Source organism: Bacillus sp. PS95, assembly GCF_037963565.1.
Lineage (GTDB): Bacteria > Bacillota > Bacilli > Bacillales > Bacillaceae > Bacillus > Bacillus subtilis.
The window spans coordinates 1022400-1079524 of sequence record NZ_CP150160.1 but is presented as its reverse complement, the minus strand read 5'-3'; the positions used below and the strand labels follow the sequence as shown (position 1 = coordinate 1079524).

The 57125-nt window shown below is 44.9% G+C and carries 59 protein-coding genes and 1 pseudogene (2 of these 60 cut by a window edge); 27 read left to right on the top strand and 33 right to left on the bottom strand.

The window, feature by feature from the left end:
• Positions 1 to 905, top strand: partial view of a sodium:solute symporter gene (locus NSQ12_RS05625; RefSeq protein ID WP_122895185.1) — the 3' portion only. The gene continues 565 nt to the left of window position 1, outside the view; only the last 905 of its 1470 coding nucleotides appear in the window; its start codon lies off the left edge, out of view; the stop codon is at positions 903 to 905.
• 42 nt (positions 906 to 947) lie between these two features.
• On the opposite strand, the gene NSQ12_RS05620 is transcribed toward NSQ12_RS05625, so the two are convergent.
• Positions 948 to 1217 carry an excalibur calcium-binding domain-containing protein gene (locus NSQ12_RS05620; protein WP_326144884.1) on the bottom strand — a complete coding sequence of 90 codons (270 nt, stop codon included), beginning with the start codon at positions 1215 to 1217 and terminating at the stop codon, positions 948 to 950.
• Positions 1218 to 1428: 211 nt separating this feature from the next.
• Here NSQ12_RS05620 and NSQ12_RS05615 point away from each other — a divergent pair, with 211 nt between their 5' ends.
• Positions 1429 to 2328, top strand: a complete 900-nt coding sequence (locus NSQ12_RS05615) for an SDR family oxidoreductase (protein WP_326144882.1) — start codon at positions 1429 to 1431, stop codon at positions 2326 to 2328.
• Positions 2329 to 2374: 46 nt separating this feature from the next.
• Here NSQ12_RS05615 and comK read toward each other — a convergent pair whose 3' ends face one another.
• The gene (gene comK, locus NSQ12_RS05610) at positions 2375 to 2953 is read right to left on the bottom strand and encodes a competence transcription factor ComK (protein WP_029317573.1); all 579 of its coding nucleotides are present in this window, start codon (positions 2951 to 2953) and stop codon (positions 2375 to 2377) included.
• 292 nt (positions 2954 to 3245) lie between these two features.
• Between comK and NSQ12_RS05605 the strand changes: the two genes are divergently transcribed.
• The gene (locus NSQ12_RS05605; RefSeq protein WP_003233142.1) at positions 3246 to 3479 is read left to right on the top strand and encodes an IDEAL domain-containing protein; all 234 of its coding nucleotides are present in this window, start codon (positions 3246 to 3248) and stop codon (positions 3477 to 3479) included.
• Between the two features lie 27 nt (positions 3480 to 3506).
• Here the strand turns inward: NSQ12_RS05605 and NSQ12_RS05600 are convergent, their stop codons facing one another.
• Complete coding sequence (locus tag NSQ12_RS05600; protein WP_003245662.1) at positions 3507 to 4364, bottom strand: SDR family oxidoreductase; 858 nt, start codon at positions 4362 to 4364, stop codon at positions 3507 to 3509.
• 111 nt (positions 4365 to 4475) lie between these two features.
• Here NSQ12_RS05600 and NSQ12_RS05595 point away from each other — a divergent pair, with 111 nt between their 5' ends.
• From NSQ12_RS05595 to phoE, 6 genes are all read left to right on the top strand, one after another.
• Positions 4476 to 6005, top strand: a complete 1530-nt coding sequence (locus NSQ12_RS05595; protein ID WP_339176129.1) for an FAD-dependent oxidoreductase — start codon at positions 4476 to 4478, stop codon at positions 6003 to 6005.
• 138 nt (positions 6006 to 6143) lie between these two features.
• Positions 6144 to 7442: a heme-based aerotactic transducer HemAT gene (hemAT, locus tag NSQ12_RS05590; RefSeq protein ID WP_003245216.1), complete on the top strand. Its 1299-nt coding sequence runs from the start codon at positions 6144 to 6146 to the stop codon at positions 7440 to 7442.
• A 134-nt stretch (positions 7443 to 7576) separates the two neighbouring features.
• Positions 7577 to 8137 carry a biotin transporter BioY gene (locus NSQ12_RS05585; protein ID WP_003233151.1) on the top strand — a complete coding sequence of 187 codons (561 nt, stop codon included), beginning with the start codon at positions 7577 to 7579 and terminating at the stop codon, positions 8135 to 8137.
• 6 nt (positions 8138 to 8143) lie between these two features.
• A complete protein-coding gene (locus tag NSQ12_RS05580) occupies positions 8144 to 9583 on the top strand; it encodes an acyl-CoA synthetase (protein ID WP_339176126.1) in 1440 nt (479 codons plus the stop codon).
• Complete coding sequence (locus NSQ12_RS05575; RefSeq protein ID WP_326144880.1) at positions 9580 to 10674, top strand: acetyl-CoA C-acyltransferase; 1095 nt, start codon at positions 9580 to 9582, stop codon at positions 10672 to 10674. The genes NSQ12_RS05580 and NSQ12_RS05575 overlap by 4 nt, the downstream gene beginning before the upstream one ends.
• Positions 10675 to 10744: 70 nt before the next feature.
• Complete coding sequence (phoE, locus tag NSQ12_RS05570; RefSeq protein ID WP_017695347.1) at positions 10745 to 11326, top strand: phosphatase PhoE; 582 nt, start codon at positions 10745 to 10747, stop codon at positions 11324 to 11326.
• Positions 11327 to 11357: 31 nt separating this feature from the next.
• Here phoE and NSQ12_RS05565 read toward each other — a convergent pair whose 3' ends face one another.
• The 3 genes from NSQ12_RS05565 to NSQ12_RS05555 all read right to left on the bottom strand — a co-directional run bounded on the left by NSQ12_RS05565 (position 11358) and on the right by NSQ12_RS05555 (position 14059).
• On the bottom strand, positions 11358 to 12329 hold the full coding sequence (locus NSQ12_RS05565; RefSeq protein WP_032721272.1) for an ABC transporter substrate-binding protein: 972 nt from the start codon (positions 12327 to 12329) through the stop codon (positions 11358 to 11360).
• 216 nt (positions 12330 to 12545) lie between these two features.
• The gene (locus tag NSQ12_RS05560; RefSeq protein ID WP_339176122.1) at positions 12546 to 13538 is read right to left on the bottom strand and encodes an acryloyl-CoA reductase; all 993 of its coding nucleotides are present in this window, start codon (positions 13536 to 13538) and stop codon (positions 12546 to 12548) included.
• A gap of 71 nt (positions 13539 to 13609) precedes the next feature.
• Positions 13610 to 14059: a GNAT family N-acetyltransferase gene (locus NSQ12_RS05555; protein ID WP_029317568.1), complete on the bottom strand. Its 450-nt coding sequence runs from the start codon at positions 14057 to 14059 to the stop codon at positions 13610 to 13612.
• Between the two features lie 434 nt (positions 14060 to 14493).
• Between NSQ12_RS05555 and aprE the strand changes: the two genes are divergently transcribed.
• Positions 14494 to 15639 carry a subtilisin AprE gene (gene aprE, locus NSQ12_RS05550; RefSeq protein WP_015715621.1) on the top strand — a complete coding sequence of 382 codons (1146 nt, stop codon included), beginning with the start codon at positions 14494 to 14496 and terminating at the stop codon, positions 15637 to 15639.
• Positions 15640 to 15677: 38 nt separating this feature from the next.
• On the opposite strand, the gene NSQ12_RS05545 is transcribed toward aprE, so the two are convergent.
• Positions 15678 to 16958, bottom strand: coding sequence for a M48 family metallopeptidase (locus NSQ12_RS05545; RefSeq protein ID WP_198878833.1), 1281 nt, complete (start codon positions 16956 to 16958; stop codon positions 15678 to 15680).
• 148 nt (positions 16959 to 17106) lie between these two features.
• On the opposite strand from NSQ12_RS05545, the gene NSQ12_RS05540 reads away from it, so the two are divergent.
• Entirely contained in the window at positions 17107 to 17502 is a 396-nt protein-coding gene (locus NSQ12_RS05540) for a hypothetical protein (protein WP_003245187.1), read from the top strand.
• Positions 17503 to 17540: 38 nt separating this feature from the next.
• On the opposite strand, the gene lcfB is transcribed toward NSQ12_RS05540, so the two are convergent.
• From lcfB to NSQ12_RS05520, 4 genes are all read right to left on the bottom strand, one after another.
• Entirely contained in the window at positions 17541 to 19082 is a 1542-nt protein-coding gene (gene lcfB / locus NSQ12_RS05535) for a long-chain-fatty-acid--CoA ligase LcfB (RefSeq protein WP_029317566.1), read from the bottom strand.
• Positions 19083 to 19199: 117 nt separating this feature from the next.
• On the bottom strand, positions 19200 to 19844 hold the full coding sequence (locus NSQ12_RS05530) for an SDR family oxidoreductase (RefSeq protein WP_049140680.1): 645 nt from the start codon (positions 19842 to 19844) through the stop codon (positions 19200 to 19202).
• Positions 19845 to 19908: 64 nt separating this feature from the next.
• The gene (gene lplJ / locus NSQ12_RS05525; protein ID WP_014479356.1) at positions 19909 to 20904 is read right to left on the bottom strand and encodes a lipoate--protein ligase LplJ; all 996 of its coding nucleotides are present in this window, start codon (positions 20902 to 20904) and stop codon (positions 19909 to 19911) included.
• A gap of 12 nt (positions 20905 to 20916) precedes the next feature.
• Entirely contained in the window at positions 20917 to 21651 is a 735-nt protein-coding gene (locus NSQ12_RS05520) for an MBL fold metallo-hydrolase (protein WP_003233185.1), read from the bottom strand.
• Between the two features lie 158 nt (positions 21652 to 21809).
• Between NSQ12_RS05520 and yhfH the strand changes: the two genes are divergently transcribed.
• Both yhfH and gltT read left to right on the top strand, forming a co-directional pair.
• Positions 21810 to 21944: a protein YhfH gene (gene yhfH, locus NSQ12_RS05515; RefSeq protein WP_003244802.1), complete on the top strand. Its 135-nt coding sequence runs from the start codon at positions 21810 to 21812 to the stop codon at positions 21942 to 21944.
• A gap of 270 nt (positions 21945 to 22214) precedes the next feature.
• Positions 22215 to 23504, top strand: a complete 1290-nt coding sequence (gene gltT / locus NSQ12_RS05510) for a glutamate/proton symporter GltT (protein ID WP_003245579.1) — start codon at positions 22215 to 22217, stop codon at positions 23502 to 23504.
• 36 nt (positions 23505 to 23540) lie between these two features.
• On the opposite strand, the gene NSQ12_RS05505 is transcribed toward gltT, so the two are convergent.
• Positions 23541 to 23948 (bottom strand): ASCH domain-containing protein, encoded by a 408-nt coding sequence (locus NSQ12_RS05505; protein WP_029317563.1) that lies wholly within the window; start codon positions 23946 to 23948, stop codon positions 23541 to 23543.
• A 12-nt stretch (positions 23949 to 23960) separates the two neighbouring features.
• Complete coding sequence (locus tag NSQ12_RS05500) at positions 23961 to 25001, bottom strand: M42 family metallopeptidase (protein ID WP_014479351.1); 1041 nt, start codon at positions 24999 to 25001, stop codon at positions 23961 to 23963.
• Positions 25002 to 25138: 137 nt separating this feature from the next.
• On the opposite strand from NSQ12_RS05500, the gene NSQ12_RS05495 reads away from it, so the two are divergent.
• Positions 25139 to 25330: a hypothetical protein gene (locus NSQ12_RS05495; RefSeq protein WP_003245634.1), complete on the top strand. Its 192-nt coding sequence runs from the start codon at positions 25139 to 25141 to the stop codon at positions 25328 to 25330.
• An 83-nt stretch (positions 25331 to 25413) separates the two neighbouring features.
• Here the strand turns inward: NSQ12_RS05495 and NSQ12_RS05490 are convergent, their stop codons facing one another.
• Positions 25414 to 26190 carry a YhfC family intramembrane metalloprotease gene (locus NSQ12_RS05490; protein ID WP_017695356.1) on the bottom strand — a complete coding sequence of 259 codons (777 nt, stop codon included), beginning with the start codon at positions 26188 to 26190 and terminating at the stop codon, positions 25414 to 25416.
• A 126-nt stretch (positions 26191 to 26316) separates the two neighbouring features.
• Between NSQ12_RS05490 and fabHB the strand changes: the two genes are divergently transcribed.
• Complete coding sequence (gene fabHB / locus NSQ12_RS05485) at positions 26317 to 27294, top strand: beta-ketoacyl-ACP synthase III FabHB (RefSeq protein ID WP_003233200.1); 978 nt, start codon at positions 26317 to 26319, stop codon at positions 27292 to 27294.
• Positions 27295 to 27335: 41 nt separating this feature from the next.
• On the opposite strand, the gene NSQ12_RS05480 is transcribed toward fabHB, so the two are convergent.
• From NSQ12_RS05480 to NSQ12_RS05455, 6 genes are all read right to left on the bottom strand, one after another.
• Positions 27336 to 29663: a YhgE/Pip domain-containing protein gene (locus NSQ12_RS05480; protein WP_181216943.1), complete on the bottom strand. Its 2328-nt coding sequence runs from the start codon at positions 29661 to 29663 to the stop codon at positions 27336 to 27338.
• 70 nt (positions 29664 to 29733) lie between these two features.
• Positions 29734 to 30309: a TetR/AcrR family transcriptional regulator gene (locus NSQ12_RS05475; protein WP_014479348.1), complete on the bottom strand. Its 576-nt coding sequence runs from the start codon at positions 30307 to 30309 to the stop codon at positions 29734 to 29736.
• A 146-nt stretch (positions 30310 to 30455) separates the two neighbouring features.
• Positions 30456 to 31868, bottom strand: a complete 1413-nt coding sequence (gene hemY / locus NSQ12_RS05470; protein WP_110109613.1) for a protoporphyrinogen oxidase — start codon at positions 31866 to 31868, stop codon at positions 30456 to 30458.
• Between the two features lie 14 nt (positions 31869 to 31882).
• Positions 31883 to 32815, bottom strand: coding sequence for a ferrochelatase (gene hemH / locus NSQ12_RS05465; protein WP_014479346.1), 933 nt, complete (start codon positions 32813 to 32815; stop codon positions 31883 to 31885).
• A 71-nt stretch (positions 32816 to 32886) separates the two neighbouring features.
• Positions 32887 to 33948, bottom strand: coding sequence for a uroporphyrinogen decarboxylase (gene hemE, locus NSQ12_RS05460; protein WP_110109612.1), 1062 nt, complete (start codon positions 33946 to 33948; stop codon positions 32887 to 32889).
• A 121-nt stretch (positions 33949 to 34069) separates the two neighbouring features.
• Complete coding sequence (locus NSQ12_RS05455) at positions 34070 to 36214, bottom strand: transglycosylase domain-containing protein (protein ID WP_198878832.1); 2145 nt, start codon at positions 36212 to 36214, stop codon at positions 34070 to 34072.
• A 121-nt stretch (positions 36215 to 36335) separates the two neighbouring features.
• Between NSQ12_RS05455 and hmoB the strand changes: the two genes are divergently transcribed.
• From hmoB to sndC, 4 genes and pseudogenes are all read left to right on the top strand, one after another.
• The gene (gene hmoB, locus NSQ12_RS05450) at positions 36336 to 36836 is read left to right on the top strand and encodes a heme-degrading oxygenase HmoB (RefSeq protein ID WP_069322493.1); all 501 of its coding nucleotides are present in this window, start codon (positions 36336 to 36338) and stop codon (positions 36834 to 36836) included.
• Between the two features lie 44 nt (positions 36837 to 36880).
• Positions 36881 to 37198: pseudogene (locus NSQ12_RS05445) on the top strand (hypothetical protein).
• Between the two features lie 65 nt (positions 37199 to 37263).
• Complete coding sequence (locus NSQ12_RS05440; RefSeq protein ID WP_101172518.1) at positions 37264 to 38655, top strand: hypothetical protein; 1392 nt, start codon at positions 37264 to 37266, stop codon at positions 38653 to 38655.
• Between the two features lie 71 nt (positions 38656 to 38726).
• Positions 38727 to 39917, top strand: a complete 1191-nt coding sequence (sndC, locus tag NSQ12_RS05435; protein ID WP_248719442.1) for an N-acetyl amino acid acetylase SndC — start codon at positions 38727 to 38729, stop codon at positions 39915 to 39917.
• 17 nt (positions 39918 to 39934) lie between these two features.
• On the opposite strand, the gene NSQ12_RS05430 is transcribed toward sndC, so the two are convergent.
• Genes NSQ12_RS05430 through ecsA form a run of 3 tightly spaced genes read right to left on the bottom strand, consistent with a single transcriptional unit; the run spans position 39935 to position 42627 of the window.
• Positions 39935 to 40645 (bottom strand): EcsC family protein, encoded by a 711-nt coding sequence (locus tag NSQ12_RS05430; protein ID WP_046160232.1) that lies wholly within the window; start codon positions 40643 to 40645, stop codon positions 39935 to 39937.
• Between the two features lie 19 nt (positions 40646 to 40664).
• A complete protein-coding gene (gene ecsB / locus NSQ12_RS05425) occupies positions 40665 to 41891 on the bottom strand; it encodes an ABC transporter permease EcsB (RefSeq protein WP_110109608.1) in 1227 nt (408 codons plus the stop codon).
• A complete protein-coding gene (gene ecsA / locus NSQ12_RS05420; protein ID WP_024571662.1) occupies positions 41884 to 42627 on the bottom strand; it encodes an ABC transporter ATP-binding protein EcsA in 744 nt (247 codons plus the stop codon). The genes ecsB and ecsA overlap by 8 nt, the downstream gene beginning before the upstream one ends.
• A 486-nt stretch (positions 42628 to 43113) precedes the next feature.
• Here ecsA and NSQ12_RS05415 point away from each other — a divergent pair, with 486 nt between their 5' ends.
• The 3 genes from NSQ12_RS05415 to trpP all read left to right on the top strand — a co-directional run bounded on the left by NSQ12_RS05415 (position 43114) and on the right by trpP (position 45420).
• Positions 43114 to 43551: an HIT family protein gene (locus tag NSQ12_RS05415; protein ID WP_003233231.1), complete on the top strand. Its 438-nt coding sequence runs from the start codon at positions 43114 to 43116 to the stop codon at positions 43549 to 43551.
• Positions 43552 to 43697: 146 nt separating this feature from the next.
• On the top strand, positions 43698 to 44777 hold the full coding sequence (gene serC / locus NSQ12_RS05410; protein WP_014479338.1) for a 3-phosphoserine/phosphohydroxythreonine transaminase: 1080 nt from the start codon (positions 43698 to 43700) through the stop codon (positions 44775 to 44777).
• A gap of 124 nt (positions 44778 to 44901) precedes the next feature.
• On the top strand, positions 44902 to 45420 hold the full coding sequence (gene trpP / locus NSQ12_RS05405; RefSeq protein WP_003233236.1) for a tryptophan transporter TrpP: 519 nt from the start codon (positions 44902 to 44904) through the stop codon (positions 45418 to 45420).
• A gap of 73 nt (positions 45421 to 45493) precedes the next feature.
• On the opposite strand, the gene NSQ12_RS05400 is transcribed toward trpP, so the two are convergent.
• Positions 45494 to 45685, bottom strand: coding sequence for a hypothetical protein (locus NSQ12_RS05400; RefSeq protein ID WP_003233238.1), 192 nt, complete (start codon positions 45683 to 45685; stop codon positions 45494 to 45496).
• A 129-nt stretch (positions 45686 to 45814) separates the two neighbouring features.
• On the opposite strand from NSQ12_RS05400, the gene NSQ12_RS05395 reads away from it, so the two are divergent.
• Both NSQ12_RS05395 and NSQ12_RS05390 read left to right on the top strand, forming a co-directional pair.
• Entirely contained in the window at positions 45815 to 46171 is a 357-nt protein-coding gene (locus NSQ12_RS05395) for a YtxH domain-containing protein (protein WP_003245875.1), read from the top strand.
• A 177-nt stretch (positions 46172 to 46348) separates the two neighbouring features.
• On the top strand, positions 46349 to 46960 hold the full coding sequence (locus NSQ12_RS05390; RefSeq protein WP_003239501.1) for an HTH-type transcriptional regulator Hpr: 612 nt from the start codon (positions 46349 to 46351) through the stop codon (positions 46958 to 46960).
• On the opposite strand, the gene NSQ12_RS05385 is transcribed toward NSQ12_RS05390, so the two are convergent.
• A complete protein-coding gene (locus NSQ12_RS05385; protein WP_009966921.1) occupies positions 46957 to 47298 on the bottom strand; it encodes a YhaI family protein in 342 nt (113 codons plus the stop codon). The two genes, NSQ12_RS05390 and NSQ12_RS05385, sit on opposite strands and share 4 nt — an antisense overlap.
• A 207-nt stretch (positions 47299 to 47505) precedes the next feature.
• On the opposite strand from NSQ12_RS05385, the gene NSQ12_RS05380 reads away from it, so the two are divergent.
• Together NSQ12_RS05380 and NSQ12_RS05375 are read left to right on the top strand one after the other, a co-directional pair.
• On the top strand, positions 47506 to 48024 hold the full coding sequence (locus tag NSQ12_RS05380; protein ID WP_088467604.1) for a DUF3267 domain-containing protein: 519 nt from the start codon (positions 47506 to 47508) through the stop codon (positions 48022 to 48024).
• A 107-nt stretch (positions 48025 to 48131) separates the two neighbouring features.
• Positions 48132 to 48314 carry a hypothetical protein gene (locus tag NSQ12_RS05375; RefSeq protein ID WP_024571667.1) on the top strand — a complete coding sequence of 61 codons (183 nt, stop codon included), beginning with the start codon at positions 48132 to 48134 and terminating at the stop codon, positions 48312 to 48314.
• A gap of 52 nt (positions 48315 to 48366) precedes the next feature.
• On the opposite strand, the gene yhzE2 is transcribed toward NSQ12_RS05375, so the two are convergent.
• Positions 48367 to 48453, bottom strand: a complete 87-nt coding sequence (yhzE2, locus tag NSQ12_RS05370) for a sporulation protein YhzE2 (protein WP_003155248.1) — start codon at positions 48451 to 48453, stop codon at positions 48367 to 48369.
• Between the two features lie 124 nt (positions 48454 to 48577).
• Positions 48578 to 48664 carry a sporulation protein YhzE1 gene (gene yhzE1, locus NSQ12_RS05365; protein WP_003327753.1) on the bottom strand — a complete coding sequence of 29 codons (87 nt, stop codon included), beginning with the start codon at positions 48662 to 48664 and terminating at the stop codon, positions 48578 to 48580.
• A 159-nt stretch (positions 48665 to 48823) separates the two neighbouring features.
• On the opposite strand from yhzE1, the gene prsA reads away from it, so the two are divergent.
• Positions 48824 to 49702: a peptidylprolyl isomerase PrsA gene (gene prsA / locus NSQ12_RS05360; protein ID WP_014476317.1), complete on the top strand. Its 879-nt coding sequence runs from the start codon at positions 48824 to 48826 to the stop codon at positions 49700 to 49702.
• A gap of 40 nt (positions 49703 to 49742) precedes the next feature.
• On the opposite strand, the gene yhaL is transcribed toward prsA, so the two are convergent.
• From yhaL to NSQ12_RS05330, 6 genes are all read right to left on the bottom strand, one after another.
• The gene (gene yhaL / locus NSQ12_RS05355; RefSeq protein WP_003233252.1) at positions 49743 to 49955 is read right to left on the bottom strand and encodes a sporulation protein YhaL; all 213 of its coding nucleotides are present in this window, start codon (positions 49953 to 49955) and stop codon (positions 49743 to 49745) included.
• 124 nt (positions 49956 to 50079) lie between these two features.
• Entirely contained in the window at positions 50080 to 51024 is a 945-nt protein-coding gene (gene yhaM, locus NSQ12_RS05350; protein ID WP_003245698.1) for a 3'-5' exoribonuclease YhaM, read from the bottom strand.
• 73 nt (positions 51025 to 51097) lie between these two features.
• Positions 51098 to 53989 (bottom strand): DNA repair/recombination ATPase SbcE, encoded by a 2892-nt coding sequence (sbcE, locus tag NSQ12_RS05345; RefSeq protein WP_106073941.1) that lies wholly within the window; start codon positions 53987 to 53989, stop codon positions 51098 to 51100.
• Positions 53990 to 53993: 4 nt separating this feature from the next.
• Positions 53994 to 55220 carry an exonuclease SbcCD subunit D gene (locus NSQ12_RS05340; protein ID WP_339176108.1) on the bottom strand — a complete coding sequence of 409 codons (1227 nt, stop codon included), beginning with the start codon at positions 55218 to 55220 and terminating at the stop codon, positions 53994 to 53996.
• A 106-nt stretch (positions 55221 to 55326) separates the two neighbouring features.
• On the bottom strand, positions 55327 to 56586 hold the full coding sequence (locus NSQ12_RS05335) for an ABC transporter permease (RefSeq protein WP_003244912.1): 1260 nt from the start codon (positions 56584 to 56586) through the stop codon (positions 55327 to 55329).
• On the bottom strand, positions 56579 to 57125 hold the 3' portion of the coding sequence (locus tag NSQ12_RS05330; RefSeq protein ID WP_003233262.1) for an ABC transporter ATP-binding protein. 350 nt of this gene lie beyond the right edge of the window; only the last 547 of its 897 coding nucleotides appear in the window; the start codon falls outside the window, past its right edge; its stop codon occupies positions 56579 to 56581. The genes NSQ12_RS05335 and NSQ12_RS05330 overlap by 8 nt, the downstream gene beginning before the upstream one ends.

Here is a 57125-nt window from a genome sequence, read left to right as displayed (position 1 = left end):
TGATTCTGGTTGTCGTTCTGTTTTTAGGTGTGTATTTGCCAATTCATTACTACGGCGGATTTCAAGACATGTTTCAGCAGATTGAAACGGCAAAGCCTGGCTTTCTTACGCTCCCCGAATCGGGACAAAGTGTGGCCTGGTTCAGTTCAACCGTACTCTTGACAGCGCTTGGTTTTTACATGTGGCCTCACACGTTTTCCGCTTCGTATTCAGCCGAAAACCCAAAAGTCTTTCGTAAAAACGCCATCATCATGCCTTTGTACCAGCTGGTCCTGCTCTTTGTCCTTTTCGTCGGCTTCGCGGCTATCCTGCAAGTTCCAGATCTGAAAGGCGCAGACGGGGATCTATCGCTTTTGAGACTGTCTCTGCAAGCATTTGACCCTTGGTTTGTCGGAATTATCGGTGCTGCCGGACTGCTGACAGCACTTGTGCCAGGGTCTATGATCTTAATGTCCGCCTCCACGCTGTTTGCAAAAAATGTGTACAAGGTAATTGCGCCCCGCACGACGGAACAACAGGTATCGGCTCTTGCTAAGTTTTTAGTGCCGGTGATTGCGTTGATTTCGGTGTATTTTACCTTCAAAGGCGGGAATACCATCGTTACGTTGCTTTTGATGGGCTACAGCCTTGTCACACAGCTATTCCCCGCCCTTTTGTTCAGCCTGTTCAAGCATAATATGGTGACAAAACAGGGGGCCTTCGCCGGCATTATTGCAGGTGTCGGAGCAGTTACTTATATTACAATGACGGAAACGACGATCGGCACTTTATTTCCGGCTCTGCCGCAAGCCGCAAAAGACTTGAATGTAGGCATCGTCGCCCTGCTTTTGAATATCACGGTCATGACGGCAGTCAGCCTTATGACAAGGAAGGCGAAAAGCGCTGCGGCCGATCAGGCGGCCTAAGCATAAAAAAAGCAATCTGGACACCAGATTGCTTTTTCTTATTTACCGTTCACAGGCGATAAGATCTTTATCGCGGTCTTTCTTTTTATTGGCATCGTAAAGTGCCTTAGAAACGTAAGGCTTGTACTTCGTTTTTCCGCCTTTGTTTTTCACCTTCGATGTGCGGGCCACTCCGCCTTTGTATACTTTGTTTAGCTCCTTGCAGTTCTTATAGACCTTCACCTTTGTTTTGGCTTCCGCCACATGGCCAGCTCCGTATGAAAAACCGAAAACGAGACCGAGTGACAGTAAAACCGCCGCCGCTTTTTTCATGACGATTCACTCCCCCAACACCCAATATTTAGTTGATTTATAGCTCGAATTTATCATAATTCATATAGTCTTATTTGACAAGATAAATATGGAAGAAGGCTTTGTTTTCTTGTTTTTTTTCCTTCACTATTCAAACTGCCAAAACATGTTTTTCTGCTTATGCTCAGGGGTACACATACGAATGTACACCAAAAGAAAAGGAGCGTTGCTGATGTCTGATTCAAATCTTACGAATCCTGTAAAAGCATTTTTTCATGATGAATTTCCCGAACAATATCAAGAACCGCCAGGCCTGCAAAAGAACATGAAGCCTGTCCCTGATTGCGGAGAAAAAAGCTACAAAGGATCAGGTAAACTAACGGGTCGAAAAGCGCTTGTCACGGGCGGCGATTCCGGTATCGGCCGCGCTGCCGCGATTGCTTACGCCAGAGAAGGTGCCGATGTGGCCATTAACTACTTGCCCGAGGAACAGCCAGATGCTGAAGAGGTAAAAGAGCTGATTGAAGCAGAAGGCCGAAAAGCAGTGCTGATCCCCGGAGATTTGAGCGACGAATCCTTTTGCCAAGATCTAGTCAAACAGTCGCATCACAAACTCGGCGGACTTGATGTGCTAGCGCTCGTTGCAGGCAAACAGCAAGCGGTCGAAAACATCGAAGATCTGCCTACTGAACAAATCTATAAAACATTTGAAGTGAACGTCTTTTCCCTTTACTGGGTTGTAAAAGCGGCGCTTCCGTATTTGCCGGAGGGAGCTTCAATTATCACTACGACCTCAGTTGAAGGCTATAATCCAAGCCCGATGCTGTTAGATTACGCAGCAACAAAAAACGCCATTATCGGCTTTACCGTCGGACTGGGAAAACAGCTTGCTTCCAAAGGCATCAGAGTAAATTCAGTTGCGCCCGGACCAATTTGGACACCGCTGCAAATTTCCGGCGGACAGCCGACGGAAAACATCCCGAAATTCGGACAAGGCACGCCGCCAGCTCCATTAAATCGCGCTGGGCAGCCAGCGGAATTGGCCGATGTTTATGTATTTTTAGCTTCAGAGAATTCAAGCTATGTGACCTCTCAGGTATACGGTATCACCGGCGGAATTCCGACGGCATAGCTTTATGAAAGGAGCTGCCCTGTTCGGTCAGCTCCTTCCTATTTTTCTAATACCGTTCCCCGAGCTCACGCAAAATAAAATCATAAATCATCTTCGTCCGCTCTTCTTTCGGGTACAGCATAAATTCCTGTCTTTTCGGCACGCGGTGGTCGATTCTGTCTTGGAATTTGGTTCTGAGCCACGCTGTTCGGTATACCTGGTTCTCGAACGAATTATAAGAGATCGGCAGCTCCATCGTTTTCCCATTTGAAAACGTCACTTCCGTATCGTCAAATTCAGTCGCTTTGAATTCTTTTACATGCACATGGGAAATCCAGCCGCATTGGGGTCTTGTCGAAGAAAGTGTAGGGAATAAAAAGATTTGGTTCGAAGGGTCCACCATGATCGGCGGCTTGTGTGAAATTTTTGTCACTTCATAAGTTCCTGCTTTTCTTCCCGCATAGCTTGATCCAAAAAATCGGCAGCTTCTGTCGACAATTTGCAGCGGCTTCATGTTTACATAAAACACGCAATCTTTTTCAATAATTCTGGAACAGATTTTGCCGTCTATTTCTTCTGGCAGCACGGCAATTGTTGCGCCGTTCACTTCATACGATTCTAAAGGTGCGTCTGTTTTCTGACTCATATTATGGCCTCCATCCTTTTTCTGCAAAATTTATACTAATAATCTATCATCTGTTTTTGTAAAACGACAGGTTTTTTTAACATTTAAGATAAAATCATCTTTTAATGATATTTAATGGTACTAAATGACTAGTAATAAACCGATTTTACTTTCATAAGACTTGCCGGTTTACGGCATTTTGCAGGATATGTCGATAGATTGCCAAGTATTAGTTGTCTAAAAATTATAAAAATTTATTGATTTTTTCGACCGTTATCCATATACTATAAAAAAGGCATTGGGGGGATTCTTTATGAAAGAGAAAAAATCGTACACTGAGCTCATGAAGTCCCGCAACACGCAAAAAACAAAAGAATTCGATGTCACAATGACGGATATTTACATTCAAATGGTGCTCGATGAATCCTTGTATAACCGTCGGCTTGCCATGCTGACGGACCAAATTAACAAAGCCTTGGACGAAAAAGATAAAGATGCGTTTCTTACGCTCTCTAAAGAATATGCAGCGCTCAAGCAGAGCGAATAAGCCAATCCTTCAAGGATTGGCTTTTTATTATCCGTTCACAATTGTTCCGCCATTGACGTGAATCGTCTGCCCTGTGACGTATGTGGAATCGTCGCTGGCAAGGTATAGATAGCTTGGCGCCACTTCGACCGGCTGTCCCGGGCGTTCCATCGGCACGTCTGAACCAAACACTTCCACGTCTTTTGCGGCAAAGCTGGCCGGGATAAGCGGTGTCCAAATGGGACCCGGTGCCACTGCATTGACCCGTATGCCCTGCTGAACAAGCGACTGGGAAAGGGACCTTGTAAACGTAACGATCGCGCCTTTTGTCGCTGAATAATCGATCAGCGTTTTATTGCCTTTATAGGCGGTAATTGAAGCGGTATTAATAATAGAGCTCCCTTTTTTTAAATGAGGCAGCACTGCCTTTGTTAAGTAAAACATGGAAAAAATGTTTGTTTGGAAGGTTCTGATCAGCTGGTGGCTGGTGATTTTTTCAATGCTGGGCTGGACATGCTGCTCAGCTGCATTGTTAACCAATATATCAATGGATGGAAACACTTGGCTTGCCTGCCCGACCACATCATTGCAAAACGCTTCATCCCCGACATCTCCTGCAATCAGCAGGCATTTTACCCCTTCCTTTTCTACATACTGCTTTGTTTCCTCGGCGTCCTGATGTTCATTCAAATACACAATGACCACATTAGCCCCTTCTTTTGCGAATAACACCGAGACAGCGCGTCCAATCCCGCTGTCTCCTCCAGTAATAATAGCGGTTTTGCCCTCTAATTTTTTCGCTTTCTTCGGCTTATCAAAAACCGGACGCGGGTCCATCAGATATTCAAAACCAGGCTGCTGGTTCTGGTGCTGAGGCGGTAATGTTTTCTTTTTTTGATTCGCCAATGAAATCACTCCTTTTCAACCTTATTATGTTATGAACAATGCCTGCTTCCTATGTATGAAAAGATAGAATATGGAAAAATTAAGAATAAATCTGATTGGAGGTATAACGGCTTGGCTAATCAACATTTTGCAAAGGAAGCACCTGAAACATACTGGAAAACATCAACTGACTTGCCTTCTTTTCCTGCGCTTCAAGAGGACACTGAATGTGACGTCACCATTATCGGAGGCGGGATTACTGGAATCACAACGGCATATGAACTTACGAAGAGAGGCTTCCGTGTCGTTTTGATCGAAGCAAATCAGGTTCTTAACGGAACCACTGCACATACAACTGCTAAAGTTACCGCACAGCATGACATGATATACGACGAATTTATCCGCCATTTCGGATTAAACCATGCGAGGCTTTATTATGAAGCAAACCAAAACGCAATTGATTACATAAAAGGCATTGTTGATGAACATCGAATTGATTGTGAATGGATCGAGCAAGACGCATATCTTTATACGGCAAATGAAAACGCTGTTCAAAAAATCCGCACCGAGCATGAGGCATACACAAAGCTCGGAATTGAAAGAGACCTTATCAAGGATCTTCCAATTCCCTTAGGTTCTAAGCTGGCGCTTGTCATGAAGAATCAAGCTCAATTTCATCCGCTTCAATACTTAAAAGCGCTTTTGGAGCAAATTGTTCAAAAAGGCAGCCGAATTTATGAAGAGACCGTTGCGCTTGATATCAAAAAAGGCGAAAGGCCCGAAGTGGTAACAAAAAGCCGGCACGCCATTAAGAGCCGCTTTATCATATGCTGTTCCCACTTCCCTTTTTATGACGGAGGCGGATTATATGCTGCGAGAATGTACTCCGACAGATCTTATGTCCTTGCCATCAAGCCGAAGATCGAGTATCCCGAGGGCATGTATTTGAGTATCGATCAGCCGTCAGTGGCGCTCCGCTATACGGTTGTAAACGGTGAAAAGCTGATTCTCTTCAGCGGAGTAAGCCATAAAACAGGCCAGGGAAAAGCCATGTCTACACATTATGAAACACTGAGACAACTGGCCGAAAGCACCATCGGCATCGAAAGCATTCCATATTATTGGTCCACACAAGATCTAGTGACGATCGACAAAATCCCGTTTATCGGGCCGATGTCGGAAAATGAGGACAATATTCTAGTAGCGACCGGGTTCAAAAAATGGGGCATGACGTCCTCAGCAGTCGCAGCCACTCTATTGTCAGACCTTGTGGAGAAAAAAGACAATCCATACGAAAGCATTTTCACTCCGTCCCGTTTCCATCTGAATCCCGGGTTGCAGAAAGTGATTTCCTACAATGCCGATGTCGCCAAGCATTTGATTAAAGGAAAGCTTGAAAAGCCTGATGTCCAATTTGAAGACATTTCGCCAGGAGAAGGGAAAGCCGTCACCAGAAACGGCAGGCGAGCGGGAGCATTTCGGGATGAGACAGGCTGCCTCCATCTCGTTGATACGACTTGTACCCATTTAGGCTGCGAGGTCGAGTGGAACGACAGTGAGCATACGTGGGATTGTCCGTGCCACGGATCACGCTTTAAGCCATCTGGCGAAGTTGTAGAGGGTCCGGCCATTAAACCATTAAAACAAATAGATCTCGATTAAACCGTTCATTTTAATGAACGGTTTTTCAAATATTTTTCATCTGCAGCTTCATTCATGTTTCTCTTGGCCGATAAAAAAGAAAAAGGCTTAAAAAGCCAAAAAGTAAAAATTATATTTTTCCCAAGGGGGATCATTGTATTGTTATTTAAAAAAGACAGAAAACAAGAAACAGCTTACTTTTCAGATTCAAACGGACAGCAAAAAAACCGCATTCAGCTCACAAACAAACATGCAGATGTCAAAAAACAGCTCAAAATGGTCAGGTTGGGAGATGCTGAGCTTTACGTGTTAGAGCAGCTTCAGCCACTCATTCAAGAAAATATCGTAAATATCGTTGATGCGTTTTATAAAAACCTTGACCATGAAAGCTCATTGATGGATATCATTAATGATCACAGCTCAGTTGACCGCTTAAAACAAACGTTAAAACGGCATATTCAGGAAATGTTTGCAGGCGTTATCGATGATGAATTTATTGAAAAGCGTAACCGAATCGCCTCCATCCATTTAAGAATCGGCCTTTTGCCAAAATGGTATATGGGTGCGTTTCAAGAGCTTCTTTTGTCAATGATTGACATTTATGAAGCGTCCATTACAAATCAGCAAGAACTGCTAAAAGCCATTAAAGCAACAACAAAAATCTTGAACTTAGAACAGCAGCTTGTCCTTGAAGCGTTTCAAAGCGAGTACAACCAGACCCGTGATGAACAAGAAGAAAAGAAAAACCTTCTTCATCAGAAAATTCAAGAAACCTCTGGATCGATTGCCAATCTGTTTTCAGAAACAAGCAGATCAGTTCAAGAGCTTGTGGACAAATCTGAAGGCATTTCTCAAGCATCCAAAGCCGGCACTGTAACATCCAGCACTGTTGAAGAAAAGTCGATCGGCGGAAAAAAAGAGCTAGAAGTCCAGCAAAAACAGATGAACAAAATTGACACAAGCCTTGTCCAAATCGAAAAAGAAATGGTCAAGCTGGATGAAATCGCGCAGCAAATTGAAAAAATCTTCGGCATCGTCACAGGCATAGCTGAACAAACAAACCTTCTCTCGCTCAATGCATCTATTGAATCCGCCCGCGCCGGAGAACACGGCAAAGGCTTTGCTGTCGTGGCAAATGAAGTGCGGAAGCTTTCTGAGGATACGAAAAAAACCGTCTCTACTGTTTCTGAGCTTGTGAACAATACGAATACACAAATCAACATTGTATCCAAGCATATCAAAGACGTGAATGAGCTAGTCAGCGAAAGTAAAGAAAAAATGACGCAAATTAACCGCTTATTCGATGAAATCGTCCACAGCATGAAAATCAGCAAAGAGCAATCAGGCAAAATCGACGTCGATCTGCAAGCCTTTCTTGGAGGGCTTCAGGAAGTCAGCCGCGCCGTTTCCCATGTGGCCGCTTCCGTTGATTCGCTTGTCATCCTGACAGAAGAATAACCATCAAAAACCGGTCTGCCATACGGCCGGTTTTTTTGCGTTCATTATGTAAACTTAAATTAAAAATCAGTTGACATAATAATTGCCTGCATTTATTGTATAACCATATTTGATTACTTTTTGGAGGATTTCACATGCTGAAATTAATCGACATGATGCATATTGCGATTTTCACCGCGCTGATGGCAGTGCTCGGCTTTATGCCCCCTCTCTTCTTATCCTTTACACCCGTTCCGATTACATTGCAAACGCTTGGTGTCATGTTGGCAGGCAGCATTCTCAGGCCAAAGTCTGCTTTCTTAAGCCAGCTTGTCTTTTTGCTGCTCGTCGCCTTCGGAGCGCCGCTGTTGCCCGGCGGACGAGGCGGTTTTGGTGTGTTTTTCGGACCGAGCGCAGGCTTTTTGATTGCTTATCCCCTCGCTTCATGGCTGATCAGTTTAGCCGCTAACAGGCTGCGGAAGGTGACAGTATTGCGTCTCTTTTTCACTCATATCGTATTCGGCATCATCTTTATTTATCTGCTTGGTATACCGGTACAAGCTTTTATCATGCATATTGATTTGTCACAGGCCGCCTTCATGAGCCTTGCATATGTGCCTGGTGATTTGATAAAAGCGGCTGTATCTGCATTTCTGGCGATAAAAATCACTCAAGCCTTGTCTCTTTCTGATACGATGTTTACAAAAGGAGGATGACACTACATGACAATTACTCATACCTATTCATCTACTGCCGAAACATCGCCCGGCCGTGTAGCGATCCAGACTGAATCGGAGCAAATCACGTACCATGATTGGGATCGGCTTGTCTCTCAAACCGCAAATTGGCTGCGGTCACAGCCGAGCATGCCGAATCGTGTGGCGATCCTGCTCCCAAATAGTCTGGCGTTTTTACAGCTGTTTGCCGGAGCCGCAGCAGCTGGATGCACAGCCATTCCCATCGACACACGCTGGAGCCCGGCTGAATGTAAGGAGCGGCTGTCCATAAGCAATGCGGATCTTGTGGTTACTTTAGCCTTTTTCAAAAACAAACTGACAGATAGCCAGACACCTGTTGTTTTGCTGGATAACTGTATGGCAGATATTTCTGAAGCAACCGCTGATCCCTTGCCTACCATTGATCTGGAGCACCCTTTTTATATGGGATTTACGTCGGGCTCGACAGGAAAACCGAAGGCCTTTACGCGATCTCACCGCTCATGGATAGAGAGCTTTACCTGTACAGAAACAGATTTTTCAATTTCATCAAATGACACGGTATTGATTCCCGGGACGTTAATGTCCTCTCACTTCCTATATGGGGCTGTCAGCACCTTGTTTCTCGGAGGAACCGTTTGTTTACTGAAAAAGTTCTCCCCTGCTCAAACGAAGGAATGGCTGTGCCGTGAATCCATCAGTGTTCTCTATACCGTACCGACGATGACAGACGCCCTCACAAGGATTGAGGGTTTTCCCGATAGTCCCGTCAAAATCATTTCATCCGGCGCAGACTGGCCGGCAGAATCCAAGGAGAAGCTTGCCGCTGCATGGCCTCATCTCAAGCTGTACGATTTTTACGGCACATCAGAGCTTAGTTTTGTGACGTTTTCTTCACCGGAAGACAGCAAACGGAAGCCGCATTCAGCGGGCCGCCCTTTTCATAATGTCCGGATCGAAATCCGCAACGCTGAAGGAGAACGCTGTCAGCCAGGCGAAGTCGGAAAAATATTTGTCAACAGCCCGATGCGGTTTTCCGGCTATGTGAACGGCAGCACACCAGATGAATGGATGACAGTGGATGATATGGGCTATGTTGATGAGGATGGCTTTCTATACATATCAGGAAGAGAAAACGGGATGATCGTGTACGGAGGATTAAATATTTTCCCAGAAGAAATTGAACGTGTGCTTCTCGCCTGCCCAGAGGTTGAAAGCGCGGCTGTCGTTGGCATTCCCGACGAGTATTGGGGAGAAATCGCTGTAGCTGTCATTCATGGAAACGCTAATGCCAGAACACTGAAAGCCTTGTGTAAACAGAAATTAGCCTCCTACAAAATCCCGAAAAAATGGGTGTTTGCAGACAGCTTGCCGGAAACGAGCAGCGGAAAAATTGCCCGTTCCAGAGTGAAAAAATGGCTGGAAGAGAGTATACAGTATAAATGAATGCGGTTATTGTTGATGCAAAACGAACGATCTTTGGAAATCAAAACGGACTGCTGAAGCCCTTCCTGCCGGAGGATTTGTCAGCTCCCATCATCCGCTGTCTCAGCCAAAAGCTAGAGGATCAAGTTGACGAGGTCATTCTCGGAAACGCTACCGGCAGAGGCGGCAACCTCGCCAGACTGTCAGCCCTTCAAGCCGGACTGCCTTTATCGGTTCCCGGAATGACAATTGACAGACAGTGCGGCTCCGGCCTTGAAGCTGTGCGCTATGCCTGCAGCCTTATTCAAGTGGGAGCCGGCACGATGTATATCGCGGGCGGCTCAGAAAGCAGCAGCCAATCCCCTTTTTCAGAACGGGCCCGCTTTTCTCCAGATGCCATCGGCGATCCAGACATGGGCATTGCGGCAGAATATACGGCTGCACGCTATTCCATCAGCAGAAGCATGCAGGATGAGTACGCCCTTCTCAGCCATCAACGCAGCAGGAACGCGCATGATGGAGGATTTTACCGTGAAGAAATTGTTCCTCTCGGGGAATTGGAGACGGACGAAGCATTTTTGAAAACGCGGCCAATAGAAGCGATTATTCCCCGTGCAAAGCCGGTTTTCGACACCAGCTCCGGAACAGTCACAGCAGCCAACAGCAGCGGCATAGCAGACGGAGCAGCGGCTCTTTTGGTAATGGAAGAAGAAAAAGCGGCAGCCCTGGGACTTAAGCCTGTGCTCCGGTTTATCGGCAGCGCAGTCAGTGGGATTCACCCCAACTATCCGCCCGCGGCACCGGTTGATGCGATCCGTAACCTCTTACATACACACGATGTAACACCTGAGGATATCGGTTTATTTGAAATCAATGAAGCCTTTGCCGTCAAAATTTGTGTCTGCTCGCAAGAACTCGGCATTCCCTTTTCAAAAATCAATGTGCGCGGCGGCGCATTAGCTCTTGGCCATCCATACGGTGCATCAGGTGCAGCTCTGGTAACCAGATTGTTTTATGAAGCGAAAAGACGGACAGACTGTCAATATGCTGTTGCAGCCATCGGAAGCGGCGGCGGAATCGGGCTGGCTTTATTATTTGAAGTTCTTGCATAGGCTTTTTTATAGGATGCATGCTTTCGATTTAGTATAATAGCGATATGAATAAAGTCAGGAAGGGGATTTTATGACAGCCGTTTGCTTAGTAAGACATGGAGAAACCGATTGGAACCTGCAGCAAAAATGCCAAGGAAAAACCGATATTCCGCTAAACACAACAGGTGAACGCCAAGCAAGAGAAACCGGAGAATATGTAAAGGACTTTTCTTGGGATATTATCGTGACGAGCCCACTGAAAAGAGCGAAAAGAACCGCGGAAATTATTAATGAATATCTGCATCTTCCGATAGTCGAGATGGATGATTTTAAGGAACGCGATTACGGCGACGCGGAGGGCATGCCGCTGGAGGAACGGACAAAGCGCTATCCAGATAACATCTATCCGAATATGGAAACGTTAGAAGAACTCACTGACAGGCTGATGGGCGGTTTGGCAAAAGTGAACCAGGCGTATCCAAACAAGAAGGTGCTGATCGTGGCGCACGGTGCGGCAATTCACGCCCTGCTGACGGAAATATCCGGCGGTGACCCGGAGCTTCAAAGCACCCGCCTCGTCAACGCCTGCCTCAGCAACATTGAATTTGCAGAAGAAAAATGGCGGATAAAAGACTATAATATCAACAGCCACTTATCCGGCTTTATCAAATAAGAAAAAGACAGGCGTTTGCCTGTCTTTTCTTTTATTTCTTAGCAGCCGTCATCTCTTTTTGAAGCTCGTCCAAAATGGCATTCGCCCCGTCTACACTGCGGCGCAGAGACCACACCGCACGATCCACGTGGTATACATGCCCGTTTTTCACTGCCTTCAGTTTTTTCCAAAGGACATTCTTTTCGATCGGGCGTTTACCGTCGGCGTCGAGGTCATCTGTTTTTCCTGTCATCAGGATGATCACATCCGGATCTGTTTTCAGCAGCTGCTCCAGTGTCATTTTCATATTCACAGAGTCGCCGCCATTGCTTGAATCGCTATTGCCTGACGTACTGATTGCATATCGATAGCCGACCTGTGTTAAAAGTCTCGATGTAAAGAAGTTTTCATCCCTGGCCATAATCGTATCATTTGTATTTCCGATCAAAAGCACGGACTGGCTGTTCGCGCTGATTTTCTGCTTTGTCTCGCTAAGCTTTTCTTCATGCGCCGTCAGCTTTTTCTCCATTTCCTTCTCCTTGCCGACTGCTTTTGCAATCGTAAGCGAAGCGTCAATTGTATCCTGATAATCAGCATTTAAATTATTAAGCGCAATCGTCGGCGCTATTTTTTTCAGCTGATCGTACACCTTCTTATGCCGGGTCGTGTCAGCAATAATTAAATCGGGTTTTAATGAAGCAATCTTTTCCATGCTTGGCTGTGAGCGAGTGCCGACAGATGTGTAGCCGTCAATTTTCTTCAGCACATCCTTGTTGATCAGCTGCTTCGCTTTGTTGTCATCGGCAACCCCGACAGGCGTAATGCCGAGATCAAGCAGTGTATCAATAAAACCAAGCTCAAGAACAACAACCCGCTTCGGATGCTCAGGCACATTTGTCTTCCCTAAATCATGTGTTACCGCCACTTTATGTTCTTTACTGTTTTGATTGCCGCTTGAAGACGAGCAAGCAGCCGTTAAGACAGAAAGAAGTAAAACTGTAAGAATAATCAGTGTTTTTTTCATATGTTCCAGTCTCTCCTGTTGGTAGTTTCTATGGTTAAGATGTCCAAGAGTAGTATAACACGGAATGAGAATCATTATCACCAATTATTTTTAAAATGAGAAGAGAAAGTTCGGCTTACAGGAAAATCTTGTTTCACGACACAGCAGTTCAGCAGCTGATCATCCTGTCCACAAAAAAGCTTGCAGAGAAATAACATTCTCTGCAAGCTGATCCTGTTAAAGCTTCACAATCACTCTTCCTTGAATGCGATTTTGCAAAATATCTTTTAACGCTCCCGGCGTTTCTTTCAATGATACTTCCCTGTCCACGATGGTCAGCAGCTGATCAGGCTTGAGATCAGAAGACATGCGCTCCCAAACAGCGGCTCTGACGTCCATCGGACAGTATACTGAATCGATTCCGAGCAGGCTTACTCCGCGAAGAATAAAAGGATACACCGTTGCCGGAACTTCTCCTCCGCCGGTTAAGCCGCTCACTGCGACAGATCCGCCGTATTGAATTTTGCTTAAAAGCGAGGCAAGCTGTTTTCCGCCGACTGGATCAACCGCTCCCTGCCATTGCTGCTTGGACAGCGCCTTAAGCGTTCCGTCATAGACATCTTCCCTGCTGATTACTTCGCTTGCACCAAGCTGTTTCAAATAATCAGCCGCCTCCCGGTTTCCGGTACTTGCCACTACATCATAGCCCCGCTTGTTCAGCATCGATACCGCAATTCCGCCGACACCGCCAGTTGCTCCTGTGACTAGCACGCTGCCTTTTTCCGGAGACAGACCGTTCTGTTCAAGCCGATGCACTGATAACGCCGCAGTAAATCCCGCCGTTCCGTACACCATCGCTTCTTTTAACGAAAGATTCTGTGGCAAAGGCACCAGCCAGTCACCAGGCACCGAAGCGTATTCACTTAATCCGCCATCACGGGAGACACCGAGCTCATAGCTTGTCGCGATCACCTCATCCCCCTCCGCAAAACGCGGATCATTGGAAGAGACGACCGTACCCGCAGCATCAATGCCTAAAATAAGCGGATACTCTCTGACGATATTGCCTCCTGCTTTTCCGGCCAGACCATCTTTGTAATTAATGCCGGAATAAGCAACTTTAATCAGGACACCATCCTTCGGCAAATCCTCTGTTGATATGGTTTTCACATGGACTGAAACATCATCGGCATTTTTTTCTGCCTGCAAGGCTTGAAATAACGTTGACATTCGGCACACTCCTTTTCATTTATATCGTAACCGAAGAACGTTCAAAAAACCAAATCATCAAGCCGCCATTTTCACTTCGCCGGCACATTGAGACAATAATGGACAAATCCGGTATCCTCTTCATAGCCGTTTTGCTCATACAAGCTTCTTGCCTTCCGGTTGTGGTGCTCAGTCTGAAGTGTTAAACATTTTGCCCCGTTTTCCTCTGCATAATCCTTTGCGGCAGAAAGCAGCCGGCAGCCGGCTCCCTTTGTACGTGCATGAGGAACGACAAATAAGTCATTTAATATGTATATCCTTTTCATTGACACAGAAGAAAACGTTGGATAGAGCTGGGTAAAGCCTATGAATTCTCCATTTTCTTCTGCTATCAAAATAACAGACTCGTGATTTTCCAAACGAGCTTTCAAAAAAGCCTCTGCCCCTTGCAAATCGGATGCCTGTCTATAAAATTCCCGATATTGGTTAAACAACGGCGCAATGGCGGCCGTATCTGATGTCTTTGCTTGGCGAATGTTCATCTTATTTCTTCCTCCCTCTCAATAATTTTTTCATTCTATCCCTTTTCTGTAAAGTTTATTTTTCAGAATACTTTTATCATCATGCTTTGAAAAAATATCACGATAATATCCATTGTTCTCACGGAAGCACACGCAGGTCATTTGAACGAATTTTTTCGACAGAAATTTGCCGGGACTCAGGAGCATTTAACCTAAAAAAGCATGACATTTCAGCATAATGAACATTTACTCATGTCTATTTTCGTTCTTTTCTGTATGAAAATAGTTATTTCGAGTCTCTACGGAAATAGCGAGAGATGATATACCTAAATAGAGATAAAATCATCTCAAAAAAATGGGTCTACTAAAATATTATTCCATCTATTACAATAAATTCACAGAATAGTCTTTTAAGTAAGTCTACTCTGAATTTTTTTAAAAGGAGAGGGTAAAGAGTGAGAAGCAAAAAATTGTGGATCAGCTTGTTGTTTGCGTTAACGTTAATCTTTACGATGGCGTTCAGCAACATGTCTGCGCAGGCTGCCGGAAAAAGCAGTACAGAAAAGAAATACATTGTCGGATTTAAACAGACAATGAGTGCCATGAGTTCCGCCAAGAAAAAGGATGTTATTTCTGAAAAAGGCGGAAAGGTTCAAAAGCAATTTAAGTATGTTAACGCGGCCGCAGCAACATTGGATGAAAAAGCTGTAAAAGAATTGAAAAAAGATCCGAGCGTTGCATATGTGGAAGAAGATCATATTGCACATGAATATGCGCAATCTGTTCCTTATGGCATTTCTCAAATTAAAGCGCCGGCTCTTCACTCTCAAGGCTACACAGGCTCTAACGTAAAAGTAGCTGTTATCGACAGCGGAATTGACTCTTCTCATCCTGACTTAAACGTCAGAGGCGGAGCAAGCTTCGTACCTTCTGAAACAAACCCATACCAGGACGGCAGTTCTCACGGTACGCATGTAGCCGGTACGATTGCCGCTCTTAATAACTCAATCGGTGTTCTGGGCGTAGCGCCAAGCGCATCATTATATGCAGTAAAAGTGCTTGATTCAACAGGAAGCGGCCAATATAGCTGGATTATTAACGGCATTGAATGGGCCATTTCCAACAATATGGATGTTATTAACATGAGCCTTGGCGGACCTTCTGGTTCTACAGCGCTGAAAACAGTCGTTGATAAAGCCGTTTCCAGCGGTATCGTCGTTGCTGCCGCTGCCGGAAACGAAGGTTCGTCCGGAAGCTCAAGCACAGTCGGCTACCCTGCAAAATATCCTTCTACTATTGCGGTAGGTGCGGTAAACAGCAGCAACCAAAGAGCTTCATTCTCAAGCGCAGGTTCTGAGCTTGATGTGATGGCTCCTGGCGTATCCATCCAAAGCACACTTCCTGGAGGCACTTACGGTGCTTACAACGGCACGTCCATGGCGACTCCTCACGTTGCCGGAGCAGCAGCGCTAATTCTTTCTAAGCACCCGACTTGGACAAACGCGCAAGTCCGTGATCGTTTAGAAAGCACTGCAACATATCTTGGAAACTCTTTCTACTATGGAAAAGGGTTAATCAACGTACAAGCAGCTGCACAATAATAGTAAAAAGAAGCAGGTTCCTCCATACCTGCTTCTTTTTATTTGTCAGCATCCTGATGTTCCGGCGCATTCTCTTCTTTCTCCGCATGTTGAATCCGTTCCATGATCGACGGATGGCTGCCTCTGAAAATCTTCACAAGCACCGGAGGATCAACCTGGCTCAGCCCCGTCACGGCCAAATCCTGAAACGTTTTAACAGCGGCTTCTCTGTTCTCTGTCAACTCGATCCCATACTGGTCAGCCTTATTCTCCTGATAACGCGAGACAGCATTAGAAAAAGGCGTCACCGCAAAGCTCAAAACAGAAAACAAAAGCAATAACAGCGGAAGTGCCGCAAGATCATGCCGTCCTTCTAAATGAAACATGCTGCGGGTTAGGCGAACCGTCCGCTTGTAAAGCTTATCAATGACATAAAATCCGGCGAGCGACACGAGCAAATAACCAGCCAGACCGATGTAAACGTGCTTCATGACATAATGGCCCATTTCATGGCCCATAATAAACAGGATTTCTGAATCGTCAAGTTTGTTCAGCGTCGTATCCCACAATACAATCCGTTTATTGGCCCCAATTCCTGTAACATAGGCATTCAGCGCATTTGTTTTTTCTGACATGTTCACTTCATATACATGGTCAGCCGGAATATTGGCTTCATCTGCCAGCTCTAAAATTTTGCTTTCAAGCTCTTTGTTTTTCAGCGGATAAAAATCATTGTATAAAGGGTCGATAATGACCGGCTGAATAAAAAACAGAAACAGCGAAAACGGCACTGTTAACAGCCAGGCGTATAACCACCATTTTTTTTCATGCCTTTTGATCAGCCAATAAAAAACGAGAACGCAAAGCGTAAAGATTGGAAAGCTGATCCAAAAGCTGATAACCTGATCCTTAGCCCAGCTGGCCGTTGTCTGTGTGGAAATGTTATAGTCAAGCGATACTTGATAGCCTATCCAATCTAAAGGCAGCGTCACCAATGTTGTAATCAGCGAAAGCACAAACACAAAACCAACGGTCTGCAAAAACCGAAAAGGCACGGCCGCTTCGATCCATTTCTTGATTTTCTTTGAAACACCGCTGACAAGCAGAACAAAAAACAGAAACCAATCAAGTGGTACCTCGATAAAAAATAAAAAATTCTTGACATTCGAATACTGCTCGGCCACTGCCAACTCAGACGGCTTCATGAAAGAAGCCGGATCAGCCTGCGTCCCTTTCACGGCTTCCGGTATTGCGGAATCACCCGACAGGAAAAAATACCAATAAAAAAACAGCCCGTACAGCACGTAAGCAAGTCCTGCTGCCGCAATCCACTTGCGCATAACGCCTCACTCCTCACATCAACCCGTTACTTCTATTGTAATCATAAATTCAAATTCTTAGAACCAAGCTGTGTTCCGCACTTTTCCACCCTTTTAAGCATGGAAAGCCCGATCGCTGGGAAAACTAACAATGTTTGGAGTGATGCAAATGAAAAAAATAGTGGCAGCCATCGTGGTAATCGGTCTTGTGTTTATCGCATTTTTTTATCTTTACAGCCGATCAGGCGATGTGTATCAATCGGTAGACGCGGATTTGATCACACTGTCTTCAAGCGGCCAGGAAGATATCGAGATTGAAAAAAGACAGCACGTCAAAGATATGCTGGATATTATGAATCAGGGAAAACAGGTGAAGACAGAAAAAACATCAGCCCCTGATTACGAAGGGACAATCAAGTTTCATAAAGACCGGTATGACTCATTCAGACTATGGATTGACGGCAGCCAGCAAGCCGTTTTTTTGAAGGATGGCACATACTACAAATTAAGCAAAAATGATACAAAGGCGCTGCTAAATATTATTAAAAAAGAAGCAAAGGATTGAAAATGAAAAAGCGAAGCTAACCGCTTCGCTTTTTCATTTTATTGGGGCAAAATATCTCTCAGTGCCCGTCTGAGCATTTTCCCCGTCGCATTTTTCGGAATATCGTCAAGAAACGTAATGGCGGCAGGCCGCTTGTATTTTGCCAGATGCTTTTCACAGTGCTGCATGATGTCCTCCTCTGTTACCCCAGAGCGTTTCGGCACCACATATCCCTTTACCGCTTCCCCGCTTTGGGGGTCCGGCACGCCGATGACAACCGCCTCCTTGACGTCCGGATGGCTGTACAGCACCTCCTCTACCTCCCGCGGATACACATTGTATCCTCCTACAATGATCATGTCTTTTTTCCGGTCAACAATGTAAAAATAGCCGTCCTCATCCCGTCTTGCCAAGTCCCCCGTATAAAGCCACCCGTCTTTTAATGCATGCTCTGTTTCCATCGGCATTTTATAATAGCCCTTCATCACATTGGGGCCTTTCACGATCAATTCGCCGACCTGGTGAGCGGGCAGCTCGCGTCCGAGCGGATCTACGACCTTGTTTTCGACATGTAAGATACTTGTCCCGATGGAGCCCGGTTTTCTGCCCCTGTCAAATGGGTTAAAGCACGTGACGGGTGATGCTTCCGAGAGCCCGTAGCCTTCCAAAATGGTAACACCGAATTTTTCTTCAAACGCCGTCAGCAACGCGACTGGCATGGCCGCGCCTCCCGAAATGCACAGCCGGATGGAAGAAAAATCATCTTTCTTTCCGTTTTCATGCTGAAACAAGTAGTTATACATTGTAGGCACACCGGCAAAAATGGTCGCCTGCTGCTGCTTAACAAGCTTAAAAACAGATGCCGGACTGAATTGAGGCTCAATCAAGACAGTTGCGCCGCTCATCAGCGGTGCATTCATGCAGACGGTTAAACAAAACACGTGAAACATGGGAAGAGCGCAGACCACATTGTCCCTCTCATCCATTCCCAAATAGCCTGCAACATCGTTGGCATTGCTGTACAAATTCTGATGAGTCAGCATCGCGCCTTTCGGTTTTCCAGTCGTTCCTGACGTATATAAAATAACCGCGGTATCATCAGGGACAAGTTCTTGATTTTGTTTAGCGACAGATGTCGGCCGCAATATTTTTGCAAACGTTGTCATTTTCATCCTGACCTCTGGGTCCGCCGCTTCCGGCTCGGCCTCCCCCGTCTGGCATAAAATGACGAGCTCAACCTTTGGCAGCGATTCATGCATGCTCTCATAAAGCGGCAAAAGCTGGCTAACGCCCACGATTGCCTTTACATCACCATTTGTCAGCATATAACCAATTTCTGTCGGCGTGTACAACGGATTGATGGGAACAACCACGATCCCAGCTTTTAAAGCGCCAAAAAACGCGATGATAAAATCAGGCGAATTGCCAAGCAGCAAAGCTAGATGGTCCCCTTTCTCCATACCGGCTTCCTGAAGGCCGTCCGCAAATCGCTGAATATGTTCATTCAGCTCTTGATACGTCATCATGTGATCTTTAAACCTGCATGCGATGCTGTCGGGCTTCTCAGATGCTGTTTCTTCCAATTTTGAAACAAGATTCATTCTCCCACCCCTTAAAGTGAATGAATAGTCATTCATTATTGAAGCCAAGCTTTCTCCTCCATTATAGAGAAACAGAAAAAAACACTCAAGAGCAAAAAGCCCTGAGTGTCAGTACTGTCATAGTTTCTTCAATGCTTCGGCAATCGGCGTATCTCCTTCTGTCAGATCAAAGGCCCGATTTTCCGTATTCTTCTCATCTAAAGAGGCAATGACCGTTTTTGCAACGTCATCACGGGAAATAAATCCCCGCTCCAGATCCTTCGCTGCTGAAACAGTTCCCGTTCCAGGCTCATTGCGAAGGCCTCCCGGACGGATAATCGTATAGGTTAAACCGCTCGCTTCCAGAATTTTATCAGCATAATGCTTGGCCACATAATAAGGCTTGAGTGCCTCATTCCAATTTTCACGGTTATGGGCTTGCAGGGCGCTGACCATAATAAACCGTTTGATTCCGGCAATGTCCGCAGCTTCAATGGCTTTCGCCGCTCCATCGAGATCCACCAGCAGTGTTTTATCATAGCCTGTGCTGCCACCGGAACCGGCTGTGAAAATGATCGCGTCACAGCCTTTTGCCGCAGCGGCGATTTCTTCCGGGCTGCCCTCCAGATTCGCAAGCACAGCTTCTGCACCGGCAGCTTCAAGAGACGCTTTCTGTTCTTCTTTTCTGACCATCGCTCTGATGGAATGATCAGGATTATCTTGGAATAAAGAGACGAGTCTTTGCCCGATTTGTCCGTTCGCTCCGATTAAAAACACTTTCATGTGAATCCCTCCTGCCTCCATTATTTCAAAAACACAACCGCTCTTTCAAACGATGTGTTTTGCCTTAATAAATCAGATCAAGGAAATCCTCTTTCGTAATGTTCCCAAAGTAATGCTTGAGATTCACACCTTCGAGCACATCAGCGATGACGCTGCGTTCGTATTGTTTTCCGACCAGCAGGTTTTCAATTTCAGATACATCACCGACACCGAAGAAATCTCCGAAGATTTTGCAGTCCTCGATTTTGCCTTTCTTGACCTCTAGGCGCAAATCGATCGATCCAACCGGATAACGTTTCGAATGATTAAGGTTAAATTTCGGCGAGCGGCCGTAGTTCCAATCCCAATTCTGATAGCGCTCTTTCGAAATTTGATGAATGGTCTCCCAATCTTTTTCCGTCAGCTTATACTCCGGCACGTTTCCAATGTCGTTTGTGTTAAAAATATGGCGAAGCAAATGGCTGCGGAATTCTTCGGTGGTCATTTTATCATCGAGAAACTCACTGATGTTTGCTACTCGGCTTCTGATCGATTTGATGCCTTTTGATTCAATTTTATCCTTTTTCACCTTTAATGCTGATACAACATGATCAATGGCTGAATCAAACATGAGGGTGCCGTGGCTGAAAATACGGCCTTTCGTTGCAAACTGAGCGTTTCCGGATATTTTCCGGCCATCCACTACAATGTCGTTCCGGCCGCTTAATTCAGCTTCAACCCCAAGCTGATGTAACGCCTGAATCACCGGCTCAGTGAATTTTTTAAAGTTATGAAAGCTGTCCCCGTCATCCTTGGTAATAAAGCTGAAGTTCAAGTTCCCCAGATCATGGTACACAGCGCCCCCGCCTGATAAACGGCGGACGACGATAATCCCGTTTTCCTCTACATATTTTGTATTGATTTCTTCTATTGTATTTTGGTTTTTCCCAATGATAATAGACGGTTGATTCACATAAAAGAGCAAATATTGCTGTTCAGGGTCTAAATGCTTTACGCAGTACTCCTCGATAGCAAGATTGATCCGCGGATCATTGATATTTTGATTGTCTATAAATAACATGGTGCTCCTCCTTTATCCTTCCCACACAAAACCTGATTTCGCAATATTCACTTCTCCGTTAAAAACGGTTTTCGCTTCTTTGCGAAGATTGTCATGCACGCCAAAATGCGGCAAATGTGTCAGCAGCAGTTCTCCCGCTCCGGCTTCTTTTGCAATGCGTCCGGCTTCCAGGCTGTTCATATGGCCTGCACTTGTTCCGTCTTGATCGGCATAAAAATTGCATTCTGAGATCAATAAATCAGCATCTTTCGAAAACGGTATAAATGAATCCTGATAGCTGGAATCAGCAGTATAAACGACAGTGTGGCTGCCGTCAGTAATCCGCATGGCATAGCACGTCACCGGGTGAATCGTTTTTAAAAAGGTGATCGTAAACGGACCGGCAGTCAACGGCTGATCCGGCTGATAGGCGATCCCTTTTGTATGTGTTTTATATGTAAGCTTTTGAAACTGTTCTATATCAGCATCATGTCCGTAAATCGGAAGCGTATGCTCTCCTTTGCCGAGAAACGAACCGACTTGCTTGGCAAATTGCAGCGGCCCGATATCAGCGATATGGTCATGGTGATAATGAGACAGAACGACCGCATCCAGCTTTTCCGCCGGCACATATCCGAACAGCTTAGACAAAACGGCACTGCCGCAATCAACAAGCAGAGAGTAATCACCTGACTGAAACAAATAGCCTGACGTCGCTTCATTTGCGGCCGGAAAACCGCCATAGCATCCGATAACTGTAACTTTCATAATGTCCTCCTATCTTTTCAAAAAAAATTGATCCTCCTTCAATATACCCATTTTTCTTGAAAAAAGCATGTTTTAAACATTGTATCAAAACAGTTATTGATTTTTGCGATCTGTTATATTACAATGAAATCACTACAAAGGGGAAAGAGGGATTGGTTATGCTGGGGAAAATCACAGAATTTTTTAGAAACCTGCCTTCGAAAAAGTGTGCGGAATGCGGAAAAAAGATAGAAGAGCAGCATGAGTGTTATGGTAATATCTGCAATGACTGTATAAAAGTAAACGATTTGTAATGAGCGAAAATCCCGCGCCTTACGCGTGGGATTTTCTTATTTTTTCACATATCTCTTAATTTTGAAATAATAGTCAGGTTAGGTCAAAGCTCACCTGTTTTTAGATAATTCTGGTGATTATCATAATGTCATTGAATATTCTTTATTTTCGAAATATAATTTACTATAGACGAATTGATTTCTTATCTATTATAATTTGATCTAATAGTGAGATTAAATATATGTCTATTCATGATATATGTTGATACTTTGTTTTTTGGGAGGTAATCTATGAAAAGAATTAAGTTTGGATTAGCCACACAAATATTCGTTGGACTTATTCTAGGTGTCATTGTTGGCGTCATTTGGTATGGCAACCCAGCATTGCCTACTTACCTGCAGCCAATCGGGGATCTCTTTTTACGCTTAATCAAAATGATAGTGATTCCTATTGTTGTCTCCAGCTTAATCATCGGTGTAGCCGGTGCAGGAAATGGAAAGCAAGTCGGTAAATTAGGCTTCAGAACGATTCTGTACTTCGAGATCATCACGACTTTTGCCATTATTCTCGGACTAGCCCTTGCAAACATCTTCCATCCGGGTACAGGAGTTAATATACACGAAGCTCAAAAATCGGACATCAGTCAATATGTTGAAACTGAAAAAGAACAAAGTAATAAATCAGTGGCGGAAACGTTCCTCCATATTGTGCCGACAAACTTCTTCCAGTCATTGGTCGAAGGGGATCTTCTAGCCATCATCTGCTTTACAGTACTATTTGCATTGGGTATTTCCGCGATCGGTGAAAGAGGCAAGCCTGTATTAGCCTTTTTTGAAGGTGTATCCCATGCCATGTTCCACGTTGTAAACCTTGTGATGAAAGTGGCGCCATTCGGCGTTTTCGCTCTTATCGGAGTGACTGTGTCTAAATTCGGACTCGGTTCTCTTATCTCTCTCGGAAAGCTTGTCGGATTGGTTTATGTCGCGCTTGCTTTCTTCTTAATTGTTATTTTCGGGATTGTCGCAAAAATTGCCGGCATCAGCATCTTCAAGTTCCTTGCTTACATGAAGGACGAAATCTTACTGGCGTTCAGTACGTCCAGCTCTGAAACGGTTCTTCCTCGTATCATGGAAAAAATGGAGAAAATCGGATGTCCAAAAGGCATTGTTTCATTTGTCATTCCGATCGGTTACACGTTTAACTTAGACGGTTCCGTTCTCTATCAATCTATTGCCGCACTCTTTTTAGCACAGGTATATGGCATTGATTTGACGATTTGGCACCAAATTACGCTTGTGCTCGTCTTAATGGTGACATCTAAAGGGATGGCTGCCGTGCCTGGTACTTCTTTTGTTGTCTTGCTTGCAACGCTTGGCACCATCGGCGTTCCGGCTGAAGGACTTGCCTTTATTGCCGGCGTAGACCGCATCATGGATATGGCACGTACAGTTGTCAACCTGACTGGTAACGCGCTTGCTGCCGTTGTGATGTCTAAATGGGAAGGCATGTTTAATCCTGCGAAAGCAGAAACTGTTATGTCCCAATCGAAAACAGAACAAAACGCAACCATTTCTGGTTAATGAAAAGCCTGCGGGGTTCTTGCCCCGCAGGCTTTTTTAATCTTTAACAAGCACAAACAACTCTGTAATCAAAACAGTATCCTCATTCAGCTCCAGTTCACCGCTTTTGATCAGTTCCGCCCATGCCATCCGATGATCCTCTTGAAACTCCTCAATTCGGTCTCCATTGCCCTCTCCTTTGACTAACCTCATATCAGGCGCACCAAAGGTGGTTTCAAAGACATCTGTTACTTTTATATTGCATCTTGGATTGTCATGTTTATCATAAACGGTAACAAGCTGACCCGCTGTTTGATAAACGTCCCTCAATTCATCTTTTGAATACAATGATTTCGGCGCGCACGTGGCGTTTTTTTCTCCGGCAAGGATCTGCTGAATCAGCTGTTCTCCCAACCCGTCATCACCTTCCCAACCGAATGTGCTTTTCAGCTTATAAATCTTCATTGGTCCTCCCCCTTATACCATTGGTGACTGTACATAGTAATACAGAAGCTTAGCGGTATGGCGAAGAGATGATTTATGGGTGCGTTCAAATGCATGGGAAGCGTCAATTCCCGGCCCTATGAGGCCATGCACAATATCATGCCCGGATTTGATCGCTGCTGACGCATCAGACCCGTAGTACGGATATATATCAAGCTTATAGTCAATATGATGCTTCTCGGCTAATTGAACTAAATGCTTTCTGAGCTGATAATGATACGGCCCGCTCGCATCCTTCACACAGATTGATACTGAATATTCATCTGTCGCCTGCCCGTCACCGATAGCGCCCATATCAACCGCCAAATATTCAACTGTTTCAGGAGGAATATTCGAATTCCCGCCGTAACCGATTTCTTCATTATTGGAAATAAGAAAATGGGTTGTATACGGCAGCTCAATGTCTTCTGTTTGAATTTCATGAATTAAGCGGAGCAATAAGGCGACGCTTGCTTTGTCATCCAAATGGCGCGATTTAATAAATCCGCTTGATGTGATCTCGACACGTGGATCAAACGACACAAAGTCTCCGACGCCAATGCCAAGCTCCTCCGTATCTTTCCGGCAGTGAACAGGTTCATCTAGGCGGATCTCCATATTCTCTTGATTCCGCTCAGCCTTTCCCGCGTCTTTGTATACGTGCACAGACGTTTGATGCATTAAGATTGTGCCTGTGTACGTTTTTCCTGAGGCGGTTTCAATTTGGCAATACTCTCCCTCAATCGAGTTGTAGCGGAACCCGCCGATTAAATCGATTTTCAGCCGGCCGTCCGCTTTAATTTCCTTCACCATAGCGCCGAGGGTGTCAACGTGCGCAGTCAGCATGCGATGCCGGGATGTGTCGCGTCCTGGAAGCGTTGCAATTAAGCCGCCCTTGTGGTTCCGAACCGTTTCTACCTTCCATTCTTTTAAAAGGCTTTCAATATAATTGATCACCTCATATGTATTTCCGGTCGGGCTTGGGATCGATACAAGTTCTTTAATGAGCTCCATCGTTTTACGTACGGACGTCATAGGGCATTCCTCCTTTTATTTTCTACTTAAAATATACTCTTTTCCCGAGGGACCCGTCCAATCTTTTCCTATCAATCTCTCATATGCTGTAGAGAGCATGGGAAGAGGAGGGATTTCTATGTGCTGTCGTCATTCACATGAACAGAAATGTCGTTGTCACGATTGGTTCGATGATTTTTGGTTCTTTGACGAGTGGTTCGATAAAGATTTCCACGACCATTGCAAGAAAAAGAAAGAATGCCATGACCCTTGCGAGAAGAAGAAAAAGAAACACCATTGTTTCTCTTGTAAAAAACACAGACATTCTTGCTGTCATTGCTAAAGACTGAATCAGAAATATTCTGATGACCCATGCTTAATGAATATTTCCATTCACATTTTTCCAAGCGGGCATTGCTGCTGCTTGGACCTTTTATTGAAACACCCTTTTTGCTTTTACAATCCAATAAACTGATAAAGCCGCTATAAGAGCAACAATGATTTCAACAGCAGCAGCATGCTCTATGATTCCTCTCTGATATAAAACCGCCGGTACATTAAACAGTGCATGTAAAAGAATAGAATACAACAAAAACAGCGGCCGGCGGCTTTTAACCGCGTACAAAACAAGCAGAGACAGCCCAATTTGGACGGCAATGGCACTGATTCTTTCTATTCCGCCCAGCATCCATTCATACGAAGGAGTATGCAGCAGCTGCTCCTGTATCGGCAAAAGCGCCTGTTTGACGTCGCCATTGACCAAAAGCTGTTCAAACGTCCCGCTATTGATTGCAAATGCGTATACAATAAGTGAGATAGAGGACAAGCCTGTAATCAGGATGGCTTCAAGCCCGCCATGGCCTGCCCCGAAAGCCAGACCATCCGCCCAAGTATGATGGCGCTTCATAAAAAATCGCATCATCATATACCTTCCGCACTCCTCAAAAATTCCGGCCATCAAGCAGCCGTAAATGCCATACCATAATGGATGCTGCATCGCTTCTTTCGTCATTTCATTCACTTGCAGTACATAAACATGAACGCCGCCTTCCAGCAGCTGAGCGAAGACAAAAAACGTGAGAGCGCCAATAAAAAACACTTTAAGCGAGGCACCATACTTTCGCTTAAACCATACAATCAGCCCGATTGGCAACAGAAACGCAATAGCCCCGGATAATGCCAAAAAGACTACTGCTTCTTGACTGACCATTTTTCAGCCTCCTTTTTCTTTTTCATAGATTCCTATCTACACTTCTCTTTTTTTGTAAAAAAACCTTCTTTTTAGTACCAGATACTAATATCTAGTGTTATAATCTGACCATAAGGAGTGATTCATATGTCAAAAGCAAAAATTACAGCTATCGGCACCTATGCGCCGAGCAGACGTTTAACCAATGCAGATTTAGAAAAGATCGTTGATACCTCTGATGAATGGATCGTTCAGCGCACAGGAATGAGAGAACGCCGGATTGCGGATGAACATCAATTTACCTCTGATTTATGCATAGAAGCGGTGAAGAATCTCAAGAGCCGTTATAAAGGAACGCTTGATGATGTCGATATGATCCTCGTTGCCACAACCACATCCGATTACGCCTTTCCGAGTACGGCATGCCGCGTACAGGAATATTTCGGCTGGGAAAGCACCGGCGCGCTGGATATTAATGCGACATGCGCCGGGCTGACATACGGCCTCCATTTGGCAAATGGATTGATCACATCTGGCCTTCATCAAAAAATTCTCGTCATCGCCGGAGAGACGTTATCAAAGGTAACCGATTATACCGATCGAACGACATGCGTACTGTTCGGCGATGCCGCGGGTGCGCTGTTAGTAGAACGAGATGAAGAAACGCCGGGATTTCTTGCGTCTGTACAAGGAACAAGCGGGAACGGCGGCGATATTTTGTATCGTGCCGGACTGCGAAATGAAATAAACGGTGTGCAGCTTGTCGGTTCTGGAAAAATGGTGCAAAACGGACGCGAGGTATATAAATGGGCCGCAAGAACCGTCCCTGGCGAATTTGAACGGCTTTTACATAAAGCAGGACTCAGCTCTGATGATCTCGATTGGTTTGTTCCTCACAGCGCCAACTTGCGCATGATCGAGTCAATTTGTGAAAAAACACCGTTCCCGATTGAAAAAACGCTCACTAGTGTTGAGCACTACGGAAACACGTCTTCGGTTTCAATTGTTTTGGCGCTCGATCTCGCAGTGAAAGCCGGGAAGCTGAAAAAAGATCAAATCGTTTTGCTTTTCGGGTTTGGCGGCGGATTAACCTATACAGGATTGCTTATTAAATGGGGAATGTAACAAAAAAAGAACTTGTTTCCAAGGAAACAAGTTCTTTTTCTTTATGAAGCCGGCTGTTCTTCTGATGTTTCTTCCTTCCGGCTTAACATTGTAAAGTAAGTAATGCTTAGTGCAATCATGACGAGGGCAATGCCGATTAAGACGCCGGCCATCTGCCACATGTAGCCAAAGTCACCGTTTGAAATGACTGCTCTGAATCCGTTAATGCTGTAGGTCATCGGCAATGCGCCGTGGATGACCTGATAGAAATTCGGAAGCAATTCCAGCGGGAAGGTTCCTCCGCTCGCTCCCAGCTGCAGCACTAAAATAATGACTGCGATAAATCGCCCCGGGTTGCCCATCGTTGTAGCCAAAAATTGAATTATCGCCAGGAAAGCGAGACTCGTAATGATCGTAAACACGTAAAATCTCCACGTGCTCTCTACCTCAAGACCAATTCCCAATAGAAGAACCGTCGCCACAATCAATGATTGAATGATTCCTACAAGCATCATGACATTGAATTTGCTGAAGAACCACTCAAAACCGTTTCTCGGACGTCCTGACGCTTCCTTCAGCGGGAAGACAACCGTCAGCATGATGCCGCCGACATACAAGCCCATTGACAGGATATAAGGTGTCAGCCCTGTTCCATAGTTAGGAACGGAATGAATGGCATCATCTTTGGTTTTAACCGGATCCGCAAACATGCCGTATGTTTGATCATCAGCATCGATATCTCCTGTTTGGTCAGCCGCATCCTTCAGCTTACTAGACAGCTCTCCTGTGCCGTCCAATAGCTTGCCTAAACCTGTATCAAGTGATGCAGATCCGTCTGCGAGTTTTGATGATCCGCTTTGGACCTGTTTAGACCCGTCTAACAGCTTAAACAATGCGCCGGATACTTGGCTGCTTCCTGTCACCAATTGCTCTGAGCCCGCTTTTGCTTTTGCGAACTGCTTATTATATTCACCGATGCCCGCTGTCAGTTTAGTTTGGCCATCTGTCAGCTTCTGAGAACCATTGTATATCTTATCAGCTCCCTCAGTTAATCTGTCAATCGCATCTTGGATTGTTTTTGCGCCGTTATAAAGCTTAGATGTAGCTTCCGGCATGGCTTTCACCTGCGCCACCTGCGCTTTCACGTCTTCAAGAGAGCTTTTTATCGTTGCGATGTCAGGCAGCTGATCAGCTGTAGGTAGCTGGCTTAATATTTGATCAAAATCAGGCGCATCAACTTGCGGAAGCTTTTTCTCAACAGAATTAATCAGCTGGCTTTTTTGCTCCGCTGTTAAGAAGTCACTCGAATTGATGACATTTTTAAATGCCTGATCACGGTTTTTCAAACTGTTTTCAAAGTCAGTCAGCTGTTTTTTGAATTCCTTCATCGCAGTTTCTGACTTTTCCAGATTGTTTACAGCAGTTTCAAGCTTCGTTAAATCGAGCGCATTAATGATCTTTTCCGCTTTTGCCGCTTTCTCAGAACCTTCTTGGACTTTACTGTTGAGCTGATCCAACCCGTTAGTAAGTTTAGGCGTACCCTTCTGCACGTTTTGAAGTCCGGCAAGAAGTTCATTCATCTTGCTTGTCAGTTCGCCTGATCCTGCTGCAAGCTGACCAGATTTATCATAAATCTGGTTGCTGCTGTCCTGGAATTTACCGAGCGAGCTGTCAAGTGATTGGATGCCGCTCGTCACCTGAGCCGCTCCATCTGCAAGCTGCGCTGTTTTGTCACTGATGGTAGCGGTGCTTTCCTTCAGCTTCGCCAGATTTTCTTTCAGCTGGGCGCTTCCGTTTTTCGCATCCTTTGTGCCGTCATCAATTTTTTTCGCGCCGCTGCTCGCGTCGCTCAAACCTTTTGCGATATCTTTAAAGTTATCAAAAATAACTTTCGTATATTGCTCGGTCACTTCTTTTGAAACAGAGGCTTTCAGTTTATCAATCGCTTTTTCGCCGATCGTTGCCCCTACATAGTTAGAACCTGCATTTGTGTGGTATTTCAGATCCAATTTTTTCGGATTTTTGTCTAATACAGTGCTGGCATTCTTAGAAAAATCCTCAGGAATCTCGACAACTAAATAATATTTTTGATTCAATAAGTCCTTTAACGATTGGTCGAGATCATTGGAAAAATGCCAATCAAAGTTGTTATTATCCTTTAATTCTTTGACCAGATCATCACCGATTTGAAGTTTTTCTCCTTCATACGTTGCTCCCTTGTCTTGGTTGACGACAACGACAGGCAGCTGGTCAACTGTGCCGTACGGGTCCCAATAAGCCTTTAAGAATACGCCGCTGTAAATAAGCGGGACAAACAAAATGGCGATGATGGGAATCAATAATTTTTTACTTGTTACGATGTCTTTCCACTGACTTCGTATTGTGTTCATCCTGATGCCTCCATTCTAAAACTGACTCATCATGAAAAATGGTCATTTTCTTGCAAAGAGAAAGGATTATCTAGTTCGCTGACAATCCTTTGACAACATACAATTCAAGCAGTCCCGCAATTGTCTCTTTATCAAGCGGGGGGTGTTGTTTTTCCCAGTCAAAAATGAGCGCGATATAAAGCTTCAGCATCACAAAGGCTGTCAGTTCAGGGTCGCACGGCTTGATTGCGCCGCTTTTGATCCCGTCTTCAATCTTACTTTTGATATAAGACAGTATGGCTCGCTCCATTTTCTGGATCACTTCCTGAACTGCCATTGTACCAATCTCGGCATTCTCTTGGAAAATTTTAATCGTCAGCTGATGTGTTTTCCTGAACTCCAGAATGGCAAACAGCGCTCTGTGCACATTTTCATGGAACGGAAGGTTCGGCTCCATCGCTTCATCCGCTTTTTGCTTCATTTCCTTTAATAAAGTAGTGAAAATCTCGTCAAACAGCTCTTCTTTGTTTTTGAAAAAAGTATAAATGGTTCCCTTCCCCACGTTCGCAAGTTTTGCGACAAGATCCATTGTCGTCGCTTTATACCCGAACTGCGTGAAAGACTTTGTAGCCGCCTCCAAAATGAGCTTTTTTCGATCTATTGACATTGTATTCACCTCGAAACTGACCGTTTGAACATTTTAGTCATTAAGTACATATGCAAATGTATCATAACCTGCTGTTCAATTCAATCATTTTTTTACACAATATTGCCATTGAACATCAAAAAAACCTCCGCGATAAAGCGGAGGTTTTAGCTGAATAAATAGGTAAGCGCGTCAGACACGGCAGCTTTTCCTTGATCAATGCAGTCGGGAATGCCGACACCTTCGAAAGAAGCGCCTGTCATATAAACACCCGGATACGCAGATGCAAGTGCTTCACGCAGCTCCTTGATACGCTGCTTATGGCCGACATGGTACTGCGGCATGCTTTCATGCCATCGGGTTACACATGTCATTTCCGGCTCGCCGTTTATGTTCATGACTTTCTTTAAGTCTTCTAACACAATGTTGATAATGTCATTATCTGATAGATCGACAATGGATTCGTCTCCGGCTTTTCCGACATATGCCCGAAGCAGCGTTTTGCCTTCCGGCGCTGCGTGCGGCCATTTTTTATTCGTCCACGTACAGGCTGTGATCGCAAAGTCACTGTTTCTTGAAATGACAAAACCCGTGCCCTCATGCTCCATTTGGACGGAGCCTTCAGGGAAACCTAAAGCGACGTTTGCCACGGATGTGGAGTGCATATTTTTCAAATGAGAAATGGCAGGAAGCTCAGAAAGCATTCCCGCAGCCGCTTTATGCGGAGCAGTCACAATTACTGAATCAGCATCAAGTGTGACGCCATTATCCAGTTCGAGCGAATAGCCAGAGTCGCAACGGCTGAGTTTGGTCACTTTTGTGCCTTTATACACCTTCGTCAGCTTTAACTGCTTTTCGATCTCTTCTACAAGGGTCTGCAAACCGGTTGACAGAGTCTGGAACTGCCCTTGTTTTTTTGCCGTCAGCTGCTGGCCAGAGCCTTGAGGCCTTGTTTTTTTCATGCCGAGAATCAGGCTTCTATGCTTTTGTTCCGTCTGGTAAAATTGCGGGAATGTCGACATCAGGCTGAGCTTGTCAATGTCGCCTGCGTAGATCCCTGATAGAAGCGGCTCGATTAAGTTCTCGACCACTTCATCTCCGACACGTCTGCGGAAGAATTCTCCCAATGACTGATCATCCTTTGTTTTGCTTGCAGGCAGGATGAAATCCATAGCAGCTCTCGCCTTCCCTGACAAGGAAAACAGACCCGTAGAAACAAACGGCGCAATTTTTGTCGGTATCCCCATTACGGAGCCCTTCGGCATTGGATGCAGGGTGCGGTTTACAAGCACATAGGATTGTCCGGTCGCATTGTTGACAAGCAAATGCTCAAGACCTAAGTCTTTAACAAGCTGCGGGGCGCTTTTCTTTCGTTCCAGAAATGAGTCTGGCCCTCTTTCGATGATATAGCCGTCTTTCTTGACAGTCTGGATTTTCCCGCCGACTCTCGGACTTGCCTCAACAAGTGTCAGCTCAAGCGGCAGATTCTTTTCTTTGATTTCTTTTTCCATATAGAAGGCGGCGGCTAAACCGGTAATGCCGCCGCCGATGATGACTACATGTTTTTTGCCGTCACTCATGTTCATCGCCTTCTTTAACGTCCTAATTTTTTTAATACGACTGTTGCCAAAGCATCAATAAATTCAGGCTTGGCATTTGGCATTTCCGGCCGGTAATAGCTTGCGCCGATATCGTCAGTAACCACTTTGCATTCATAATCATTATCATAAAGCACTTCTAAGTGATCCGCGACAAATCCAACAGGAACATATACAAATGCTTGATAGCCTTTTTGTTCGAATAAATCACGTGTTAAATCCTGAACATCGGGTCCGAGCCAAGGATCAGGCGTGTTCCCTTCACTTTGCCAGCCGACAGCATATTCGGAAACGCCTGCGCCTTCAGCAATCAATTTCGCCGATTCATGCAGCTGGTCCGGGTACGGGTCTCCAAATTCTTTGATTTTTTCCGGCAGGCTATGTGCGGATACGATGAGCATTGCGTTTTCTCTTTCATCCTCAGGCATTGACGCATATGTTTCCTTTACTCGGTCAACCCAATATTTCACGAACTTAGGTTCATCGTACCAGCTTTCAACTGACGTAATCGTTAAGCCGCCGAGTTTTTCAGCCTCTTCTTTGGCGCGTTTGTTGTAGGACTGAACGCTGAACGTGGAGAAATGCGGCGCCAGCACGATGCTGACTGCTTCTGTAATGCCATCCTTATGCATCTCTGCTACGGCGTCTTCAATAAACGGCTCGATATGCTTCAGTCCGATATACGCTTTAAACGTAATCTCATCCTGAATTTCATTCAAGTGCTGTTCCAGATTATGCGCCTGCTCTTCTGTGATTTTGGCAAGCGGTGAAATGCCGCCAATCGCTTCGTATCTGTCTTTCAAATCTTGAAGCATTTCAGGTTCAGGCTTTCTGCCTCTTCTGATATGTGTATAATAACGTTCAATATCTTCTTCCTTATAAGGCGTGCCGTACGCCATCACGAGAAGCCCCATTTTCTTTCTACTCACTGTTTACACCCTCTTTAATGATCTGATACAAACATTTTGACAGGATATCATTAAGATACCAAAAGATATGCTTAGGAATATTGACCCATTTTTTTGTTTTGTGAATATTCATGGACAAATGCTGTCAGTTTTTTCAAAACCTCGGGACTGACATCAGGAAATACCCCATGGCCAAGATTGAAAATGAAGCCGTCTGATTTCATACCCTGATTAAGTATTTCCTTCGTTTTCTGCTCAATGACTTCCCATGGCGCAAGCAAAATGGACGGGTCCAGGTTGCCCTGCACTGTTTTAGTGATTCCTTTTGATCTGGCTTCAGCAATGCCGAGTCTCCAGTCAAGCCCGACAACATCGAGAGGAAGGTCATGCCAATCATCTGCGAGATGGCTTGCGCCGACGCCAAACATGATCAGCGGCACATTCTCCTTTGCGAGCTCTGAAAAAATCCGGTTCATTACGGGTTTGATGTATGTTCTGTAATCTGCCTGATTCAATGCGCCGACCCACGAATCAAAGATTTGAATCGCTTTTGCGCCTGCCTTAATCTGCGCTTTCACGTACACGATGATCATGTCGGCAAGCTTGGACATCAGCAGATTCCATGCATCCGGCATGCTGTACATGAAGGCTTTTGTTTTATTGTAGTTTTTCGATGGGCCGCCTTCGATCATATAGCTTGCAAGCGTAAAAGGCGCACCTGAGAAACCGATGAGCGGGACGTTCAGCTGCTCATTGACAAGCAGTTTAATCGTCTCAAGCACGTACGGCACGTCCTGTTCCGGATCAATCCGGCCGAGTTTTTCAATGTCCGCCAGAGACCGGATTGGCTGATCAATCACAGGACCGACCCCGTTTTTGATTTCAACATCCACACCGATTGACGGCAGCGGCGTCATGATATCTTTATAAAGGATTGCAGCATCGACTCCGTATTGCTCAACCGGCAGTCTTGTGACATACGCACAAAGTTCGGGCTGATGTGTGATCTCAAACAATCCGTACTTTTCCTTCAGCTTGCGGTATTCCGGCTGTGAGCGCCCTGCTTGCCTCATATACCACACAGGCGTGTGATCCGCTTTTTCTCCCCGCGCAGCTTTTAAAAACGTCTCGTTAAACGTTTCTCGTTTACTCATCTGATTTCCACCTTTCATACGGCAACCATACGTTCGTATTTCTTGACTTATTCCACTATACCTTGTTTTAGGCAAATGGTATAGAAATGTAGCTCAAAGTTCAAAAAATCGCCGAATTCCATTAAGAGGAAAACAATTTTGGCTGAACGTAATCGGTTCCTTCCCCTTCTCTTTTTGTCTGTGTATTATAAGGCACAATTTTATAAGACGCGCCCGAAAATAAGTTGGCATAAGGAATTTCATAGCTTCCCTTCCCTTCAACCGAATCAAGAAGCGTCTCCTCGCCGTCCTTGTTTACATAAATTCTGTATACGGCCCGATCATCCTCTTGAGCGTCCCACTTTAATTCAATAGTAAAGAGCCCCGCTGCTTTAAATGTGTAATCGGCTGTGAGTGTTTTGACCGGCTTCAGCTCAATCGGGCTTTCCAGGTCTTTAACGTTTTTAGGCTTTGTGAACACATGACCGGTTTCTCCTGCCTGTGTCAAAATATCCTTAAACAGCCGCGTCGGGTATGAGCTCCCGGCTTTCAAATAATGGTTTTGATCCGTTTTGTCATAGCCCATCCAGACTGCCCCGGTTATTTTCGGCGTATAGCCTGCAAACCAGGCGTCCTTTGTCGCGCCGGAGACGCCTGTATAAGATGTAGAACCTGTTTTTCCCGCCAGGTCGCCGTGATAGGTGCCGGACGTGGCCGTTCCCTTTTTGACTACCTGCTGCAGCATTCTCGTCATATTCCAAGACGTCTGCTTGTTGAAAACCCGCTTTCCTTCTTCTTTATAATCGGCTATTGTTTCTCCGTCTTCATCTATTATGCTCGAGATAAAGAAAGGTTCCGTATACGTTCCATTCGCGGCAAATGTATGAAACGCGCCGGCAAGCTGGAGCGGCGAAACGCCTTTTTCCAAGCCTCCTAGAGCGAGAGCAAGGCCTTCATCAGGGATATCAATGCCGTTTGCTTTCAAATAAGATTTTCCTGTTTCAACGCCGATCTCATTCAGCGTCCAGACAGCCGGCGCGTTTTTGCTGTACGTAATGGCGTCAGACATAGTGACTTCGCCCTCATACCGGCTGTCGTAGTTTTTCGGCGTATAATCTCCGTAGGACTGCAACTCATCCTTCAATAGAGAATATGGCTTAAATTTCTTTTCCTGCATCGCCGGTCCGTATACGGCAAGCGGCTTAAATGTGGAACCCGGCTGGCGGACAGCTGTGACACGGTTATATCCTTTGGATGTGTAATCCCTTCCGCCGATGGCCGCTTCTACACCGCCTGTCTTGTTATTAATAAAGACCGCGCTTCCCTCGGCATTCTGATCTGTTCCGGGATAATAGCTTCCCTCTTTCATCACCTGGTAAGCCGTCTTCTGCAGCTTCGAATCGAGCGGCACCTTGATCGTGTATCCGCCTTGAAGAAGCTGCTCTCCGGAAATGGAATACTTGTCTTCCGCCTCTTTGATCACAAGGTCAATGTAGCTGTCAAACCAAGGTGTTTCCGACTGTTTCTTCACGTGCAGTCCAAGCGTTCGGCCCTGTGCGGTGACAGCCTCTTTCGCACTGATATAGCCTTGGTCATTCATCATACCTAGAATTGTATCACGCCGCTCCTTATTTTTATCAGGGTGCAAAATCGGAGAGTACGTAGAAGGCGCCTTCGGAATAGCGGCCAAAACAGCGCCTTCAGATACAGTCAAATCTTTTACTTCTTTATTAAAATAATAGTGGGACGCCGCTTGTATGCCGTAGACGCCGTGTCCGAAGTAAAGCTGGTTTAAATACATTTCAAGCAGCTTGTCCTTGCTGTAATCCCGTTCAAGATTAATCGCAATGATCACTTCTTTTGTTTTTCTTAGAAACGTTTTGTCATGTGTCAGAAAAATATTTTTGGCAAGCTGCTGGGTGATCGTGCTTCCGCCTTCCACCTTTCCGCCTGCTAATATATCGCGATACACTGCCCTTCCGACAGATTTTGCATCAATGCCGTGATGCTCATAGAACCTTTTATCCTCAACAGCGATAAACGCTTCTCTGACCTGCTTTGGAATCTCATTGATCGAGACCGGTTCGCGATTTTCTGTATACAGGCTTGCAACCTCATCTCCGTTTTGATCAACAATTTTTGAAGAAGCATGAAGTATCAGCTTTTTTTCATCTATGACATAATGGCCGAGAAAAATAATTGAAATATATCCTATTAAAGCGAGAAAAGCAGTTAACACTAAAATAATGATAGGTATAAAAAGTTTCTTTTTCTTTATCTTAAACATGAACTCACCTCGCCTTTCTAAAGGTAGTATGGGAAAAATTGTTTGGAATTATGTTCGAAGCACTCGCCAATAGAAACTTATACCATTGTTTTGATATACTAGCAAGCAGGAGGTGGCTGATATGAAGGTTTATATTACATATGGGACAGCCGATTTTTTAAAAACGATCGTAGAAAAGCATCCCTCAGAAAATATCCTTTTGATGCAGGGGCAGGAAAACGCCATTTTGATTCATGAAACAAACGGAGATACCGTTTTCCAGGCACCACACGCTTATGAAGTCATTGACCAAGTCGGAGAGATCAAACATCCCGGTTTTGCAGTATTGAACAATATTGCCGTCACTCAGGAAGGACGTCCGCTGTTTGAAAACAGATTTAAAAACAGAGCGGGAAAAGTCGAAAACGAGCCTGGCTTTGAAGCAATTCGAGTGCTCCGTCCGATCGACAGTGACACCTATGTCATTCTGACCTTGTGGGAAACGGAAAGCGCCTTTCAAGACTGGCAGCAGTCCGGTTCTTACAAAGAAGCCCACAAAAAACGCGATACATCTGCCGGAATTGACACAACGTCGATCTTCTCCCGGCCTTCCTATGTCACCACATATTTCGCTGTCGAATAGCTGCCGGCATGTCCGGCAGCTTATTTTATTGGGAGGAAAGCAAAATGAAGCATACTTGCCCAGTCTGCGGGTTTAAGGGATTGGCTGAACCGCCATATGATCATGAAGGCAATCATTCTTATGAAATCTGCCCGTGCTGCGGTTTTCAGTTCGGATTTGATGATTACGAGATGCAGCACGAGGATGATTCATATTTAGAGCCATCGGAAAGCATCATCGCCTATAGAAAAAACTGGCTTGCTGAAGGGTGCGTCATTTTTTCTCCTGAATGCTTCCCAAAACATCTGCAAAAAGCGAATAGAGTATTAAGGCATCATCTGATTGAGCAGCTGAAACAGATCAATGTTCATCTTCCATCATAACCCTCCACTCTGTCCCGGCACCTTCCGCCCGCCTATGAATAATCTGTAAGCGGAAGGAGTGATCGATGATGGAAGTCGGGATTTTGTCTGTCCATGTTCTGTATGTGTTTTTTATCGGAGCAATTATCCTATTTATGCTGCTGAGAAAAGACACGACATTTATTTCTCTATTCGGCATTTTTATCATATCGCTATGGGCCAGCCATTCACTTTCAGCTTCTGTCAGCAGTTTATTCCACAGCTTTATCTATGCGGCCGGCGAACTGCTGCCCACGATTTTCATCATTTGCTTTATCGTTTCAATGAGTGATTTGTTAACAAAAACAGGGATAAATGAAGCGATGATTTCTCCCTTTGCAAGCCTTGTGAGAGGGCCTGTGACTGCCTATTGGCTGATTGGAGGCCTGATGTTCGCCATTTCTCTATTCTTCTGGCCTTCTCCGGGTGTCGCTTTGATCGGCGCCGTCCTGCTCCCCGCAGCCGCACGTGCCGGTTTGACGCCTCTTGCCGCGGCCATGGCCATGAACTTATTCGGACACGGTTTTGCCCTGTCAGGAGACTTTGTCATTCAGGCGGCGCCAAAGCTGACTGCGGATGCAGCAGGCATTCCAGTCGGTGATGTCGTCTCGGCCAGTATTCCGCTTGTGCTGATTATGGGTGTGACTACAACAACCGCTGCCTTTATCATGATTCAGCGCGAACGCAAAAAACAGGAGCATCCCGCTTCTTTTTCCCCCGTTCTTTCCGGCGAACAAGACAACTCGCTGTACTTGCCAAAACGCCTGCGGTCCATACTGGCTTTTTTGATTCCGCTTGCCTTTCTTGCAGATATCGCCTGCATGCTCTTGTTTAACCTACAAGGAAATGATGCAACCGCGTTAATTGGCGGGTCTGCAATTTGTATCCTCTTTACCGTTCATTTTTTCGTGTATAAGCATAAAGGGCTTGAAAAAATCACCGGCTATTTTATTGACGGATTTAAGTTCGGTTTTAAGGTTTTCGGCCCCGTCATCCCGATTGCCGCTTTCTTTTATCTTGGCGACTCAGGCTATGAAAGTATACTGGGCACTTCACTCCCTAAAGGTTCCCACGGCATTGTCAACGATCTTGGCATTGCTTTATCCCATATGATGCCTATGTCAAAGGAGCTTGCCGCCGCTGCATTAACTGCCGCTGGAGCCATAACAGGCCTTGACGGCTCAGGATTTTCTGGCATTTCTCTCGCCGGCTCCATCGCAAAGCTCTTTTCGTCCGCTCTCCATGCCGATCCCGCTATTCTGACCGCGCTCGGACAAATCTCTGCCATCTGGGTGGGCGGAGGAACACTGGTCCCATGGGCTTTGATTCCCGCCGCGGCCATTTGCAAAGTTGATCCTTTTGAGCTTGCCAGAAAAAACTTCATTCCCGTCGCGATTGGCCTTTTGGTGACAACCCTCGCAGCTGTGATGATGCTTTAAAACAGCACGAGTTGAAATATTCAGACTTTTTCTATACAATCATGGAAAACATAGAAAAGGGGGAAGCGGCTTTGTCCATATCCACACTGCAGAAAGAGATAAACAAACAGCTCGACGGCTGTTTTGAAGAAATGGTTGAGATCAGGCGCCATTTTCATATGTATCCTGAGCTCTCATTTCAAGAAGAAAAAACCGCCGCATTTATTGCTTCCTATTATGAATCGTTAGGAGTCCCAATCCGCACAAACGTTGGCGGCAGAGGGGTTTTAGCATATATAGAAGGAAGCGAACCCGGCCCTACAGTCGCTTTGAGGGCCGACTTTGACGCTCTCCCCATTCAAGATGAAAAAGATGTCCCTTACACCTCCAAAGTGCCTGGTGTCATGCATGCATGCGGCCACGACGGCCACACCGCAGCTCTTCTCGCAGTGGCCAAGGTCCTTCACCAAAACAGACATGAACTGAAGGGAACATTTGTGATGATCCACCAGCATGCAGAAGAATATTATCCGGGAGGCGCAAAGCCAATGATTGATGACGGCTGTCTCGAAAACGCGGATGTGATATTCGGCACTCATCTTTGGGCAACTGAGCCGCTCGGAACTATTCTTTGCCGCCCCGGCGCCGTCATGGCGGCGGCGGACCGATTTACGATTAAAGTCTTCGGAAAGGGCGGCCACGGCGCTCATCCGCATGATACAAAAGACGCCGTCCTGATCGGTTCGCAAATCGTTTCCTCTTTGCAGCACATTGTCAGCCGCAAAGTCAATCCGATTCAATCCGCCGTCATTTCGACAGGCTCCTTCATCGCCGACAATCCGTTTAATGTCATCGCAGACCAAGCAGTACTCATCGGCACAGCGCGTTCTTTTGATGAAAATGTCCGGGACATTCTGGAGAAAGAAATTGAAGCGGTTGTAAAAGGAATATGCAGCATGCACGGCGCGTCCTATGAGTACACCTATGAACAGGGTTATCCGGCGGTTGTGAACCATCCTGCAGAAACGAGCCACTTGGTGAGCACCGCAAAGAATACCGAGGGCGTTCAGCAGGTCATTGACGGTGAACCGCAAATGGGCGGCGAGGATTTTGCTTATTACCTACAAAACGTGAAAGGCACTTTTTTCTTTACAGGCGCCGCTCCCGAACAGCCAGAGCGAGTCTATTCCCACCACCATCCGAAATTTGATATCAACGAAAAAGCAATGCTGACAGCGGCCAAGGTCCTTGCCGGCGCTGCGATCACCTATCATCAGCTATAAAAAAACAGCCGGAGTGTTTATTCTCCGGCTGTTTCCTTTAATATCCTCAGATGAAAAACATGTCTTGCCGTCTCTCCAAGCTGAGCAAGCAGCTTATAATTGGCAATTCCGCCGACTGCCGCTCCTACGCCCGGCAAAAGCTGAAAAAGCTTCACGACGTCGATATAATCGCGATATTCCTGCTGGAACACTCTCCAGTCGATGCTCTTTTTCTCCGTCTCCCAATTTTCGATGACAGAAAAAAGCGATTTACGGCCATCGTCACTCGAAAATGCAAGCTGAAACACGAGCAGCAAGAACATTCTTTCTTGTGCATCTTTCACATCAAAGCCGTAAATGGAAGACAAGGTAAATAAACACTTCATCTTAATTGAAAGCAGCAGCGGAAAATCAGCAATGCCTAAAAAAATGCCGCCCGCTCCGGTGCCGACTCCCTCAGCAGCTGCCACTTTCTGATAAGAAACAATCGTTTTTTTCGCCAATTCATTTTTTTCACTGAGCGACAGTGCACTTGTATCCTTTTTATAAGTGATGATATTGGAGCCGGCCATTGTCGCTTCTACCATTTTTCTCACACTCTCGGTGACGACCGTATGGATTTTTTCAGGAATCCGTTCATTCACCTTCGTCTGGACACGCTTCGAAAAGCGTTCAAACATGGAATCCTTTCGCAAAAAATGCATTTTCCATTCCAAAGCTTCCTGCATCAGCAGCTGATTATCTGTCATTTGATTACCTCTTTTCAGTTCACAGCTTTCCGTGCTTTTTCAGCCTGGTTGTCATATAAGCAGGCAAAACAACAAAAATCAGAACGGCAGAACCGATCAGCGCGTACAGAAAACCGGTCAAGCCGGCTGCATAGGCAGATGCAACAGACATCAGCAGCGCTTGAATACTAAGTGCAGTTTTTAATAGAGAGAAATAGCTTTTCAGCTTTGTTTCTTTTTTCACAGGGTACAGCTCTTGAAGCGCCAGATGGTCAAAGTGGCCGAAGAGCGGCAGAAGCTGAATGCCCGTAATGAAAATGGCAAACACAGTCAAAACCGCGGCAATCAGCGGGCTGGCTGAGATATACATAATGATCAGCGCGAAAACGATCGTTAATCTGACAAGAATGCCCAAATAATCACTCGAACGCAAAAAGGCGCGGGTGAACATATAGGCAAATGTTTTGCGCTGTTCAAACGGCACGAGCCGCAGCAAAAAGTCGAGATAAGCTCTGCGTTTGGCTTGCTTTCGCAAATGCGGCACATCAGTAAACAGGTTGGCAATCCGATAGAAACGCTGCTTTCGTCTCAATTCGGACTCAATATGGCTCTCCCATTTAAATGTTTTTTGTTTTGCTGCGGAAGACATATACAGATAAAGAACAGCCATAATGACATAGACGAGAAGCGCATACATATAAACAGATTGGAAAACAAAATAAAGAACGAGTGTATTCGCCGCAAAGCGAATGATGACGTCCATCCGTTTCATGCTGCGGTCGTTTTGGAAAGTCATGCGCCATTCCATTACCTGATTCCACGCTTTCAGCAGCAACAGTTGGACAAAGACCGCGGCATACGATACGAGCGAAGCCCCCGGTGTGACTGCGAAATAAAGCGGCATCGCAACGATACTCAGCGCAATAAGCGGAAACAGCTGAGACACATAGCTGTAGACAAACGCCTGCTTCAAGTAAGGCTCCATTTTTGCTTCAAGAGGCAATAAGAAAACAAGGTCAGCCTCCTTCAAAAGCGTTCGCACATAAGAGCTTGTCAACACGAGCGAAAACAGCACGGCCATCACCCAAAAGGACGGAAAGTGAGCGGGAATGTCCCGTATCCATTTGCTGTACCAGCTTGCAGCGCCCGCTAGAAAAAAAATCAAAACAATGACGAGGTGATCGTTGAGCATATATTTCATGTATGTTCTTGTTTCTTTGATATGCTCCTGCAGCCGCGACTGCCAAATATCAAGCATATTATTCATGGCCAGCGTCTTCCTTTGTAAGCTCAAGATACAAATCGTCCAGCGCCGCGTCCTTCATTCCAAACTGCTCTCTGAGCTCTGACAGCGTGCCGCGCGCCCGCACCTCGCCGTTATGTAAAATAATAAACGAATCGCAATAGCGTTCTGCCGTTGCCAAAATGTGTGTTGACATCAGCACGCTCGCCCCGCCTTTTTTCGCTTCATTCATCCGTTCAAGCAGCGCGTTAATGGCAAGCGGATCAAGCCCTAGAAAAGGCTCATCAATAATGTAGAGCGCAGGCTCTGCCAAAAATGCGCACATAATCATAACCTTCTGCTTCATTCCTTTAGAAAAATGGGCCGGGAACCACTTCAGCCTCTTTTCCATTCGGAATTCCTTTAAAAGCGGAGGCAGCCTTTTCTCCATCGTTTCTTTTGACAGTCCATATGCCATGGCTGTTAGTTCAAGATGCTCCATCAGCGTCAATTCTTCGTATAAAACAGGTGTTTCAGGTATATAGGTAAATTGTGAACGGTAGCCTTCCGGATCCTCAGCAAACGTTTTACCGTTTAATGCGATTGAACCTTTATGCGGGTCCATCAGCCCGATGATGTGTCTGATTGTTGTACTTTTGCCAGCACCATTCAGCCCGATTAATCCGACAATTTGATTCGGTTCAAGGGTGAATGATACGCTTTTTAAAACCGGATTCCTTGTATATCCGCCGGTCAAGTCTTTTACCGATAGCAGAGACATAGTTTCTCCCCTTATAGTGTTTTTCTTCATAGTACCAAAAACAAGGCCTGATTTGAAACAATTCCCTTTTAACAAATGATGAATTTGCTGTCATAAAGAGACAGGTTCTGGACATCATAATAGTTGTAGAGGAAAAGCATATCAACTGAAAAATGAGGTGTTTGTCAAAGACGTCTTAGAAACAGTTGGATAGAAAATAAACATGTCCAATGCTCAAACCATTTCTCTTCACTGAATTGATGAATTCTTCATGTATGAAGCAAATTGTCAAATGAGGTGTTTATCGCAGGAATCGTTAGGCATTAAACAAGTCTTCATTTTATTGACAAATGAGGTGCTTACCAAAGGCATAACACATTTTCTTCATATAAGCTCTTCCTCTGCATTCAGGGTGAACGCTCGCCGTTCATCCTGTTTTCTATTTTCTGCATTTCTGTGGTACGATGAGTGTATACATACTAAACAATTTCATAAGGAGGAACCCTCATGCATTGTGCAGAGAATTGTATCTTTTGTAAAATTATCGCCGGCGACATTCCATCCGCGAAGGTGTATGAAGATGAACATGTACTTGCCTTTCTTGATATCAGCCAAGTGACAAAAGGCCATACGCTTGTCATTCCGAAAACACATATTGAGAATGTATATGAATTTACAGATGAATTAGCAAAACAATATTTCCATGCTGTTCCAAAAATCGCCCGCGCTATCCGGGATGAATTTGAACCGATCGGCTTAAATACGCTGAACAATAACGGCGAAAAAGCTGGACAATCTGTGTTCCACTACCATATGCATATTATCCCTCGCTACGGAAAAGGAGATGGATTCGGAGCGGTTTGGAAAACGCATGCTGATGATTATAAACCGGAGGATCTGCAGAACATCTCTTCCTCTATCGCAAAACGCCTGGCCTCATCATAAGATGAGGTTATTTTATTTTGTGAACATTTCGCAAACATCCGTCAATTTCTTTTGATAATTCTAATTTTTTATCAAAAAACTGAATTTTTGTGATAGGATAATTGTATTATTTTATACATTAACGTGGAAAACAGGGAGAGATCATAATGGAACGTACAACGAATTTTAACGCAGGTCCTGCAGCGCTGCCACTGGAAGTTCTGCAAAAAGCACAGAAAGAATTTATTGATTTTAACGAATCCGGCATGTCTGTTATGGAGCTTTCCCACCGCAGCAAAGAGTATGAAGCGGTGCACCAAAAAGCGAAAAGCCTCTTAATCGAACTGATGGGCATTCCGGAAGATTACGATATCTTGTTTCTTCAAGGCGGGGCAAGCCTTCAATTCTCAATGCTTCCGATGAACTTTTTAACACCTGAAAAAACCGCACATTTTGTGATGACAGGCGCTTGGTCTGAAAAAGCACTGGCAGAAACGAAACTGTTCGGGAACACGTCTATCACCGCTACTAGTGAAACAGACAATTACAGCTATATTCCAGAGGTTGACCTTACGGATGTAAAAGACGGCGCATATTTACATATCACATCCAACAATACAATTTTCGGCACTCAGTGGCAGGAGTTTCCGAATTCTCCTATTCCGCTCGTAGCCGACATGTCCAGCGATATTTTAAGCAGAAAAATCGATGTGTCCAAATTTGATGTGATCTACGGAGGCGCCCAAAAGAACCTCGGCCCTTCCGGCGTGACTGTAGTCATTATGAAAAAAAGCTGGCTGAAAAATGAAAATGCGAACGTCCCAAAAATCCTGAAATATTCCACACATGTCAAAGCGGATTCACTCTACAACACTCCGCCGACATTTGCGATTTATATGCTGAGCCTCGTTCTGGAATGGCTCAAGGAAAACGGCGGTGTGGAAGCTGTTGAACAGCGCAATGAACAAAAAGCGCAGGTTCTCTACAGCTGTATTGATGAAAGCAACGGCTTCTATAAAGGTCATGCCAGAAAGGACAGCCGCTCACGCATGAATGTCACCTTCACGCTTCGGGATGACGAATTAACGAAAACATTCGTCCAGAAAGCAAAAGATGCGAAGATGATCGGCCTTGGCGGACACCGTTCGGTGGGAGGCTGCCGCGCTTCTATTTATAACGCGGTCTCTCTCGAAGACTGTGAAAAATTAGCTGCGTTCATGAAGAAATTCCAGCAGGAAAATGAGTAAAAAGTCTGGCTATGCAAACCGTCCGTTTGGTATACTGTTTGCATAACACATTCTGTAAAGCCTTCGCAATAAATGATGAGCATATTATTGGAGGGCAAAAAGCTTAGCAGAGGAGAGCATAGTTATGAAAACAAAAGAGTTAGTCATTATGGCTCTGTTTGCCGCAATCGGCGCAGCGCTTCATTCCATTATTCCGCCCTTTTTAGGCGGCATGAAACCAGATATGATGCTGATCATGATGTTCATGGGCATTCTGCTGTTCCCGCGGGTGCAAAATGTACTCGTCATCGGGATCGTGACCGGAATCATTTCCGCGCTTACAACCGCGTTTCCAGCCGGACAGATCCCCAACATCATTGATAAACCCGTATCAGCGTTTCTGTTCTTCTCCCTGTTTCTCTTGTTCAGAAAGAGCCGAAAAACAGGTGCAGCCGCTGTGCTGACAGTGATCGGGACCATCTTATCAGGAATTGTGTTTCTATCGTCAGCTTTATTGATCGTCGGTTTACCGGGCGGTTTCGCCGCATTGTTCGCTGCTGTTGTTCTGCCGGCCGCTGTGCTGAATACAATCTCAATGATCATTATTTATCCGATTGTGCAAACCATTTTAAGGCGTTCAAGCTTTATGGAAGCTGCTAAATAATTGTCACACAAAACCTCTTCCGCTTCCGGGAGAGGTTTTTTTGAACAGAGCGCCCGCAGCATGTCAGCATGTTTTAAGCGAGGAGTTTTGTGAAAAAGATAAGACATAGTGTAAAGGCGGTTCCGGTTGAACAAACAAGCGCTTTCTGCCGGATAACCCTCTTGGGCGGATAAGAAGCAGCCTGGCTGAGAAGTTTGATATAGTAAACAGCGCCTGAAGCGAAGGCAAGTGTGATGCAGGATAATACAATCAAAAAGACAGACAACCTTCTCCCTCCTTTTCACTTAAAAAATATGCTAAAATAAAGCAAGCTATGTATAGAAGTTCAGGCTTTCAACAAAAATGAAAAATGCTGAATGAATCCTATTTTGAAGAAAAAGACGGGGTGATTGTAATGGCGAGCGGACGTTCTCTATTAACAGGACTATTCGTAGGCGGCATCATCGGAGGAGCAGCGGTTCTTCTTACTGCACCTTCCTCAGGAAAGCAGCTGCGTGAAAAAATGAAAACCAATTATGATTCTTTTGAAGAAACAATCAAACGCTTAAAGTCAGACGGGCTTGCATTAAAAGACCAGCTGATCAAAGCGGCAAAAGAAAGCACGGATGTTATTAAAGACGTGGGCGGCGAGCTCCAAACGTCAATTAAAAAATGGCAGGAAGAGATCAAGCCTCACCAGCAGGATCTGCAAAAAGAAATTGCCGATATCGAAGAGAAAATCAGACAGCTGGAGAAAACCTTACAAAACTAATATCCTATTCAAAAGAAAAAAATGCGGGCCAAAATTGGACCCGTATTTTTTTTGGCCGAAAAACCCTGCCGTCGCAATGGTTTGTGAATTTATTAAAAAATTCTTACATTTTCATCTTTATTAATCTTTATTTTATTGGCATAATAGAGAAAAAGAAAAAGAGAAGCAGGTGACGTAATGAATCGAGTGGAACCGCCCTATGATGTGAAAGAAGCTCTGGTCTTCACCCAGAAAATGGCTCAGCTTAGCAAGGCTCTTTGGAAATCGATCGAGAAGGATTGGCAGCAATGGCTCAAACCGTATGACCTGAATATTAATGAGCATCATATTTTATGGATTGCGTATCAATTGAATGGAGCTTCCATTTCTGAAATCGCGAAGTTCGGGGTCATGCACGTATCAACCGCATTCAACTTTTCAAAAAAGCTGGAAGAACGGGGATATTTAAGGTTCTCCAAACGGCTGAATGATAAAAGGAACACATATGTCCAATTGACTGAGGAAGGTACCGAGGTATTCTGGAGCTTGCTTGAGGAATTTGATCCGACACGCAACGCTGTTTTTAAAGGGTCACAGCCTTTGTATCATTTATTCGGAAAATTTCCTGAAGTGGCAGAAATGATGTGTATGATACGCCATATCTACGGCGATGATTTTATGGAAATTTTCGAAACGTCACTCACCAATATTGACAATGACTTTGAAAGCGTAAACGGAAAACTGAAGAAAAAAGCAAAGGACAGTGCGGCGGATGAACCGGCTGAAGAGCTTGAACCTGTAAACAGTTAATCAAAATGCTTCATGATATCGATAAAGACTTCCATCAGCTCTTGATAAAGCCCCTGCTCATACAGGGCAAAAATCGTTTCATGAACATCTAATTTTTCATTCAGCTGTCCGGCAAAAAGCGCAAGGAGCTTATCAAAGGTTACAAATCCTTGCGCTTTTTGTGTTGCCAGCTCTTCCGACAATTCGTCGCATATCCTCATAACCGCTTCCCCTTCTTCCTTGCTCAGCCCTTTGTCAATGAGAAGCGCATAGAAGGGGTACCTGTCCATATCTACTGTTTTCACTAATAATTGTATGTAATATTCTAATCGCTCAATGCGATGATCCATCGAATCCATCCACACCACTTCTTTCTATCTTTAATCTTATTTTAGCTGATAATTCACTGAGAAGAAAGTTCTAACCCCATATTTCGCAGTTTGTTTGCTTGTTTCAAAAAAATACCTGCCGGATGATATTTTTTCTTAAAAAAGCATTGATTTTTTCTCTTGGGAGGAGTAAATTATTTTGAGATTCTATTCAAGATGTATGGAAGGATGACTTTGATGAATTGCTGGAAGACCATAAATCTCATGAAGGATTATGGCGCCGTTCGCATAATATTAACTGCTGTATGTTTTATGATTTTGGTTTTTATATCTACCTTTTTAGCTTTTGAGCGGTTGCGGCCTGGCACAAGCTTAAGCGATGAATATGTATCTTTATTCGGCGGTTTGCTCGTCGTTATTTTATTTGTACATAAAGTCATCCATGTCCTGCCAATCATCTGCAAAAAAAGAAAAATAGAAAAAAAGTTTTACATATTGCGCATGCGCACATGGAAACGTATACCAAAAACAACAATGCTGATTTCACTCGTCAGCCCGTTCTTGCTGATTACACCGGTATTGTTTTACGCAGCACTGGCATTTCCGAATCATGCTCATTATTTCTGCATGATCTCGGGCATTCACGCCGGCTACTGTCTGCCTGATTTCCTGCTGGCTCTCAAGCTGATAAAAGCACCGAAAACCGCTTTTATTGATCAGGAAGCAGACGGCTTGGATATTCTTGTTGAAAAGTAGTCAAACCCCGGTGCTGGTGGCGATTTTTCAATTTGCATTCTATCTTTTTTAATAAATATTTGGTAATGTAATATGGGACAGTTCAGAGAGAGGGGGAATCTCCCATCATTTTATTCTATTTTATCGTGGCTGCCGTGTTTATTTTATATTTCATAAACAGGCTCACCAATACATTATGCCTTGTCAGAGAGATTCCTGAAGAGCGGCAAGATAAGGTATTCCGATTTATTAATGTATCTATATTAATTTTACTGATCTCTTCGTTTGTGGAGATCTCCTTTACAGTGTAAATACGAAAGAAAGCATAGCTGCTGATTAAGCAGCTATGCTTTTTTATGTTGATTAGTACAGCCAAGAAGCGCCGATGATAATCAATAAAATAAATAACACAACCAATAAAGCGAATCCGCCTGCAAATACTTCACCCATCTTAAAAAGCACCTCCTGTAATAAGCTTTATTTACCAATTACATGTTATGCAATTCATGTTTGAAACGATTAGGCGCTAGTGAAAATAAAGGATCGCTTATGTTGCAAGCGATCCTCGGGCTGCTTAGTAGATGTAAGCTGCACCTACGATGATAAGCAAAATGAACAGTACTACGAGCAACGCGAATCCGTTAGAGTATCCTCCGCTCATGTTACATACCTCCTTTTCTTGATCAATATATAAGTATGTCATCAGCAAAAGTTTGACTAGACGAATGCCCTTTATTTAAAATCTTTTTACAGAAAGCCACAATATGTTATGATACGCATAGGTAATTTAATTTGGAATGATTAGGAGTGTTTGAAAACAATGAAGAAAATCGCAATAGCAGCTATCACTGCTACAAGCATCCTCGCTCTCAGTGCTTGCAGCAGCGGCGACAAAGAAGTCATCGCAAAAACAGACGCAGGCGATGTAACAAAAGGCGAGCTTTACACAAACATGAAGAAAACAGCTGGCGCAAGCGTACTGACACAGCTAGTGCAAGAAAAAGTATTGGACAAGAAGTATAAAGTTTCGGATAAAGAAATTGACAACAAGCTGAAAGAATATAAAACGCAGCTTGGCGATCAATATACTGCCCTCGAAAAGCAATATGGCAAAGATTACCTGAAAGAACAAGTAAAATATGAATTGCTGACACAAAAAGCGGCTAAAGATAACATCAAAGTAACAGACGCCGATATCAAAGAGTACTGGGAAGGCTTAAAAGGCAAAATCCGTGCAAGCCACATCCTTGTTGCTGATAAAAAGACAGCTGAAGAAGTAGAGAAAAAGCTGAAAAAAGGCGAGAAGTTTGAAGACCTTGCGAAAGAATACTCAACAGACAGCTCTGCTTCAAAAGGCGGGGATCTTGGCTGGTTCGCAAAAGAAGGCCAAATGGACGAAACATTCAGCAAAGCTGCATTCAAATTAAAAACAGGTGAAGTCAGTGATCCTGTCAAAACGCAATACGGCTACCATATCATTAAAAAGACAGAAGAACGCGGCAAATATGATGATATGAAAAAAGAACTGAAATCTGAAGTGCTTGAACAAAAATTAAATGACAACGCAGCTGTTCAGGAAGCTGTTCAAAAAGTTATGAAGAAAGCTGACATCGAAGTAAAAGATAAAGATCTGAAAGACACATTTAATACATCTTCAACAAGCAACAGCACTTCTTCGTCTTCAAGCAGTTCTAAATAATAAAAAAGCTGTGCAGGCTCATTGAGCCGCACAGCTTTTTTTATGCGATGGAATGGTTTTGATTTTCTTCTTCATGCTGCTGAGAACTGCGGCGTTCTCGCTCCTTTTCCATCCTCTCCATATAAATCTGTCCTTCTTTTTCAATAAAAGCCTGGTCTACTTTTTCTTCCTCTTTGGCTGCCGCCACAAGTTTATATGCGCTGAAAATGATGCCTACAATACAAAGATACACCCACCATGGAAAAAATAACACGGGCTCTTCCCCCTTTGCATAGATTCTTTATTCTTAACCATATGCGGGAATGAGACGAGTTATGTGCGGGAAAGACGCATCAAAAAGGACTGAGCTGAATATGTCAGCATCAGTCCTTTTTACGTTATTTATGAAATGTCGGTTTATAAAAGGAACGGTTTTCCAGTGCGAATACACGTTCAGTATACTCGCCAGGCTTCACGCGCTCAAGCGCTCTGTCCATCATATTCATTTTTGCATCCAGATTGTCTATATAGTGAAGAATTTCCGCTTCTTTCACCATCGGCGGTTTCGGGCTGCCCCATTCTGCTTTGCCGTGGTGACTCAAAATCAAATGCTGAAGAATTAACACCTCTTCAGAATCGATTTGAAGCTCCTCAGCAGCTTTTGAAAGCTCTGTCACCATGATGGAAATATGGCCGAGCAAATTGCCTTCAACCGTATATGAAGTGGAAACAGGGCCGGACAGCTCCTTCACTTTTCCAAGATCATGCAGGATAACACCGGCGTAAAGCAGATCACGATCAAGAGACGGATATAAATCTGCTATTGCTTTCGCCAGGTTCAGCATAGAGACAACATGATACGCCAAACCTGAGACAAACTCATGGTGGTTTTTCGTAGCCGCCGGATAATCCATAAACTCAGCTTCGTGTTTTTTAACCAAAAACCTTGTGATTCGCTGGATATTCGGATTTTTCATTTCAAATATATATTGAGTGATGGTATCCATCATTTCATTTTTCGGAATCGGCGCGGTTTCTAAAAAATCATCAATATTGACGTTTTCTTGCTCGCTTACCGGCCTGATATTTCTCAGCTTCAGCTGGGTGCGTCCGCGATAATGGTGAACATCGCCGACAACTTTCACAATCGTCTGCGGCGCATAGGTCACTTCATCGCTTTGCTTGGCATCCCACAGCTTCGCTTCAATATCGCCTGACTGGTCTTGCAGCATCAGCGTCAAAAACGGTTTTCCATTGCTTGCAATCCCTTTCGTCGAGGATTTAATCAATAGATACTGGTCCACCTGTTCGCCAACCTCATGTAGCATAATCCCTTTAGCCATTCTATTAAAGCTCCCTCCGTATCTTACATAATACCAGTATATCACATACCGATTTTCAGCTATAGAACCTCTTTTATGACACCAAATGGATGATTTGGCCGCTATGAAATGCATCTTTTACGTGCTCATGGCATGTAAAATACAAAATCTGCCTACCGCCTTCAGATAAATCATACAGAACATGTAATACACGTTTCAGCCTTTCCTGATCAAAATGAACAAAACTGTCGTCAAGCTGGAACGGAAGCATTGACCCATCCTGGCGCGTAACGGCCAAAGCAAATCGGATCGCTGTATACAGCTGTTCACATGTCCCTTGTGACAGCTCTTCCGCATGATAGACAGTTCCATCGCGATGCATAACCATGATCGAATCATCCGTTTCGGAAAAATAAATGGTTTGGTAGTTTCCGTCAGTCAGAGGGCGGAAGAATTCTCCTGCCGTCTCCAGAAGGCGCGGAAGCTCGATTTTTTTATGCCGCTCCAATTTGTTTCTGATCACCTGTTTGACCATTTGTATGGAGGCCCATTTTTTAGCCGTTTCTTTCACACGTTCTTTTTGCATTTCGGTTTGAAGCTTGAGGTCTGAGACCAATCCCGAAGCCTCTAATTGTTCCTGTTTGACTGAGAGCAGTGCGATTTGGCTGCGGAGCTGCTCGATCTCCTCAGTCAGCCGCTCTTTTCTTTCATTCTCAACAAATTGCTTATCTTTCAATTCAGAAAGCGTATTGGAATCCGCCAGTTCAAGTTCCTCCGGGTGCTCGCCTTGAAGCTGTGCGTTTACGTGATGAAGCTTGTTCTCCGTATCCTTCAATTGCCTGCTGATGTCGGCTATGGCAAAAAACGCATCTCTGTCTTTTGCAGCAGCCGCGGCAAATAACTGTTCAATCTGTGCGTGGAAATACTGTATTTCTTGCTCAAGTTCAAGCATCTGTTCCTTTGTATAATGAATATCTGTTTCAATTTCCTTTTTTTGCTTCTCAATTTCTTTTTCACGTTCAATGTTTTTCCGCAATGTGTGAAGGGCGTCCGAAATGGAGATATCCTGACTCTGATTCACGGGACGAAGCATACTGACGCGTTCTTCGAATGTTCTCCGGTGCTTTTTCAGCCTGCCTGCTTCAATGGTCAGCTCATGCTTTTTCTTCACTTCTTTTTTAACATCCTTCATTAAGCTGTATGCATCAAGCAAAAATGATGGATCTTCCTTAAATCCGAGCTCTTTCATAAAACGCTCAACCTGTGTAAAGGACGGCGCCATTTCGGCTTCCCACTGTTCAAACTGCTGGATGACCCTTTCATACGCCGCCTCTTTTTGCTGGAGCGCTGCACGCTGTGTGAGAAGGTGCTGCTTATTGCGGTCATCCTCCCATAACGCTTCTCTAAGCATTTCAGCTTCTGCTGGTGAAATATCCGTCATGGGCTGTCTTGTCCCTCGGCTGTTTCGAGAAGACGATTTTCCTGATACAAGCCAATACACAATAAGTGCAGCGCCGAAACTTATGGCGGGAATCCATTGCTGCAGCAGAGAAAAGAGAACGATGAACAACATACCAGCTGCAATGACAGTCTTTTTCTGTTTAGCCTGCTGTCTTTCAAAAAACGTTAGCTGTTCTCTGAGCTTCGCTTGCTCTTGGTGCTGCCCCTGTGTTTCATCATATGCTCTAAGAGCTGCTTCTTTATCTTTTCTTTGGCTGTTTTCAAGAATCGCGGACGAAGCGGCACGAACGGCCTTTTCCGCGTCTTCCAGCTCTTGCCGGGCAAGTTCAAACGTCTCGTCAAGCTGCCGTTTTCTGTCTCTTGCCTGTACATATTGCTGCACCGCTTGCTGAAGCTGCCATTCATAATCATATGAGGTGTTCATATTCAGGAGCTCATTTTCATCCGTTTTATTGAGCTGTTCCAGCCCTGCCGCTGTCTGCGCAGACGTCTGGCGCATCTGTGCCTGAATGGCTGCCAGCTGTTCTCCCCAGGATTGGTACATATGAAACGCTGCCGAAAGCTCTTGTATCAGCGTTTCTTTCGCCAATAGTTCTTTATCGGGGATAAGCTTTTGCCTCTGTTTGTCCAACTCCGCCATCTTCACCCGAAGCGCCTCAAGCTGTGCTGATTTCGGGTGCAGATGGGATTCATATTTTTCCAGCTGATGCAGTCCGTCAGCAGGAAATTGTCCTGCATGTTCCGGAAATTCTGCAATCACCTGTTCGAGTGTCGCTTTTTCATTTAGCAATGGTTTTCGCTCAATCGCTCCCTCAATCATTCGGATATGTCCCGCCGTCTCTTTCAATTCGGTTTCCGCGGCTGCAAGGCGGGCTTCAAGCGTTCGTTTTTCCCCGAGAAGCTGATGATAGCCCGCTTCCTCTGCTTCAGCCTGTTTTAGCTTCACTGCCAGCTGCTTAAGCGTTTCCAGCTCCTGATTCAATTGAGGGTTTCGCCCATTTGGTTTATAGAGCCTTTCGCTTTCCTTCGTCAGCCTTGAATCAAGCTTTGATACGGCTTCAGCACCAAACAAGCTAGAAAAGAGTAAAAATTCCCCTATCTTGTCCCGATTAAAGGCGTGAATTTCCTGCAGCCCGAATACGTCGAACGAATATATGGCTTTGTACAACGACCTGTCTGTGCCCTGGAACAGCTGCTTTAAAACATCTCCCTGCTTTACTTCGCCCTTTTCTGTGTACACGCTTAGTTTTTCGGCAGTCCCTTTCGTCCGTTCGATCTTCAGCACCCCATACTCAGGATGTTCAGCTTCAAGAACACCGCCGTATACACCGCCTGTTTTCGGTTCATATTTTTTCGTTTTCGGAAAACCGAACAGCATGCTTTCAATGAATGACATCATCGTCGTTTTTCCTGCCTCATTTAATCCGTAGATGACTTGGACAGGAGAGGCGGAAAAGTCAAAGGTCCGATTGGAAAATTTTCCGTATTGGTAGATATGTAAAGATATAATTCGCAAAGCTGTCACCGCCTCATGTATCAAGCACCTTAAGCTGTCTTTTCAATAATATCTGTGCCTGCTCTTTTATTTCCTTTACCTCCTCTTGGCTAAACCGGTCCGCGTGCCTTCTATACACTGGATGCCGCTCAAGGCCTTCCAGCACGTCTGACAGATCGCTGCGATCAATGTCTTCAAATAAACCGCCAAAAAAAGGATCAAGGTTTGTTAGGTTTGCTTCGTTTTCTGTCTCATCGTCCAATCCAAGAGGCCAAACGAAATGTTCCTCTTCCGCTTCTTGTTCCTGAAGAGCTTCAAGAAACTCATCCAAGGTGCCTTTTGGCGCCTCCAGCAGCCATTCCGGCGCCGTCCCTTGTAAAACCAGCCTTACACAAACAGGGCTCCCCTTTTTCCGCAGCTTCGAAAACGTGTCCTCCACCATTTGGAAGAGAGCGGTCATATTATTTGCCTCCGTCACATCAACCGCCGCTTTTTCCCACAGGACATCATGCGCTCTCTGAAATTCATAAGATATATCTCCGTTTGTCACATGAACGAGATAATAGCCTTTATCTCCCGTCTCCTTCATATGGCGTGCTTGCGTGTTTCCCGGGTAAATGACTGCCGGGTGCTCGGCAGATAGAACCTGGCGTTTATGTATATGGCCAAGCGCCCAATAATCCATCCCGCTTTTCACGAGGTCGTCATGTATAAACGGGCAATACGGATCGTGTCCTTCAGATCCTGACAGCGTGCCGTGGAGCATGCCGATATGAAACGGTGCGTCAGTTGATCTCCGATAGCGGGCGGCTTGGTTTTCCGTCAGTGCTCTGGCTTGATAGCTGAAGCCGTAAATGCTCGCTATGCGCCTGCCTTCTTTAAAAAACGATTTTTCTTCTGGAACAGCGGACGAAAAAATATGGACATTCTCAGGCCATTCAATCGGCGTCCACTCCCCGCCAAGATGATCGTGATTCCCAAAGATGACGTATACCGAAATCCCGCACTCTCTGAGTCTTTCAAACTGTTTTTTCAAAAAGAGCTGAGCCTTTAAGCTTCGATTGGCTTCATCAAACAGATCTCCCGCCAGCAAAATGAAATCAACGTGCTCTCTCACTGCAGCGTCTATCATATGTCTCACGCTTGCAAACGTGCTTTCTTTAATCCGGGCAAAAATCGGCTCCGGCAGATGCGATATCCCGTAAAACGGGCTGTCAAGATGAAGATCTGCCGCATGAATAAAGGTTAGTTCAGTCAACATTCTGCTCCTTTCCAGGATGAAGTACCCTTATTTTAGCACCGAATTCTTGCGAATGCACGTTCTGTCAATAAAGAAACAGCCTGAGAATCCCCAGGCTGTTTTCCAATCAGTTTTTCGCTAAACGTAGCGCTTGTTTGATCGCTTTGAACGCGCTTGAATTGCCGTAAATTAATACACCACCTTTATAAATTCTGGCGCCGATAACGGCCAGTATGACAATGGTGAGCAGTGTGATTCCGATTCCGACAGCTGCCTGCCAGAACGGAATATCAAGCATGCCGACGCGCAGGAACATAATCATTGGCGTAAAGAACGGAATAAACGAAGTTACCGTAATAAATCCTGCGTCAGGCGCATTCAAACCGAACATCGCGATCATAAAACCGGCGACAACCAAAAGCGTCATCGGCGTGATCGTTTGCTGCACGTCCTCTATTCTGCTGACGACACTGCCGAGAAACGCGGCAAGTGTCGCGTACAAAAAGTATCCGAGCAAAAAGAAAATGACAGCATAGATGACAGTGGTTGCAGATACGTCGGTCAAATTAAGGAATCCGCCGACAGATGAAGCCGTTTCGCTCTTTTGGTTCAGCTTAAGCGACAGAGAGCCGGCTCCTATAATAATAGCAAGCTGTGTGATCCCGACAAGCCCGATACCAAGCAGCTTTGCAAACATTTGCTGGATCGGCGGCATACTTGAGATCAGGATTTCCATAACTCGCGAAGATTTTTCGGTTGCGACCTCCATCGCTATCATGCTGGCATACATAATCACCGAGAAATAAATGACGAACAGCATAATGTAAACAAGCCCTACCGTCTGGCCAAGCTCTTCCTCAGACTTTGCCCCTTCTTTCAGCGCCTTCTGCCCCACAGTAACAGGCGCATAAAGGCTGCTAATCGTTTCCTGCGACACGCCGAGCTCCGCTGTTCCGACAGCTGTTTTGGTTTGCGTCAGCGCCTGCTGCAGTGTTTGATACGTGCTTTCATCAGAAATCGTTAACGCTTTATATGTTCCTGAAATGGTCCCTTTTTCATCTCGTTTGATGATGAGCATGCCATCGAGTGATTCATCTTTGACTTGCTTTGTGACCTCATCCTCCGATTGCTTCGACAGCTTCACATCAAGATCGCCGTCTGTATCCACCGCTTTCAGCTGCTTAGAAAAAACCGGATATAATTCGTTTGTTTCATCAACAACGGCGATTTTTTCTTTCGCATCGTCACCTTGAAACAAAGAAATGATCGACTCCAGATTCGTTACAACTAAAACAAGCAGCACCGTGATGACAGTCGAAATAATAAAGGATTTTGCCATAATCTTATTTTTGTATGTATGAGAAAGCATGATCCAAAATTTATTCATAGACGGCCCCCACCTTTTCTATAAAAATATCATGCAGTGACGGCTCTTCAAGCTCAAACTTTCTGATAAACCCTTTTCCCTGTAGCATCGCAAAAATCTCTTGAGAAATGTCTTCATTGGCAATCTGCAGCTTGACGCCGTCTGCCGTTTCCTTCCATTGAAGAATGCCTTCATGGGACTGCAAAAAGCGCAGATCGTCATCGGAGTGAATGGTAACATTCTTTTTACCGAAAGAACGCTTGATCTCCTTCAGCTTGCCTTGTACAACCGGTTTTCCTTTCTGCAATATGCAAAGGTTCTCACAAAGCTCCTCCACATGTTCCATCCGATGGCTTGAAAATAAAATAGAAACACCGCTGTTTTTCAGCGAGATCACGGCCTCTTTTAGCAGCTCAACATTGACAGGGTCCAAGCCGCTGAATGGTTCATCAAGAATCAGGAGCTCCGGCTTATGCAAAACTGCCGAAATGAATTGGATTTTCTGCTGATTCCCCTTCGAAAGCTCTTCCACCTTCTTATTCTCGTAATCTGTAATATTG

Bases quoted from the DNA above. Each gene is read 5' to 3' on its own strand.
- NSQ12_RS05605 (WP_003233142.1), top strand. From the start codon at position 3,246: ATGAAAGAGAAAAAATCGTACACTGAGCTCATGAAGTCCCGCAACACG.
- NSQ12_RS05335 (WP_003244912.1), bottom strand. From the start codon at position 56,586: ATGAATAAATTTTGGATCATGCTTTCTCATACATACAAAAATAAGATT.
- ecsA (WP_024571662.1), bottom strand. From the start codon at position 42,627: ATGTCTCTGCTATCGGTAAAAGACTTGACCGGCGGATATACAAGGAAT.
- gltT (WP_003245579.1), top strand. From the start codon at position 22,215: ATGAAAAGAATTAAGTTTGGATTAGCCACACAAATATTCGTTGGACTT.
- trpP (WP_003233236.1), top strand. From the start codon at position 44,902: ATGAAAACAAAAGAGTTAGTCATTATGGCTCTGTTTGCCGCAATCGGC.
- NSQ12_RS05395 (WP_003245875.1), top strand. From the start codon at position 45,815: ATGGCGAGCGGACGTTCTCTATTAACAGGACTATTCGTAGGCGGCATC.
- yhfH (WP_003244802.1), top strand. From the start codon at position 21,810: ATGCTGGGGAAAATCACAGAATTTTTTAGAAACCTGCCTTCGAAAAAG.
- NSQ12_RS05585 (WP_003233151.1), top strand. From the start codon at position 7,577: ATGCTGAAATTAATCGACATGATGCATATTGCGATTTTCACCGCGCTG.
- yhaM (WP_003245698.1), bottom strand. From the start codon at position 51,024: ATGGCTAAAGGGATTATGCTACATGAGGTTGGCGAACAGGTGGACCAG.
- yhzE1 (WP_003327753.1), bottom strand. From the start codon at position 48,664: ATGAGCGGAGGATACTCTAACGGATTCGCGTTGCTCGTAGTACTGTTC.
- NSQ12_RS05385 (WP_009966921.1), bottom strand. From the start codon at position 47,298: ATGGATTCGATGGATCATCGCATTGAGCGATTAGAATATTACATACAA.
- NSQ12_RS05545 (WP_198878833.1), bottom strand. From the start codon at position 16,958: ATGCGCAAGTGGATTGCGGCAGCAGGACTTGCTTACGTGCTGTACGGG.
- NSQ12_RS05390 (WP_003239501.1), top strand. From the start codon at position 46,349: ATGAATCGAGTGGAACCGCCCTATGATGTGAAAGAAGCTCTGGTCTTC.
- comK (WP_029317573.1), bottom strand. From the start codon at position 2,953: ATGAGTCAGAAAACAGACGCACCTTTAGAATCGTATGAAGTGAACGGC.
- NSQ12_RS05440 (WP_101172518.1), top strand. From the start codon at position 37,264: ATGATGGAAGTCGGGATTTTGTCTGTCCATGTTCTGTATGTGTTTTTT.
- ecsB (WP_110109608.1), bottom strand. From the start codon at position 41,891: ATGAATAATATGCTTGATATTTGGCAGTCGCGGCTGCAGGAGCATATC.
- NSQ12_RS05540 (WP_003245187.1), top strand. From the start codon at position 17,107: ATGAAAAAAATAGTGGCAGCCATCGTGGTAATCGGTCTTGTGTTTATC.
- prsA (WP_014476317.1), top strand. From the start codon at position 48,824: ATGAAGAAAATCGCAATAGCAGCTATCACTGCTACAAGCATCCTCGCT.
- NSQ12_RS05505 (WP_029317563.1), bottom strand. From the start codon at position 23,948: ATGAAGATTTATAAGCTGAAAAGCACATTCGGTTGGGAAGGTGATGAC.
- NSQ12_RS05565 (WP_032721272.1), bottom strand. From the start codon at position 12,329: ATGAAAAAAACACTGATTATTCTTACAGTTTTACTTCTTTCTGTCTTA.
- NSQ12_RS05495 (WP_003245634.1), top strand. From the start codon at position 25,139: ATGAACAGAAATGTCGTTGTCACGATTGGTTCGATGATTTTTGGTTCT.
- hemE (WP_110109612.1), bottom strand. From the start codon at position 33,948: ATGAGTAAACGAGAAACGTTTAACGAGACGTTTTTAAAAGCTGCGCGG.
- yhzE2 (WP_003155248.1), bottom strand. From the start codon at position 48,453: ATGGGTGAAGTATTTGCAGGCGGATTCGCTTTATTGGTTGTGTTATTT.
- NSQ12_RS05560 (WP_339176122.1), bottom strand. From the start codon at position 13,538: ATGTCAACGTTATTTCAAGCCTTGCAGGCAGAAAAAAATGCCGATGAT.
- NSQ12_RS05575 (WP_326144880.1), top strand. From the start codon at position 9,580: ATGAATGCGGTTATTGTTGATGCAAAACGAACGATCTTTGGAAATCAA.
- hmoB (WP_069322493.1), top strand. From the start codon at position 36,336: ATGAAGGTTTATATTACATATGGGACAGCCGATTTTTTAAAAACGATC.
- NSQ12_RS05475 (WP_014479348.1), bottom strand. From the start codon at position 30,309: ATGTCAATAGATCGAAAAAAGCTCATTTTGGAGGCGGCTACAAAGTCT.
- NSQ12_RS05480 (WP_181216943.1), bottom strand. From the start codon at position 29,663: ATGAACACAATACGAAGTCAGTGGAAAGACATCGTAACAAGTAAAAAA.
- NSQ12_RS05580 (WP_339176126.1), top strand. From the start codon at position 8,144: ATGACAATTACTCATACCTATTCATCTACTGCCGAAACATCGCCCGGC.
- NSQ12_RS05455 (WP_198878832.1), bottom strand. From the start codon at position 36,214: ATGTTTAAGATAAAGAAAAAGAAACTTTTTATACCTATCATTATTTTA.
- phoE (WP_017695347.1), top strand. From the start codon at position 10,745: ATGACAGCCGTTTGCTTAGTAAGACATGGAGAAACCGATTGGAACCTG.
- NSQ12_RS05530 (WP_049140680.1), bottom strand. From the start codon at position 19,844: ATGAAAGTGTTTTTAATCGGAGCGAACGGACAAATCGGGCAAAGACTC.
- lplJ (WP_014479356.1), bottom strand. From the start codon at position 20,904: ATGTTATTTATAGACAATCAAAATATCAATGATCCGCGGATCAATCTT.
- NSQ12_RS05615 (WP_326144882.1), top strand. From the start codon at position 1,429: ATGTCTGATTCAAATCTTACGAATCCTGTAAAAGCATTTTTTCATGAT.
- NSQ12_RS05500 (WP_014479351.1), bottom strand. From the start codon at position 25,001: ATGACGTCCGTACGTAAAACGATGGAGCTCATTAAAGAACTTGTATCG.
- NSQ12_RS05520 (WP_003233185.1), bottom strand. From the start codon at position 21,651: ATGAAAGTTACAGTTATCGGATGCTATGGCGGTTTTCCGGCCGCAAAT.
- NSQ12_RS05490 (WP_017695356.1), bottom strand. From the start codon at position 26,190: ATGGTCAGTCAAGAAGCAGTAGTCTTTTTGGCATTATCCGGGGCTATT.
- NSQ12_RS05555 (WP_029317568.1), bottom strand. From the start codon at position 14,059: ATGAACATTCGCCAAGCAAAGACATCAGATACGGCCGCCATTGCGCCG.
- NSQ12_RS05430 (WP_046160232.1), bottom strand. From the start codon at position 40,645: ATGACAGATAATCAGCTGCTGATGCAGGAAGCTTTGGAATGGAAAATG.
- NSQ12_RS05620 (WP_326144884.1), bottom strand. From the start codon at position 1,217: ATGAAAAAAGCGGCGGCGGTTTTACTGTCACTCGGTCTCGTTTTCGGT.
- NSQ12_RS05415 (WP_003233231.1), top strand. From the start codon at position 43,114: ATGCATTGTGCAGAGAATTGTATCTTTTGTAAAATTATCGCCGGCGAC.
- serC (WP_014479338.1), top strand. From the start codon at position 43,698: ATGGAACGTACAACGAATTTTAACGCAGGTCCTGCAGCGCTGCCACTG.
- NSQ12_RS05380 (WP_088467604.1), top strand. From the start codon at position 47,506: ATGAATTGCTGGAAGACCATAAATCTCATGAAGGATTATGGCGCCGTT.
- NSQ12_RS05340 (WP_339176108.1), bottom strand. From the start codon at position 55,220: ATGTTGACTGAACTAACCTTTATTCATGCGGCAGATCTTCATCTTGAC.
- hemY (WP_110109613.1), bottom strand. From the start codon at position 31,868: ATGAGTGACGGCAAAAAACATGTAGTCATCATCGGCGGCGGCATTACC.
- lcfB (WP_029317566.1), bottom strand. From the start codon at position 19,082: ATGAATCTTGTTTCAAAATTGGAAGAAACAGCATCTGAGAAGCCCGAC.
- fabHB (WP_003233200.1), top strand. From the start codon at position 26,317: ATGTCAAAAGCAAAAATTACAGCTATCGGCACCTATGCGCCGAGCAGA.